Raw genomic sequence first — 56,972 nt, 5'->3', positions numbered from 1 at the left:
CCACTCGGCGGTGCTGTTCACCCGCGAGCTGGCCGCGTTCGCCGCCGCCGCGGTCACCGGCGGGCCCGCCGACGTGGCCGAGCTGCCCATCCAGTACGCCGACTTCGCGGCCTGGCAGCGCGAGCAGCTCGCCGGGCCGGAACTCGACCGGCAGCTCGCCTTCTGGACCGACCACCTCGCCGGCGCCCCGGCGGTGACCGGGCTGCCGCTGGACCGGCCCCGCCCGGCCCGGCTCGGCTTCGCCGGCGACGAGGTGCGCTTCGACCTGCCCGACGGGCTGCTGGACGCCGTGGGCCGGCTCGCCACCGCCTCGGCCGCCACCCCGTACATGGTGCTGCTGGCCGGGTTCGCGGCCCTGCTGTCGCGGGTCTCCGGCGACGACACCGTGGTCGTCGGGGTCTCCACCGCCGGCCGGGACACCCCCGAGGTGAGCCCGCTGATCGGCATGTTCGTCAACCCGGTGGCGCTGCGCTGCGACCTGGCCGGCGACCCGACCGTCGCCGAGCTGCTCGACCGGGTCCGCGACGGCCTGATCGACGCGATGGAGCACGGGCAGACGCCGTTCCAGAAGATCGTCGAGGCGGTCGCGCCCCGGCGGGACCCGTCGGTGCAGCCGATCTTCCAGACCGCGCTGAACTTCATCCCCGACTCCGGCCTGGACCCGGTGCCGCTGGGCACCACCAAGGACGACCTGGCCTTCGACATCACCACCGGGGAGAGCCGGCTGGTCTACCGGACCGACCTGTTCGACCGGGCCACCGCCGAGGCGATCGTCGCCCGGTACGTCCGGCTGCTGGCCGCCGCCGTCGCCGAGCCCGCCCGGCGGGTGGCCGAGCTGCCGCTGCTCGACGACGCCGAGCGGCGGCAGGTGCTGGACACCTGGAACGCCACCGCCCACGACCGGCCCGCCAGCACGATCGTCGCCGAGGTGCAGCGGCAGGCCGCCGCGACGCCGGGCGCGGTCGCGCTGGTCTGCGACGGCGCGGAGCTGACCTACGCCGAGCTGAACGCCGCCGCGAACCGGCTGGCTCGGCTGCTGGTGGCGCGCGGGGCCGGCCCGGAGACCCGGGTGGCGCTCGCCCTGCCCCGCTCGACGGAGCTGCTGGTGGCGATCCTCGCCGTGCTCAAGTCCGGGGCCGCGTACGTGCCTGTGGACACGGGCTACCCGGCGGCGCGGATCGCGTACCTGCTGGAAGACGCCGAGCCGGCGCTGGTGCTGGCCGCCGCCGACACGGCGAACCTGGTGCCGGGCGACGCGCTGGTGCTCGACCCGCTCACCGCCGCCGACCTCGACGCGTCCGACCTGACCGACGCCGACCGGGTCGCCCCGCTGCGCCCGGAGCACCCGGCGTACGTGCTCTACACCTCCGGGTCGACCGGCCGCCCCAAGGGCGTCGTGGTGGAGCACCGGTCGGTGACGGCGTACCTGGCCTGGGCCCGGCACACCTACCCGGGCCTGGCCGGCACCGCGCTGCTGCACTCGCCGGTGTCGTTCGACCTCACCGTCACCGGCCTGCTCGGGCCGCTCACCGCCGGCGGCACCGTCCGCCTCGCGGCGATCGACTCCCCGGCCGCCCGCACGGGTGGGCGGCCCGATTTCCTCAAGGTCACCCCGAGCCACCTGCCGCTGCTCGACGACGTGCTCTCCCCGACGACGGACCTGGTCATCGGCGGCGAGGCGCTCACGGGCGAGCAGCTCGCCGGCTGGCGGGCCGCCCACCCCGAGGTGGCGGTGATCAACGAGTACGGCCCGACGGAGGCCACGGTCGGCTGCGTCGCCGCCCGGATCGCACCCGGGCAGGACGCCCCCGCCGGGGCCGTGCCGATCGGCACCCCGACGTGGAACACCCGGGCGCTGCTGCTCGACGCCGCGCTGAACCCGGTGCCCCCGGGCGTGGCCGGCGAGCTGTACGTCGCCGGCGACCAGCTCGCCCGGGGCTACCTGCGCCGCCCCGGGCTGACCGCCGAGCGCTTCCTGCCCTGCCCGTACGGGCCAGCGGGGCAGCGGATGTACCGCACCGGCGACCTGGCCCGGTGGCGGGCCGACGGGACGATGGAGTACCTGGGCCGCCGCGACGACCAGGTGAAGGTGCGCGGCATGCGCATCGAGCTGGGCGAGATCGAGTCGGCCCTGCTGGCCCGGCCCGGCGTCCGGGAGGCCGCCGTCGTGGTGCGCGCCGAGGACGGCGAGCCCACCCTGGTCGGCTACCTGGTCGGCGACGTCGACCAGGCGGCGCTCGCCACCGACCTGGCCCGGGAGCTGCCGGCGCACCTCGTGCCGGCCGCGTTCGTCGCGCTCGACGCGCTGCCGCTGACCCCGAACGGGAAGCTGGACCGGGCCGCGCTGCCCGCGCCGGCCGCCCCGGCGGTGGCCGAGGACGCCTACGTCGCCCCGCGCACCGACGCCGAGACCCTGGTCGCGGAGGTGTACGCCGACATCCTCGGCGTGGAGAAGGTCGGCGCGCGCGACGACTTCTTCGCCCTCGGCGGCAACTCCCTGCGCGGGATGCGGGCGATGGCCCGCATCCGGGCCGAGGTGGACGTGGACCTGCCGATGCGGGCGCTGTTCGCCAGCCCCGTGGTGGCCGACCTGGCCGCCCAGATCGAGAGCCTGATCGCCGCGGAGCTCGACGGGCTCTCCGACACCGAGGTCGCCGCGCTGCTGGCGACGGAAGAAGGACGCACCACATGACCGACCTGAAGGATCCGGCCCGGGAGGCGGCCCGGCAGGCGCTGATCGCCAAGCGGCTGCGCAAGCGCCAGGTCGCCGCCCCGGCCGCCCGGATCACCCCCCGGCCCGCCGGGGCCGAGGTGCCGCTGTCGTACGCCCAGGAGCGGGTCTGGTTCATGGACCAGCTCGCCCCGGGCGAGGCGGCGTACCACATCGCGGTGCCGCTGCGGGTGCGCGGCCCGCTCGACGTCGCGGCCCTGCGCGCCGCCCTGGCCGGGCTGACCGCCCGGCACGAGTCGCTGCGCACCCGGTTCCCCGCCGACGCCGACGGCCGCCCCACGACGGTGATCGAGGAGTCCGTCGAGGTGCCGCTGACCGTTACGGAGGCGCCCGACGCCGACGCCGCGCAGGCGCTGGTCGAGGCCGCCTCCATGGAGCCGTTCGACCTGGCCGACGGGCCGCTGCTGCGCGCCCTGCTGATCCGGCTCGCCGGGGACGACGATAATCCGGCCTCCGCGCCGCAAGACGGCACTCCGGACCGGATGAACGTCGACGACCACGTCCTCTTCCTCAGCCAGCACCACATCGTCGGCGACGGCTGGTCGGTGGACGTGCTGCTGCGCGACCTGATCACCCTCTACCACGGCGGCGAGCCGCCCGCCCTGCCCGTGCAGTACGGCGACTTCGCCGTCTGGGAGGCCGGCGAGCTGGACGGGCCGGCGGCCCGGGGCCACCTGGACTGGTGGAAGGACCGGCTGGCCGGGATCACCCCGCTGGAGCTGCCGCTGGACGCGCCCCGCCCGGCGACCCAGACCTACCGGGGTGACTTCGTCGAGTTCCAGCTCGACCCGGCCGACACCGAACGGCTCCAGGAGCTCACCCGGGCCGGCGGCGGCACCCTGTTCATGACGCTGCTCGCCGCGTACCAGGTGCTGCTGTCCCGGCACGCCGGCCAGGAGGACTTCGCCGTCGGCGCGTCCGTCGCCGGCCGCTCCGCCCCGGAGCTGGAGAACCTCGTCGGCATGTTCATCAACATGCTGCCGCTCCGCGCCGAGCTGGGCGGCGACCCGACGTTCGCCGAGCTGCTGGAGCGCACCCGGCGCGGGGTGCTGGACGCCTTCGAGCACGCCGACGTGCCGTTCGCGAAGGTGGTCCACGAGCTGAACCTGCCCCGGGACGTCAGCCGCTCCCCGGTGTTCCAGGCCATGTTCGTGCTCCAGAACTACGAGATGGGCCGGTTCACCGGCGTCTCCGACGACGCCGACGTGCGCTTCGGGTGGACCCCGATGGAGCTGAAGGCCACCCGGTTCGACTTCGAGCTGCACGCCGTGGAGACCGTCGACGGGCTCTGGGGGAAGCTGGTCTTCAACACCGACCTGTTCACCCGGGCCACCGTCGAGCGGATCGCGCGGCGCTGGACCGCCCTGCTGCGGGCGGTCGTCGCCGCGCCGGACACCCCGATCTCCGCCCTCGACCTGCTCGCCCCCGACGAGCGGGCGCTGCTGGCCGGCTGGAACGACACCGCCGCCGACTTCCCGGCGGGGGAGACCCTGCACGGCCCCATCGAGGAGCGCGCGGCGGCCACGCCCGACGCGGTGGCGCTCACCTTCGAGGGCCGCGGCGTGACGTACGCGGAGCTGAACGCCGCCGCGAACCGCGTCGCGCACCGGCTGCGCGCCGCCGGGGTGGGCCCGGAGACCCTCGTCGGGGTGTGCGCGGAACGCTCGGTGGAGCTGGTCGCCGGGCTGCTCGGGGTACTCAAGGCCGGCGGCGCGTACCTGCCGCTGGACCCGGAGTACCCGGCCGACCGGCTGTCCTTCATGGTCACCGACGCCGCCGCGCCCGTCGTGCTCACGCAGGAGCACCTGCGCGGCACGCTGCCGGACACCGGCGCGACCGTCCTCGTCCTCGACGACGCGGCGACCTGGGCCGACCAGCCCGCCACCGACCCCGCCCCGCTGGCCGGGCCGGGCAACCTCGCGTACGTCATCTACACCTCCGGCTCCACCGGCCGCCCGAAGGGGGTGCCGAACACCCACCGGGGCATCGTCAACCGGCTGGACTGGATGCAGAAGGCGTACCGGCTCGGCGACGACGACGCGGTGCTCCAGAAGACCCCGGCCAGCTTCGACGTGTCGGTGTGGGAGTTCTTCTGGCCGCTGCGCACCGGCGCCCGGCTGGTGCTGGCGAAGCCCGGCGGGCACAAGGACGCCGGGTACCTGCGTGACCTGTTGGTCTCCGAGCGGGTCACCACCGCCCACTTCGTCCCGTCGATGCTGACGGTCTTCCTCGGTGAGGACGGCGTCGAGGCGGCCACCGCCCTGCGCCGGGTGATCTGCTCCGGTGAGGAGCTGCCGCTCGCCTCGGCCGTGGAGTTCACCACCCGGCTGCCCTGGTCCGAGCTGCACAACCTGTACGGCCCGACCGAGGCGGCCATCGACGTCAGCGCCTGGCACTGCGACCCGGCGCGGCTGGCCGGGCTGACCGGCGTGCCGATCGGCGCCCCGATCGCCAACCTGCGGCTGCACGTGCTCGACCCGGCCGGCAACGAGTGCCCGGTCGGCGTCGCGGGGGAGCTGCACATCGGCGGCGTCGGCCTGGCCCGGGGCTACCACCGCCGGCCGGCGCTGACCGCCGAGCGGTTCGTGCCCGACCCGTTCTCGGGCGAGCCCGGCGCGCGGCTGTACCGCACCGGCGACCTGGCCCGCTGGGTGGTCGCGCCGGACGGCTCCCCGGACGCCGCACCCGGCGGCGTGGTGGAGTTCCTCGGCCGCATCGACCACCAGGTGAAGCTGCGCGGCCTGCGCATCGAGCTGGGCGAGATCGAGAGCGCCCTGCGCGGGCAGCCGGCGGTGGCCGAGGCGGCGGTGATCGTCCGCGAGGACACCCCGGGCGACAAGCGGCTCACCGCGTACGTGGTGGGCGACGCCGAGCACGCCGCGCTCAAGGCGGCGCTGAAGGAGACCCTGCCGGAGTACATGGTGCCGGCGGCGTTCGTCACCCTCGACGCGCTGCCGCTGAGCCCCAACGGCAAGCTCGACCGCCGGGCGCTGCCCGCCCCGGTGGTCACCCGCGAGGCGTCGGTGGCGCTGGTCGAGCCGCGCGACGACACCGAGCGGCTGCTGGCCGGCATCTGGTCGGAGGTGCTGGGCGTGGAGACGCTCGGCATCGACGACGACTTCTTCGACCTGGGCGGCCACTCGATGCTCGCCACGCAGGTCGTGGCGAAGATCCGCAAGGCGGAGCACGGCGGGCGGCCGGTCGGCGTGATGGACCTGTTCCAGCAGCGCACGATCCGCGAGCTGGCCGCGTTCATGACCGCCGACGCCGCCGACGACGGCCCCCGCCGGCTGCTCTACGAGCTGACCAAGCCGATCCCGGCCGGCAAGCGGCTGCGCACGTACGTCTGCGTCCCGTACGGCGGCGGCAGCGCGATCGTCTACCAGCCCCTCGCCGACGCGCTGCCCGCCGGCAACGCCCTGTACTCGCTGGCGATCCCCGGGCACGACGTGGGGCTCAGCGAGGAGGGCCTGCCGTTCGAGGAGCTGACCCGCCGGGTCGCCGACGAGATCGTGGAGCGCATCGAGGGCCCGATCGTGCTCTACGGCCACTGCGGCGTCGGCAGCGCCATCGTCGCCGAGGTGGCCCGCAAGGTCGAGGCGGCCGGGCGGGAGCTGGAGGCGCTCTACATCGGCGCGATGTTCCCGTTCGCCCGCCCGAAGGGCCCCCTCGCGGCGCTGCGCAACCGCCTGGAGCAACTGCGCAGCAACAAGCACTACGCGAGCTGGCTCAAGTCGATGGGCGTGGACACCGACGAGCTGGACCCGGAGCAGGCCGACCGGATCATCAGCAACATGCGGGCCGACTCCCGCGCCTCCGAGGAGTACTTCACCGGGCTGCTCGACTCGGGCGCGGCGAAGCTGCGCGCCCCGATCGTCTCGGTGGTCGGCTCCGAGGACCCGGTGACGGACTACCACACCGAGCGGTACGCCGAGTGGCAGTTCCTCACCGACACCGTCGGGCTGGTCGTCCTCGACCAGGCGGGGCACTTCTTCCTCAAGTACCGGGCCGACGAGCTGGCCGAGATCGTCACGACGGTGCACCCGGCGGTGCGCGCGGGCGACACCGCCGCGCTGGAGGCCCCCGCCCGGGGCGAGGAGGCCGGCTGGGTGGTCGCGGACCACCAGCGCGTCGGCGTGGAGCCGGACGCGGGCAAGACGGTGGTGAAGCCGAGCATGGCCCGGTTCGTCGCGGTCACCACCGGCCAGCTCGTCTCCACCACCGGCTCGGCGCTGACCGCGTTCGCCGTGCCGATCTGGCTGTTCACCAAGACCGGCTCGGTGACGAACCTGGGCCTGCTCTGGGCCCTGGCGCTGGTCTGCGGCGTGCTGATGCTGCCGGTCGCGGGCGCGATCACCGACCGGATCAGCCGCCGGAAGATCATGATGATCGCCAGCTCCAGCGCCGGGACGGTCCAGCTCGTGCTGGCCGCCCTGCTCTGGACGGACAACCTGCGACTGTGGATGATCTACGTCCTGGTGGCGCTGAGCCAGGTCGCGGGGTCGTTCCAGCGCATCGCGTTCCAGTCGGCCGTGCCGCAGCTCGTGCCGAAGCGCTACCTCGGCCACGCCATGGGCGTCACCCAGCTCACCAACGGCGTCGCCATGCTGCTGATGCCGGTCTTCGCCGCCGGCCTGCTGGCCACCATCGAACTCAAGGGCATCCTGCTCATCGACGTGGCCAGCTACGTGGTGGCGGTGGTGACCCTGGCGGTGGTCCGCTTCCCCGACCTGCTGGGCTTCCGGCCGAAGGAACGGCTGCTGGTGGCGATCGCCAACGGGCTGCGCTACTCCTGGCAGCACCGGGGCTTCCGGCTCATGCTCGGCTACTTCGCCGTGGGCAACATCTTCCTGGCCCCGGCGCTGGTGCTGACCACCCCGCTGGTGCTGTCGTTCGGCACCGCCACCCAGGTGGCGCAGGTCGCCCTGGCCGAGGCGCTCGGCGCGGTGGCCGGCGGCGTGCTGATGTCGCTCTGGGGCGGCCCGCGTCACCGGCGCATGATCGGCGTGCTGATCGGCAACCTCGGCACCGCGCTGGGCTGCGTCGTGATCGGCCTGGACGCCTCGGTGGCGATGATCTGCGTCGGGGTGTTCTGGCTGGGCATGGCGATGACCACCGCCCAGTCGATCTACGCCACGATCGTCCAGGTGAAGGTGCCGCAGCGCTTCCACGGCCGGGTGTTCAGCCTGAACCAGACCATCTCCTGGTCGACCCTGCCGATCGGTTTCGCGCTGGTCGCCCCGGGGGCCACCAGCCTCTTCGAGCCGATGCTCGCCCCGGGCGGCGCGCTGGCCGGCTCGGTGGGCGCGGTCATCGGCACCGGCCCGGGCCGGGGCATCGGCTTCGCGTACATCTGCTTCGGCGCGGCGCTGGTGCTGGTCACCCTCGGCGGCTTCGCGATCCGGCTGCTGCGGAACTTCGACACGGAGGTGCCCGACTCGCTGCCGGACGACCTGGTCGGCGCGCAGGAGCGCGAGCGGCGGCTGGCCGCCCGCGCCGCCGAGCGTCAGGAGGAGGAGAAGGTGCCGGTGGCGGCCTGACGCCGCACCCCTACGCCGGGGGTGGCTGGGCCGCGGGGAGGTCCTCGGGCTCGGCCACCCAGCCGGAGAAGACCGGCACACCGTGCCACGGACCGACGCCGTCGCCGCGCCGGTCCGTGGCGACGGCCACCACCGCGTACGGGTGGCCGAAGCGCAGCTCGGCGACCCGGGCCACCCCCTCCGGGGGCAGGCTCACCAACCCGAACGCCCCGGTCACCGCGGCGGCGGCGAAGCCGTGGCGGTCGTACCGGGCGGCCACGGCCTGCCGGGCCTGCACCCCCAGGCCCGGCAGGCCGAGCAGCGCCGCGAGGGCCCGGCCGACGGCGGGGAACCCGAGCCCGGACAGGTCGTGGGTGTCCCGGGCGGACCAGCAGGGCAGCACCGCCGCGTGCCGCTCCTCCCGGCCGCCCGGGGCGTAGGTGCGCACGATCTCCTCGCGCAGCGTCCACAGCGGCGTCTCGCCGAGCGGCAGGTCGAACAGCGACCGTCGCCCGACGGCCTCGCCGGCGTCGGCGTCGGCGGCGATCCGGTACGCGGCGGCGAGCACCTCGGCCGGGGCGACCCGGGGATCGGCGGCCACCGACACCACGAGCAGCCCGGCCTCGTCCTCTCCGGCCCCGGGGCTGCCCGTTCCGTCCTCTCGGACCTGGGGGTTCCGCGCCCCGTCCTCCCCGGCCCCGGCGGGCCGCGCCGCCGCCACGTGCACGGCCACGTCCCCGGCCTCCGGGGTCGCGGCGATCCAGGCCCGGTGCCCGGTCGGCGGGGTGCGCAGCACCCGGGTCAGCCGGTCCGCCCACGGGCTGCCCGCGCCCAGCGCCGCCGCCGGGGCGACGTCGAACGGGTCGGCCCAGGAGATCCGGGTGGCCAGCGCCGACGCCAGCGCGACCACCACCTGCGGCGAGGGCGTCAGCGGGAACCGGTCGATCAGGCCGGCACTGTGCTCGCGGGCCCAGGCGTCCAGCCCGGCGGCGTCCGGCAGCTCGCCGGTGGCCGTGGCGCGGGGGAGGGCGGCCTGCCAGGCGTCCAGCGCGGCGGTCTCGACGCCGGGCCGGTGCCAGACGGCGGTCGCGGACGGCACGAGCGGGTGCGGGGCGTCGAGCAGCGCGGCGGCGGTCCGCGCGGCCGTCGCCAGGTCGGTGCCCAGCGCACCGGCGAGGCTGTCGTCACCGGTGCTGGTGCCGTCATCGCCGGTGTCGGTGCCGGTGCCGGTGCCGTTGCGGGTGCCGCCGTCGTCGGTGGTGCCGCCGTGCCGCCCGTCCGGGTCGGCCGAGGCGCAGAGCGCCAGCAGCAGCCAGGCGCCCAGCGGGGACGCGACGTGGTGCCGCCCGCCGATCGAGGCGTGCAGCCGGGCGGCGTAGCGGGCCAGCGGGCCGTGCGGGTTCGTCGTCATCCGCCTACTGTGCCCGCCCCGGGCCGCCGTCACGACCAGAGTTCGAACGGCTCGTCGATCTCCTCGCCCGCCAGGAACGGGGTGAGCAGCTCCGGCAGCCGGCCGGGGTAGAACCGCTCCCGGCTCTCGACGACCCCGCCGACGGGCCACCACCGGAAGCCGAAGTAGTCCTCCCGCTCGTAGTCCAGCCGGTCCGTCTCGTCCACGTCGGGGCCGGGGCCGTCGAGCCGCACCGCCACGATCACCTCGTCCTGGACGTGGCGGAGCTGGCGGTGGATGAAGCTGGCCCGCCGCCGCCAGCGCGGCGGACCGACCCGGGCCGGGTCCACCCGGATGCCGGTCTCCTCGCGCAGCTCCCGCACGGCCGTGTCGAGGTACGTCTCGCCGGGGTCGGCGCCCCCGCCGGGCAGCTCCCACCACGTGCCGAGCCGGGGATGGTCGGGGTCCCGGGTGTGGAACAGCAGCAGCCGCCCGTCGGCGTCGAGCACCACGAGGCGCACCGCGCTGCGCCGGACGACCGGCAGATCGTCGGGGATGCCCGGCAGGTCGTCGGGGGTGTCCGGCTTGTCGTCCGAGGTGTCCGGCACGGTGGCTCCTTCCGTCCGCCGCCTCGCGCGGCCCGGCCGGTCCCATCGTGCGCCACGGCGGCGGCGACGCCCTCAGCCGGGGTGGGCGGCGACCGCCCCGGCCACCGCCCCCGGCAGCGGATAGGGGCGCTCGGCCGGCAGCAGCGCCTCGGCCGAGGCATCGTCGCCCGCGTCCAGCCGGGCCCGGATCGCGTGGGCGGTCGCGGTGACGTCGCCGATCCCCACGAGCCAGTCGTCGACGTACCGGCGGACGGCCTCGCCGGAGAGGCCGACCTGGAGGCTCCGGTGGGGCAGCGGGTGGGCCCGCACCGTGCGCTCCGGGTCCCACTGCACCCGCACCGGGCTGGACCGCAGCCGCCGGGCCCAGCTCTCCCGGTCCGCGTACGCGCCGGGCTCGTAGGCGCTCAGGCAGGCGTGCGCCAGGGCCCACTCGAACCCGGCGCGGCTTATCTCGACGGCCAGCACCCGCTCCTGGCCCGGCTTGCGGGCCCAGCCGCAGCGGTACATCATCCAGCGGAACGAGGGCTTGATCCAGGTCATCCGGTCGCGCTTGAACGGGGGCACGAAGCGGCCCGCCGCGACCGCCGGGCCGGCGATCTCCGCCGGGTACGCCTGGTACACGGTGATCGTCTCGGCGGTGTACGAGGCGCGAACCTGTCGCGGGGGGATGCTCACGCCGGCATCGTCGCGGCTCGCGCCCGGCACCTCCACCGCTTTTCCCACTCGGATCGGTCGTCGACCCGGCCCCGGCCAGGCTGCGGATGGTCGACGACCCGGTTAGGCTCGCCGCCGTGGCAGGTCTGTTGAGGAGCGTGGCGTCCCGGCTGGGGCGGATCACCCGTGGCGCCGCCGCGCCGGCGCGTACCCCCGGCCCGATCCCGGCCCAGGTGGCACGGCACCGGCAGGTCGCGGCGTTGCAGCGGCGGGAGCTGAGCTACGCCCCGGAGCCCGACGGGCAGGCCGACCCGGGGGAGATCGTCTGGACCTGGGTGCCGTACGAGGACGACCCCCGGCAGGGCAAGGACCGCCCGGTGCTGGTGGTCGGCCGGTCCAGCCGCACGCTGTTCGGGTTGATGCTGTCCAGCCAGAGCGAGCGGGACGGCCAGCGGCACTGGCTCGCCCTCGGCCCGGGCGCGTGGGACCGCGACAACCGGCCGAGCTGGGTCCGGCTCGACCGGGTGCTCACCATGCGGGAGGACGGCATCCGGCGCGAGGGCGCGGTGCTGGACCGGGCCCGCTTCGACCGGGTCGGCCATGCCCTACGCGCCGGCTACGGCTGGCGCTGACCCCCGCCGGCCCGGCGCGCTCGACGTGCGCGGGGCGTCGGCGCTCGCGTGTGGAATCTCGGCGCTCGGCGTGCGCGGGGTGCCGGCGCTCGGCCTGCGGGGGCCTCGGTGTAGGGGGTAAGGGCGCTCGGCCTGCGGGGCCTCGGCAGCCGGCGCGCGGGGTCCTGGCGCTCGGCGTGGCGTGCCTCAGCGCTCGGCGTGCGTGCTGTCCACGAGCTGCCGGGTGGGTCGGGACGAGCCGACGCTCTTCGCCCGGTACATCGCCGCGTCGGCGCGGTCGAGCGCCTCGGTCAGTTGGGCCGGGCCGGTGACTGGGGAGAGGCCGACGGACGCGGTGACGCAGAGGTCGAAGCCGCCGAGCGGAATGGGCGCGGCGAGCGAGTCGCGGAGCCGGCGGGACGCCCGCTCGATCCAGCATCGGTCCACCGTCGGGCTGACCAGCAGGCCCGCGAACTCGTCGCCGCCGAGCCGCGCCACGAGGTTGTCGCCGGCGAACGCGGCCAGCCGCTGGGCCACGTTGATCAGCACCTGGTCGCCGGCGGCGTGCCCGTAGCGGTCGTTGACCTGCTTGAAGTCGTCCAGGTCGAGCACGACGGCGACCAGCGGCTCACCGGCGGTGTCGGTCAGCAGGGTGGCGGCCAGCCGGAAGAAGGCCCGCCGGTTGGGCAGGCCGGTGAGCGGGTCGTGGCTGGCGGCGTGCCGCTCGGCGGCCAGCTCCGCCTGGAGGTGCTTGATCTCCGCCTCGGCCAGCAGCGCCCGGCGGCGCAGTTGCCACGCGGAGACGAAGGCCCCGGCGGCCGAGATGCCGGATGCGATGGTCAACGGATCCAGCACGCACCCTCCCTCGCCGCGTCCGCCCGCGCGGGTGACGACCGCTGCCGGTCGATGCCCGTCGGGCTTCGTTTTCCCTGCTACAACCCCGTTTGAGGTAACCCAAAGTGAAGGCTTGGGTACACCTTACGTGCGATATCATGCTCGCTGTCCGGTGCAGATGCAATAGCAGATGCACGTGCATCCAGACCCCGGTTCGTGATCCGACCCCCTGGCCAGCACCGCTCCTCCCCGCGGCATCGGCAGGCTCTTGAAGAGAAAGACGCCCCATGCAGCAGCCCCCCAACGGCGTTCCCGCCGCGCAGCTTCCCCCGCTCCACTGGCAGAAGAGTCGGCGAAGCAACCCCAGCGGCAACTGCGTCGAGCTGGCCGAGCTTCCCGGTGGTGGCGGCATCGCCGTCCGCAACTCCCGCCACCCCGAGGGGCCGGCGCTGATCTACACGGTGGACGAGATCGCGGCCTTCGTCCTCGGCGCGCGGGACGGCGACTTCGACCACCTGATCGACTGACCCCACGTCGCCGCCGTGGTCCCGTCAACGGGACCACGGCGGCGACGTGGGCGCGGGTTCACCTCACTGTCGGCTCATGGCATGCTTACACGTCGGCCGGGGTCGGGGTCCGGTCGACGGAGCCTGGCAAGCGGAGGTCGGCACGTGACGATGGTTCCCACGGAGGGTGGCCCGGCCACCGGCCCCACCGTGCTGCGCATGTTGCTCGGTGCGCAGCTACGTCGGCTGCGGGAGGCCCGCGGGGTGACCCGGGAGGGCGCCGGCTGGGAGATCCGCTCCTCCGAGTCGAAGATCAGCCGGATGGAGCTGGGTCGGGTCGGCTTCAAGGAGCGCGACGTCGCCGACCTGCTGAGCCTCTACGGGGTCACCGACGCCGAGGAGCGGGAGGCGATGCTCAAGCTCGCCCGCGACGCCAACAGCCCCGGCTGGTGGCACCGCTACGGCGACGTGCTGCCCTCCTGGTTCCAGTCCTACCTCGGCCTGGAGGCCGCCGCCGCGCTGATCCGCAGCTACGAGGTGCAGTTCGTTCCCGGCCTGCTCCAGACCCGGGAGTACGCGCGGGCGGTCGTCCTGCTCGGCCACCGGAGCGCGGACACGGAGGAGATCGAACGGCGGGTCTGCCTGCGTATGCGGCGTCAGGAGCTGCTGCGTCGCCCGCAGCCGCCGCAACTCTGGGTGGTGGTCGACGAGGCAGCGCTGCGCCGCCCGATCGGCGGCGCCGAGGTGATGCGCGGCCAGCTCACCGCCCTGATCGAGGCGACCCGCTCGCCGCACGTGCGGTTGCAGATCATCCCGTTCGACGCGGGCGGGCACGCCGCGGCCGGCGGGGCCTTCACCATCCTGCGCTTCGGCGACCAGGACCTCCCGGACATCGTCTACATCGAGCAGCTCACCAGCGCCCTCTACCTGGACAAGCGTGAGGATCTCGACTACTACGCGGCGGCCATGGAACGCCTCTGCGTCGAGGCCGAGCCGCCGGAGCGGACCCGGGAGCTGCTCGCCCGGCTGCGCGACGAGCTCTACCCACAGTGACCGCGACGGGGCGGGCGCGTGGCGGCCACGACGGAATGCGCACGGTCGGTCGGCGGGGCCGTGGCCGCTCGCCGAGGCGGACGACTAACGTAGTCGGATGATCAGCACGCAGCCGCTCCTGTCCTTTCCGACCACGGTCGCCGCCGGGCCCGAGCCCGGGTCCGACGGGGTGGTCGGATTCGTCACGGGTCTGGTGGAACGGCTCGGCGGCCCCGGGGCCGGGCTGGCGGTCGCGCTGGAGAACCTGTTCCCGCCGATCCCCAGCGAGGTGATCCTGCCGCTGGCCGGCTTCGTGGCCAGCCAGGGGAGGATGAGCCTGGTCGGGGCGATCGTGTGGACCACCATCGGCTCGGTCGTCGGCGCCCTGGCTCTCTACGCGATCGGCGCGATGCTCGGCCGGGACCGGATGCGGGCCATCGCCAAGAAGCTGCCGCTGGTCAAGCTCGAGGACGTCGACCGGACCGAGGCTTGGTTCCTCCGGCACGGCGTCAAAGCGGTGTTCTTCGGCCGGATGATCCCGGTGTTCCGCAGCCTCATCTCGATCCCGGCCGGTGTGGAACGGATGCCGGTGCTGACGTTCCTGCTGTACACCACCCTGGGCAGCCTGATCTGGAACACGGTCTTCGTGATGGCGGGCTACTTTCTCGGCGAGAACTGGCACGTGGTCGAGGGGTACGTCGGCGCCTTCCAGAACGTCGTCATCGTGGTGACCGCGCTGGCGGTCGGGTGGTTCGTCGTCGCCCGGGTGCGCCGGGTACGCGCCGCGCGCCGCGCCACCGCTGCGGGCCTCGACCCGGCCGCCGCCCCCGACGGCCCCATCGCCTTCGGCGGGCCCACCTCCTTCGGTGGCCCCGCGCCCTTGGGCGGCCCCACCGCCTTTGGTGGCCCCGCCGCTGGCCAACCTCTCCCCGCCGACGGCCCCGCCGCGCCCGGTCCTCTCGACGCCGGCCTGGGCGACGCGACGCCGGGGGGCGACTACCGGGGGACGGTCTACCGCAGCGGCTACAACCGGGACGACTCCGAGCGCTGATCGCACCCGGGAGAGGGTGAGGGCACCGCACAGGCGGCTTCGACCCGGTACGGGCGACCGCCGGCTGACTCCATGTCGGCGACGTGGCGGCATCACCGGGACACGGATGCCGCCATGTCCCCGACGTGGAGCGGATCAACCTGGCCCTCGGCGCGGGAACGTGCGCCTTCGGCCCGGGTGCGGACGCCGGGCGGCTGACTCCATGTCGGCGGCATGGGGGCATCCCCGGGACACGGATGCCGCTGTGTCGCCGACATCGAGTGGATCAATCGGACCTCGGGCCCGGAAACGTGTCTGTTTGTCCGGTTTGGGGCAAGTGTGGCCGCCGTCCGGTGGCCCGTGCGCTCGCTGGCCCGGAGATGGGCTTTCCGTCCCCGGCGTCCGGTGCCGGTGTCGGCTGTGGGGCGGTGCGTTCCGGCTATCCGGGTCGGGTGTGACCGGCGGCATCGTGGGGTCGGAATCGTGGCGGGCCCGGGGTCGTTACACATGGCGTACGACCGAGTAGCGCAGTGCCTCTGACCTGCGCCGACGCCCCCACCCCCCGGGTTGCCGGGTGGGAATGGCGGTGGGTGGCCGGTCGTTACACATGGTCCCCGGGCCGCGAGCCGGCCGGGCGAAGACTTCTTCTCCTCGTGATTTCTTGTTGGGCGCCGTGCGTGGTGCTCACACCCACCCTGTGCTGATCCCCTTTGGGGTGGGTGTCGATCCCCCGAATGGAGCTGTCGATCATGAACACGATGCTGCGTAAGAGTGTGCTGGGTATCGCTGGTCTGGCCTTCGCCGGTGGTCTGGCCGCCGGTCCCCTGAACCACGACACCACCACCCCCACCGCTGCGGTGGATGCCCGACCCGTCGCCGCCGCCGTGCAGGCCGACAAGCCCGCCGTGGACATGGGCAAGCTGATTCCGCACGGTGTGCAGGGTGAGCAGTCGCACATCGACCTTGACGACGAGCAGACCGCGAACGTGAAGGCGATCATCGCCGCGACGAAGAAGGCCGGCATGGACGAGCGCGCCGCCGTCATCTCGATCGGCACGGCGTTGCAGGAGTCGAAGCTGGAGAACCTGGGTCACCTGGGTGACCGCAACGACCACGACTCGCAGGGCCTGTTCCAGCAGCGCCCGTCGTCGGGCTGGGGCAGCGTGGAGCAGATCACCGACCCCGAGTACGCGACCATGGCGTTCCTGAAGGGCCTCAAGCAGGTCGACGGCTGGCAGGACATGCCCCTGACCGAGGCCGCCCAGACGGTGCAGGTGTCGGCGTACCCCGACCACTACGCCCAGTGGGAGCAGCAGGCCGCCGACCTCGTCGCCCAGCACTGGAACAGCTAAGACCCACCCGCACCACCCCGCCTACCGGCCGGGCCCCCACCCACGGGGGCCCGGCCGCTTGCGTATCCGGATGCGCCGGCACCACGGGGCTTCGTCCCACGAGGGGGACCGCGTCCGTCCGCCGGTGACGGGGAACTGTTCGGGTGCCGGGGGTGGCCGCGCCGGGCGTACAGTCGGGCCGTGGACCGCACCGAGTCTCTGCCGGCGCAGACCCGCCCGCCCGGCGTGGCGGACGTCGACCCGGGCAGCGTGCTGCTGCCCGGCAACGACGTGCCGCTCGGGCGCTACACGACCGTGCGGCGGCTGCTGCCGCAGCGGCGGCGGCGGATGGTCGGGGCCTGGTGCTTCGTGGACCACTTCGGCCCGGACGACGTCGCCGAGCGACCCGGGATGGAGGTGCCGCCGCACCCGCACACCGGGTTGCAGACGGTCACCTGGCTGCTCGACGGGGAGATCGTGCACCGCGACAGCCTCGGCACCGTGCGGCCGATCCGGCCGGGGCAGCTCAACGTGATGACCTCGGGGCACGGGATCGCCCACTCGGAGCGGTCGCCGGCCGCGCATCCGCCGGTGATGCACGGCGTGCAGCTCTGGGTGGCCCTGCCGGACGCGGCGCGGGCCGGCGCGCCCGACTTCGCGCACCACGCCGACCTGCCGCTCTGGCGCGACGGCGACCTGGACGTCACCCTGCTCGTCGGCGAACTCGGCGGGGAGCGGTCCCCGGCCGTCACGCACACCCCGCTGGTCGGCGCGCAGCTCACCGCCGGCGGCGCGGCCCCGGCCCGACTGCCGCTGCGCCGCGACTTCGAGTACGCGCTCCTGGCCATGTCCGGCTCCGCCCGGGTGGGGGACGTGCCGCTGGCACCGGGCGCGCTGCTCTACCTCGGCTCGGGACGGCAGAGCGTGACCCTGGACGCGGCACCGGGCAGCCGGCTGCTGCTGCTCGGCGGGGCACCGTTCGAGGAGCCCCTGGTGATGTGGTGGAACTTCGTCGGCCGCTCGCACGAGGAGATCGTGGCGGCCCGCGAGGACTGGACGGCGGGCCGCCGCTTCGGCACGGTCGCCGACGACGCCGCCCCGCCGCTGCCCGCCCCGGCGCTGCCGACCACCCGGCTGAAGGCCCGCACCCGGCACGGCGACATCCTGCGCTGACCGCGTGCCTTGGCCCGGCACGGCGACATCCTGCTGACCAGGTCGCCGTCCGGTGCCACCACATCCTGCCTGACCACCTGCGTCCGTCGGGCAAGCGACATCCTGCGCTGACCCGTGGTGCGTCCGCCCGGCGCGGCGGATACCGCGCGCCGACCGGGTACGTCTCCGGCAGGCGTGGCGGGCGGCGACGCGGGTAGTCGCGGCCATGCCGACCACTGCGATCTCCAGCATCGAGGACAGGAAGCGCCTGGCGCGCCGGCTCGCGGGCAGCGGTCGCGGCTTCGCCGAGCAGTACGGCTTCCGGGTCACCAACAACCCGTCGAACCTGTTCCAACTGCTCGTCCTGTCGGTCCTGCTGGCCCGCCGGGGCGACTTCCGGCGGGCCGTGGACACGGCGGCGGCGCTGCGCGACGCCGGCTGGGACAGCGCGGCGCGGCTGGCCCGGTCGCTGCACGCCGACCGGGTGCGGGTGCTGCGTGAGGCGGGCGGGCGCGGTGACGTGGACGGGCTCGCCGACACCCTGGGCGACCTGGCCCGCGCCGTGGTGGAGCGGTACCGGGGCGACCTGCGCCGGCTGCGCGCCGTGGCGCACCACGACCCGGCCGGCGAACGGGCCCTGCTGGCCGAGCTGCCCGGGGTCGACGCCGAGGTGGTGGACCTGTTCCTGCGTGAGGCGCAGGCGCTGTGGCGGGAGGTGGCCCCGGTGGCGGACCGCCGGGCCCTGACCGCCGCCCGCCGGCTGGGCCTGGGCCGGTCGGCGGCCGACCTGGCCGGCCTGGCGGGCAGCGGCGAGTCCGAGCGGCTGGCCTGGCTGGTGGGGGCGCTGGCCCGGGTGGAGCTGGAGAAGCGGTACGCCGATCTGATCGACTGATCGTGCCCTGGCCCACAGTTCTTCGGATTTTGGCCGTTAGGCTGATGGCAGCCGCTATGATGATCTCGGTTGCGCCGCCCACCCGGTTCGGGGGGAGGTCGCCGCCCGGCGGTGCGGCCCGGTTCGGGCCACGGTCACCGCCGGGGGACAGGGATCTGCGTGGCGCCCCGGTCGCGGTTCGTGACCCGGGCGCCCGCCTGTCTCCGACCCCTTCACCGGGCCAGGCCGGCCAGCAGGTTCACCGCCGTGGCGATGATCACCGCCCCGAACAGGTACGACACCAGCGCGTGCCGCAGCACCGTCGTGCGCATCTCGTTGCTGGTCAGGTTCGTGTCGGAGACCTGGAAGGTCATCCCCACGGTGAACGCCAGGTAGGCGAAGTCCGAGTAGCGCGGCGGTTCCCCCTGGTGGAACACGACTCCGCCGTCGGTGCCCGAGTAGTAGATCCGGGCGTACCGGGCGGTGAAGACGGTGTGCACCACCAGCCAGGAGAGCAGCACGCTGGCCACGCCCAGCCCGCTGCGGGCCTCCCGGGGCAGCCCGGCCGGGGCGCGGTGCGCGGCGACCAACACGAGCGCGACCGCGACGAGGCTGGCCAGGCAGGCGACCAGCAGCAGCACGTCGCGGGCGGCCCGGTTCGGGTCCTCCCGCCCGGCCAGCCGGGCGGTGCCGCCGGCGTCCAGCGGCCACAGCGTGCGCCAGACCAGCACCAGCCAGCTCAGCGCCGCGGCGTCCCAGCCGACCAGCGGCGCGAGGCGGGGCGGCCCGACGGCGGCGACCAGGCCACCGGTCAGCAGGCCGACCAGCCCCATCGCGGCAAGCTGGAGCACCGCCGGGGTGTGCCCGTCGGCTCGGCGCACCGGCCGTGCCCCCACCCGCCCGCGCCGCCGAGACGGCTCAGACGCCGCGCAGGTGCTGCGAGACCCGGGTGTGCGGCTCCCGCGCCTGGGCCGCGCGCTGCGACCGGCCCACCTCGGGAGCGGCCTCGATCTTCGCCGACCGCGCCACCTCGGCGCCGTTGGCGTAGTCGACCGGTGGCAGGGCCCGCAGCGCGCGCAGCACGTCCGGCGGGGCGCCCTCGCGTTCCGCCTCGCGGATCACCTCGTCCTTGCCCGCCGGGTAGTCGAGGCTGGACAGGTACCGCAGGACGTCGTCGTAACTCGCCATGGTGTGCGCTCCTCGCCGCTTCGATCCGGTGCACGACTTCGATCCGGTGCACGACCGGCGGCGGTTACCCGCCCGCCGGCCGCTCACGCCCCCGGCGGCGGGGAATCGCGGGTGCGCCGGGGGCGTCGTTTCCGGCCCCGCCCGGCGGGTACGCGACCGGCCCGAGGCTGTGGAAGGAGCGCGCATGAACTACGACACCTTCGTCGACCAGGTGGCCCAGCGGGCCGGGGTCCCCGCCGAGCGGGCCGTCGAGCTGTCCCGGGCGACCCTGGAGACCCTGGCGGAGCGGTTGACCGGCGGTGAGGTGCTCGACCTCGCGGCGCAGCTGCCGAAGCCGTTGCAGGTCGTGCTGCGACCCAGCCCGGACACCGAGGCCGCCGACCGGTTCGGGGCGGCCGAGTTCGTCGCGCGGGTCGGGCAGCGGGCCGGCCTCGACGAGCGGGCCGCCCGGGACGCGGTCCGGGCCGTGTTCGTCACCCTGCGCGAGGCGGTGACGGGTGGGGAGTTCGACGACATCGTGGTCCAGATGCCGCGCGACTACCGGCACATGGTCGAGCCGGCGCTCCTCCCGGGCGCCGCGAGCCCGCGCCGCCGCTGAGGGGGTGGCGTGACCGACGACCGCCGGATCCGGGTGGCCCTGCTGCACGGACCGGGCCGCCCCGAGGCCGACGGGGTCAGTGACTACGTCGCGCGCCTGGCCCGCGCCCTGGGCGAGGTGGGCGTGGACGTCGCCACCGTCGCGGTGCGCCCGGACGGCGGGTCGCCCGCCCGCTGGTGGGCGGCGACCGCCCGCGCCGCCCGCCGGGCCCGCCGGCTGCGGCCGGACGTGGTGCACGTGCAGTTCGCCCCGTCGGCGTACCGCTTCTCCGGCGTGCCCGGCCTGCTGCCGCTGCGGCTGCCCCGGGGCGTGCCGCTGGTGACCACCCTGCACGAGTACGGCTGGTGGGCCGCGCCGGGCTGGCTGCCCGGCCCGCTCTGGGCGGCGGTGGAGCGCACCGGCCGGTGGGACCGGGAGACCGGCCGCCTCGTCCCGGCCAGCGCGGCGGTGGTGGTCACGAACCCCGGCCACGCGGCCGTGCTCCGCGCCCGCACCGGCCGCGACGCGACCCGCGTGCCGATCGCCCCGAACGTGACCGACCACCCCGGGGCGGCCGCCGCCGGCCGCCGCCTGCGGGCCGAGCTGGGGCTGGCCGAGGGCGCCCCGCTGCTGGCCTTCTTCGGCTTCGTCCACCCGGTCAAGGGGCTGCGGCACCTGGTCGAGGCGCTGCCCGAGCTGCGCGGCGCGCACCCCGACCTGCGGTTGCTGGTGGTCGGCGGGTTCACCTCCCAGGCGCTGCCCGAGGCGGAGGCGGCGGCGTACCGGGCGGAGCTGACCGCGCTCACGCAGCGCTGCGGGGTCGCCGACGCGGTCACCTTCACCGGGCACCTGCCGGCCGAGCGGGTCTCCGCCGCGCTGCACGCCGCCGACGTGGTGGTGCTGCCGTTCACCGCCGGGGTGGGCACCAAGAGCGGGGCGCTGCTCGCCGCCCTCGCCCACGGCGTGCCGACCGCGGTGACCCTGCCCGACGGCGACGACGAGCTGGCCAACAGCGGCGCGGTGGCGGTGATCCGGGCCCGCCGGGACAGCGCCGCGATCGTCGCCGCGCTGCGGCGGCTGCTGGCCGATCCGGTGCTGCGCCGACGGCTCGCCGAGCGGGGGCGGGCGTTCGCCGCCGCGTACTCCTGGCCACGGGTGGCCGCCGCGCACCGCGACCTCTACCGCGGGCTGGTGGGTGGCGGGCATGGCTGAGCCGTACGCCGAGATCCTGGTGGTCGACCTGCTCGGTGGGATCGGCGACCTGCTGATGCTGCTGCCGGCCGTGCACGGGCTGGCCCGCCGCCACCCCGCCGCCCGGCTGCGGGTGCTCACCCACGCTCCCGGCGCGGACCTGCTGCGCGCCGACCCGGCGGTGGCGCAGGTGCGCACGCCCCGGCACGGCCGCCCCGGCGCGGAGCGGCAGGCCGTCGTCGACGCCCTCGCCGCCGTGCCGCCCGACCTGGCCGTCACCACCACCCGGTACGACGGCATCCCCGACCTGCTGGAGGGCAGCGGCGCCCGCTGCGTGACGGACCTGTGGTGCCGGCCGCCGCCGGACCAGCCGGTGGGGGAGCGCTACCTGGCGATCCTGCACGCCGAGGGCCTGCTCGACGCCGCCGACCTGGCCGCCCGCCCCCGCGTGCGCCCCCACCCGGCGGCCCGCGCGGCGGGGGAGCGGGCGGTGGCCCGCCTGGTCGGCGCGCCCGCCGCGCCGCCGGTGGTGCTGGTCACCGACGCGGGGATGGCGGTGAAGCGCTGGCCCGCCGCGCGCTGGCGGGAGCTGGCCGCGGCGCTGACCCGGCTCGGCCATCCGGTGCTCACCGTCGGCGCGGACCCGCGCGACCCGCTGGCGGTGCCGCTGCCGCGCGCGGACCTGCCGACCCTCGCCGGGCAGTTCGCCGCCGTGGCCCGGCGCGGCGGGGTGGTGGTGGGGCCGGACACGGGGCCGGTCCGGCTGGCCTCGGCGGCCGGGGCGGCGACGGTGGGCCTGTTCGGCCCGACCGACGCCCGCCGGTACGGGGTCGTCGCCGGCCGGGCGGCCGGGCGGGGCGGCGCGGCCCCCGGCGGTGTCGACCTGCAGGGGCTGCCGGAGTGCCCGCACCGGTCACCCACCGCGATCACCGAGCAGCCCTGCTGGTGGCAGGCCCGCTGCCCGCTCGACCCGGTGGGGCCGGCGTGCATGGCCGACCTGCGCGTCTCGGACGTCCTCGCCGCGATTCGGTCGGCGGCCGGCTCCTCAGTCGGCGACTCTCCGTCATGAGGGGGTGGTGGCTTGGCGAGTCGGCGGAGGCTGACCTAACCTGGTCGCACGAGGGGAGTACTTCCCACGAACCATTCCGGTCAGTACGGCGTGCCCGGAGCATGCCTCGGGTGGTTGCCCACGCGAAACGTGGGTGAAGGAGACCTCGAACATGCCAGGGTGTTCGAGGAGACTCCATGACCGAATTGTCCTATCTGTCTGCAGGTGAGCTGTCGTCTGTCGGCACGCCCTCGCTCTGGGCCATCACCATCGCCGGGGTGATCGCCCTGCTGGTGCTGGACTTCATCGTCACCCGCAAGCCGCACGAGGTGTCGATCAAGGAAGCGCTCGGCTGGTCCGCCTTCTACATCGCCCTGCCGCTGGCCTTCGGCGCCTGGGTCTGGTCCCGCTTCGGCTCCCAGCAGGGTGTCGAGTACCTGACCGGGTACCTGGTCGAGAAGTCGCTCTCGGTCGACAACCTCTTCGTCTTCATGCTGCTGCTGGCCGCGTTCGCGGTGCCCACGGAGCTGGCCCAGCGGGTGCTGCTCTACGGCATCGCCGGGGCGCTGGTGCTGCGGGCGGTCTTCATCGCCCTCGGCGCGGCGGCGCTGCAGACCCTCGACTTCGCCTTCCTGATCTTCGCGCTCATCCTGATCTTCACCGCCGTCAAGCTGCTCCGCGACGCCCTCACCGGTCACGAGCAGGAGGTGGACATCAACAAGATGCGGTCGGTGCGGCTGCTGCGCAAGATCATGCCGGTCGTCGAGGAGTACCACGGCCCCCGGCTGACCGTCCGGCAGCAGGGCCGCCGGGCGCTGACCCCCTTCGCCCTCGTGGTGGTCGCGGTGCTCGGCACCGACATCGTCTTCGCCGTCGACTCCGTGCCCGCCGTGTACGGCATCACCGAGGACCCGTACCTCGTCTTCGCCACCAACGCCTTCGCCCTGCTCGGCCTGCGCGCGCTCTACTTCGTGCTGCACGCCGCGCTGAGCCGGCTCGTCCACCTCAGCTACGGCCTGGCGATCATCCTCGCCTTCATCGGCCTGAAGCTCGGCCTGCACTGGGCGCACGGCATCTGGCCGGGCGTGCCGGAGATCCCCACGCTGGCCTCCCTCGGCGTGATCATCGGCGTGCTGGTCGTCGTCACCCTGACCAGCCTCCGCGCCACCCGCAACGCCGGCTCCGGCGACAAGGAGATCGTCGCCCCCCGGGGCTGACGCCGCGCGGCCGGCGGCGCGGGCGGGGCTCCGGCCCGACCCGCGCCCGCCGCTGCCGGCGATCCGGCTCCGCCGCGTCGCCGCAGGTGGTACGACTGAGGCGTGGGCATCGTGTCACCGGGCTTCCAGGGCCGCCCCCGCTCGGCGCAGCCGGCCCTGCCACCGGGCCAGTACCTGACCGAGGACTTCCCGGTGCTCTCCGCCGGCCCGACGCCGAAGGTGGGGCCGGAGACCTGGGAGTTCGTCGTCACCACCGAGGCGGGCGCGGAGTACCGCTGGTCCTGGGCGGAGTTCACCGCCCTGCCGCAGGACACCCCGACGGTCGACATCCACTGCGTCACCCGCTGGTCGAAGCTCGGCACCACCTGGCAGGGCGTCTCCCTGGACGTGCTGCTCGACGGCGTCGACACGGGCGCGGCGTACGCGCTGGTCCACTCGTACGGCGGGTACTCCACCAACCTGCCGATGGCCGACCTGCGCGGCGGGCGGGCCTGGGTGGTGCACCGCTACGACGGCGGTGACCTGCCCGCCGAGCACGGCGGCCCGGCCCGGCTGCTCGTGCCCCACCTGTACTTCTGGAAGTCCGCGAAGTGGGTGCGCGGCATCCGGCTGGGCACCACCGACGAGCCCGGCTTCTGGGAGACCGCCGGATACCACGACTACGGCGACCCGTGGCGCGAGCAGCGCTACGCCGGCGATTGAACGCCCCGCCGCTGACCTGGCGGGTGGCCCGGCTCGTCGAGCGCCGGGCCGAGACGCCGACCGCCCGGACCCTCGTCCTCGACGTGCCCGGCTGGCCGGGGCACCTGCCCGGCCAGCACGTCGACGTCCGGCTCACCGCCGCCGACGGGTACCAGGCCGCCCGCTCGTACTCCCTCGCCGCCCCGGCGGACGGGGAGCGCATCGAGCTGACCGTGCAGCGGGTGCCCGACGGCGAGGTGTCGCCGTACCTGATCGACGTCTGGGCCCCGGGCGACCCGGTGGAGGTGCGCGGCCCGGTCGGCGGCTGGTTCGTCTGGCGGGCCGCCGACACCGCGCCGGTGCTGCTGGTCGCCGGCGGCTCGGGCGTGGTGCCGTTGATGGCGATGGCCCGGGCCCGGCGGGCGGCGGGCAGCCGGACGCCGTTCCGGCTGATCTACTCGGCGCGCACCCCCGAGGACGTGTTCTACGCCGACGAGCTGCGCCGCCGCGCCCGCGACGACCGGGGCCTCGACGTGACGTACGTGTACACCCGGGCCGCGCCCGTCCGGTGGCGGGGCGAGCCGCACCGCATCGGCCCGGCCGACGTGAACACCCACGGCTGGCCGGCCGACCTGGAGCCGCTGTGCTACGTCTGCGGGCCGACCGGCTTCGTGGAGACGGTGGCGGACCTGCTGGTCGGCCTGGGTCACCAGCCCCGGCGGGTCCGCACCGAGCGGTTCGGCCCGACCGGCTAGGCCGCACCTGCGAGGAGAACCGATGACCGAGATGTCGTACCTGGACGGCAACATGCTCGACGGCCCGCTGCGCGAGCTGTTCGCCGTCGACCTCAGCGCCGCCACGGGGCGCTGCGAGGCGTGCGGGACGACCGGCCCGATGGCCGGCCTGCACGTCTACCCACACGCCCCCGGCCTGGTGGCGCGCTGCCCGGCCTGCCAGGGGGTGATGCTGCGGCTGGTCCGCACGCCCCAGCGGGCCTGGCTGGACCTGCGCGGCGCCACGTACCTGGGGATACCGCTGCCGCCCGACCAGCCGTACCCCCGCCCGCTCTGACGCGTCGCGGCGTTTGCCGGGGCCGGCGGCGGGAAGCACCCGGCATGACGAAACCTCGTGTGGTGATCGTGGGGGCCGGGTTCGCCGGTTACCACGCGGCGAAGACGTTGAGCCGGATCGCCCGGCACCGGGCCGAGATCGTGCTGCTGAACTCGACCGACTACTTCCTCTACCTGCCGCTGCTGCCCGAGGTGGCCGCCGGGGTGATCGAACCCACCCGGGTCTCCGTGCCGCTGACCGGCACCCTCGACGGCGTGCGGGTCGTCGTCGGCGAGGCCGACCGGGTCGACCTGCGCAACCGCTGGGTCGGCTACGCCACGCCCGAGGGCGACCACGGCCGGCTCGCCTACGACCGGCTGGTGCTCGCCGTCGGCAGCGTCAACAAGCTGCTGCCCATCCCCGGCGTCACCGAGTACGCCCACGGCTTCCGCGGCATGCCCGAGGCGCTGTACCTGCACGACCACGTCGTACGCCAGATCGAGCTGGCGGAGGTCAGCGACGACCCGGCCGAGCAGCGGGCCCGCACGACGTTCGTGGTGGTCGGCGCCGGCTACACCGGCACGGAGGTCGCCGCCCACGGGCAGCTCTTCACCGACCGGCTGGTCGCCCAGCGCCCGCACCTGAACATCCGGCCGCGCTGGATGCTGCTCGACGTGGCCCCCCGCGTGCTGCCCGAGCTGGACCAGCGGATGTCGCGCACCGCCGACCGGGTGCTGCGCCGGCGCGGGGTGGACGTGCGGATGGGCACCTCCGTGGCGGAGGCCACCCGGGACGGGGTGCGGCTCACCGACGGCGAGTTCGTGCCCACCTGCGCCCTCGTCTGGTGCGTCGGGGTGCGCCCCGACCCGTTCGTCGCGGAGCTGGGCCTGCGCACCGAGAAGGGCCGCCTCGTGGTCGACGAGTACCTCACCGTCCCCGGCTACCCCGAGGTGTACGCCTGCGGCGACGCGGCGGCGGTGCCCGACCTGGCCCGCCCCGGGCAGATCTGCACGATGACGGCCCAGCACGCCCAGCGCCAGGGCAAGCTGGCCGCGCAGAACATCGCCGCCTCCTACGGGCACGGCCGCCGCCGCCCGTACAAGCACCACGACCTGGGGTGGGTGGTCGACCTCGGCGGCTGGGACGCGGCGGCGAACCCGCTGAAGGTCTCCCTGTCGGGCCCGCCGGCCAAGGCCGTCACCAGGGGATACCACCTGCTGGCGATGCCGGGCAACCGCGCGCGGGTGGGCGCGGACTGGCTGCTCGACGCCACCCTGCCCCGCCCCGCGATGCAGCTCGGCCTCGTGCCCGCCGACGCCGTGCCGCTGGAGAGCACGTCCCCGGAGGTCCCGGCCCGCCGCTGACGGGCCGGTCCCCTCGGCCGCCCGGGGCAGGCCAGCTCAGTCGCCCGGGACCGGCCAGCTCTGTCGCCGCAGGCCGCGTCGGGGGCGGCTCAGCCGACGCGGGTCGTGTCGGGTCCGGTTCAGCCGCTCAGGGTCGCGTCGGTGTCGGGGGCGGCGCCGCCGACGAACGCGTCGAGGGTCGGGCCGTGCAGCACGCCACCCGGGACCGGGTCGCGGGCCGCCCGCGCGGCGAGCCGGCCCACGGGCAGCCGGCCCGCCCGCAGCGCGGCGGCGAGCACCACGTTGCCGTAGCGTCGGCCGCGCAGCATCCGCCGGTCGGCGACCAGGCAGACGTCGGCGAAGACGGCGCGCAGGGTGGCCACCCGGGCGCGGGTGAACGCCAGCGGCGGCAGGTCGGTGACGTTGACCAGCAGGATGCCCTCCGGGCGCAGCACCCGGGCCGCCTCGGCGGCGAACTCCACGCCGGCCACGTGCCCCGGCATCCGGGCCGCCCGGTAGACGTCAGCGAGCACCAGGTCGTACCGGCCGGGCGGGGCGGCCGTCACCGCGTCGCGGGCGTCGGCGACCTCGACGCGTACCCCCGGCGGCGGGGCGGGCAGCTCGCGGCGGACCAGCTCGACCACGGCGGGGTCGCGCTCCACCACGAGCTGCGCCGAGCCCGGGCGGGTCGCCCCGACGTAGCGGGGCAGGGTCAGCGCGCCGCCGCCGAGGTGCAGCGCCTCCACCGCGACGCCGGGCGGCGCGGCGAGGTCGACCACGGCGGCCATCCGGCGGACGTACTCGAAGTGCAGGTGGCGCGGGTCGGTCACGTCCACGTAGGACTGGGCGACGCCCCCGGCGAGCAGGGTGCGCCCGGTGCGGCGGTCCGGGTCGACCACCAGCTCCGGTCCCTCGGCGGCGGGGTGCATCCCGGCACCGTAGCCGCCGCCCCGGCGGGCGGGCCACGGCGGCCCACGCCCACCGCCCGCCGCGCCGCCGGCCCACCGGGCGCGGCCCGACCGCCGTGGCCGGCGGACGCGGCGCCCCACCGGCGGGGCCCGGCCACCGTGGCCGGCGGCGAGGCCGGACGCGGCGTCCCACTGGCGGGGCCCGGCCACCGTGGCCGGCGGCCCACCCCGGCGGGGCCGAACGCGGGGGCCCGCCGGGCCGGGCTCAGCCGCCGCCGGCCGCCGGGCCGAGCAGGTCGCGCAGACCGTCCGGTACGCGCAGCGAGTCCACCAGGTCGCCGTCGCGGGCGGCCAGCGCGGCGAGCGTCGCCTGCGCCTGGTACCGGGCCTGTTCCGGGGTGCGGCCGCTGAGCCGGGCCACCTCGGTGAGGAAGCCGGGCAGGTCGTCGTGGCGCTCGATGCCGTCGACCGGCACCACGTCGTGCAGCGACACCGGCACCGCCTCCAGCAGCCGCTCCCGCGCGGCCTGGTCCAGCGCCCAGGCCAGCACCAGCACCGTCGCCTCGGCCCCGACCTTGGCGGTGCGGAAGTCCACGCCGGCCCGCCGGCCGACGTCGTCGACCAGTTCCCGGTAGCCGACCCCGACGGCCCCCGGCGCGCCGCTCCGGCCGCGTTCGGCGCGGGGCCGGGCGGCGGGGGTCGTCGTCGGGGCGGCCGGCGTCGGTTTCGGCCCGCCCCGGGTGCTGTCCGGCTTGTGCCGCCCGGCCGGGGGCGGCCCGTCCCGTTTGCCCCGGTCCAGGTGGGTGAGCTGCTTGGACGCGCTCAGGCTGGCGCCGGTGTCGCTGGCCTGCCGGCCGCGCTCGCGGGCCTGGCGGGCCAGCGCCCGGCGGCGCTGGTTGTCCCCCTCCATCTGCTTGCGCATGGCACACCTCGCTCCCTCTCCGCTGCGCTGTCTCGCGGTCGCCTTCCCGGCGTCGCGGGGGCGAAACGAGGGCGGGCGGGTCGCGCCGGGAGGGCGGCGGGGGCTCGCCCGGGCCGGGTGAGGCGCTCTCGCCCCGGTCAAGGGGCGATGCCGGCGCGCGGGGGCCGGAACCGGCCGTCAGCGGGCGCCGGCCGCCTCGGCGCCGGGGTCGGCCCGGCCGGCGGACCGGGTGGCGAGCACCTCGGAGAGCCCCGTGCGGTCGAGCAACTGCTGCAACGACGGGCTCGTGCCGGTCAACCGGATCGGACCGCCGCCCGTGCGGTGGACCACCACCAGCGCGCTGAGCCCGGAGGAGTCGCAGAGGCCAACCCCGCTGAGGTCGATGTCCAGCTCGTGGTAGCCGTCCCGGCGCAGCTCGTCGGCGGCGTCCACGAGCGCGGGGGAGGTGTCGAAGTCCAGCTCGCCGGTCAGCCGGAGCCGGGCGCGCCCCGGGGCCAGCCGGCTGACCTCGATGGTCAACAACTGCGCGGACATGTGTCCATGGTCCCAGTCCACGGCGGTGGGCACACTCCTGGGGGCCGCCGGGTCGACGCCGGGGCCGGTCGCGGAATCGTCGGGGGCGTTCAGATCGACGCCGCCGGGCGCTGTTCCCCGGGCCGGCCGAGCTCCGCCCCGTCGGGCAGGGGGCGGGCGAGCAGCCCGGTGATGCCGGTCATGTCGAGGATCGTGTCCAGGAACCGGGGGGTCGAGGAGAGCCGGACGGTCGTGCCGCACTGCTGCCCGTCGCGCCACGCGTGCACGATCACCGACAGCCCGGTGCTGTCGATGAACTCGAGGCCGGCGAAGTCGAGCACGAGCACCGCGGGGTGCTCGGCGAGCTGGCGGTCCACCTCGCGCCGCAGGGGCGCGGCGGTGGTGAAGGCGAGGTCGCCACCGACCCGGATGAGGGGCGCGCCCGGCTCGGACAGATCGACGGCCATGATCAGCGGTGTCGTCTCGGGCTTCCTCGCATGGGGCACCACGATCACGCCTTTCCGCGGGCCTGCCGGTCGGGCAGGGTTACTCGGATCGTAACAACGTCCGCCCCGCGCCGCCCGGTACGCCGGGACCGGGCAGGTCGGGACGGCCGCAGGGTGGCGGTGCCGCCGTACCGGCGTAGGGTGGGGCGAGGAGATTGGACCACATACGCCGTTTACGGCGGCCCGCGGGTGTCGGGTCGATGTCGAGAAGGAGTGGAGCCCCACTGGTGACTGCTGCCGGCGTCAGGGACTGGGACCCGGGCGACGGGCGGATCTCCACGTCGGGCACACGTGTCCCGGCGTGGTCCGCCGACGTCCCGGTCCGGCCCGCTGGCGCGCTGCCACCGCTGGCCCCCGACCGGGGTCCGCCCGTCCTCGACTGGTCTGAGGTCGTCGAGCACCTCCGCGAGGGCCTGGTCGTCTGCGACACCGCCGGCGTGGTGCGGCACCTGAGCCCGGTCGCCGAGCGGCTGCTGCCGGAGGTGACCGTCGGTCGGGTGCTCGCGGCCTCCGGCGTCGAGGGGCTGCGGGCCCCGACCCACGGCGACGAGTTCAGCCACCGGGGCCGCCGGCTGCGCATCCGCCAGGTGCCGCTCTCCACCGGCGGCTGCTGCTGGTACGTCGAGGACGTCACCGACAACATCACCCGCGCCGACGCCCTGCTGGCCGAGCGGGCGCGCGCGGCCTTCCTGGCCCGGGTGGGGGAGAAGCTCGGCAACCCGCTGCACCCCGACCGGGCCGCCGCCGCGGTGGCCCGGCTCGCCGTGCCGACCCTCGCCGACGTGGCCGTGCTGGTGCTCGCGCCCCGCTCCGGCCGGGCCCGCTGGTGGCGGGCCACCCGCGCCGACGACGGGGCCCCGTCCGTGGACGTCGGGGTGCTCAGCGCCGCCGACCTGCCGGCGGCCGTCGACGAGGGCCTCGCCGGCTTCGAGCCGCAGGTGCCGGACTGGCTGGTCGAGCAGGCCGTCGACGCGGGCTGGCTGACCGGCGTCACCGCCGCCGACGTCAGCGTCCGGGTGGTGCCGCTGCCGGGGCGGGACCTGCCGGCCGGGGTGCTGCTGGTCGCCCGGGGCGCCTGCCGCTACTACGACGAGGCGGACGTCGAGCTGGTCCGCGCGTTCGCGGCCCGGGCCGGCGCCGCCCTGACCACCGCCGTGCTCTACCGCGACCAGGCCGAGGTCGCCGACACCCTCCAGGCCAGCCTGGTGCCGGTCGAGCCGGCCGAGGCGGCCGGCGTGCAGTGGGGCACGGCGTACCGGCCGGCGCAGGCCGGCCTGCGCATCGGCGGGGACTTCTACGGCTCCCACCGGCTGCCCGACGGCGGCTCGGTGTTCTTCCTCGGCGACGTCTCCGGCAAGGGCGTCGAGGCGGCGGTCTTCACGGGCCAGTTGCGCCAGTGCCTCCAGGCGCTGCACCGGGTCGAGGCGCACCCCGGCCGGCTGCTGCGGCTGCTCAACGACGCGCTGCTGGAGACCACCCAGGCCAACGGCCAGGGGCGCTTCGCCACCATCGTGCTCGGCGTGGCGCGCCCCCGGGGCGACGGCGGGCTGACCCTCTCCATGTCCGGCGGCGGCCACCTGCCCCCACTCGTGCTGCGCGCCTCCGGCGAGGTGGAGCCGGTGGGGCTGCGCGGCATGCTGATCGGCGTGGTGCCGGACCCGCGCGTCGGCGAGGTGTCCGTCGAGCTGGCGCCGGGCGAGACCTGCCTGCTCTACAGCGACGGCGTGACCGAGGCCCGCGGCGGCCGGCGCGGCGACGAGCAGTTCGGCGCCGACCGGCTGGTCCACACGATCACCGGGTGCCAGCGGATGCCCGCCCCGGCGCTGGCCGAGCGGGTCGAGCAGGTGACCTGCGACTGGCTCGCCCACGGCGACCACGACGACATCGCGGTGCTCGCGCTGCGCGCCACCGGGCCGCAGGGCCGGTCGATGCGGCACCTGCACGCGGTGCCCGCCCTGCGCCACTGACCGGACGACCCGAGGAGAAGCCCGCGTGACCGTCCCCACCACCGCCCCCGCGCCCGCCCTGTCGCCGGCCGACGCCTACCACGGCTTCCTCGACGCCCTCGCCGAGGCCGACGAGTACGCGGCCGTCGACGTGGCCCTCGGGCTGGTCGACGCCGGGGTGCCCGCCGAGCGGGTGCTGCTCGACCTGGTGGCCCCCGCGCAGGCGGAGGTGGGGGAGCGCTGGGCGCGCAACGCCTGGAGCGTCGCCCAGGAGCACGCGGCCACCCACATCAGCGAGCGGGTCGTGGCCGCCGTGGCCGCCCACGCCAACCCGCACCCCACCCGGGGCCGCATCGTGGTGGCGTGCATGGACGGCGAGTGGCACGCCCTGCCGCCCCGGCTGGTCGCCGAGGTGCTGCGGCTGCGCGGCTGGCAGGTCACCTTCCTCGGGGCCAGCGTGCCGGCGGCGCACCTGGTGTCGTACCTGCACCGGCACGACGCGCACGCGGTCGCCCTGGCCTGCGCGCTGCCGATGCGGCTGCCGCACGCGCACCGCATGGTGGAGGCGTGCCGCCGCTCCGACGTGCCGGTGGTGGTGGGCGGCCGGGGCTTCGGCCAGGACGGACGGTGGGCCCGCCGGCTCGGGATGGCCTGGGCTCCCGACGCGCCCGCCGCCGCCGACCTGGTCGCCGACGAGCGCGCGCTGCGTCGGGTCGCCCCGGCCGATGTGTCCCTGCTCGCCGACGACGAGTACGCGGGCCTCACGAAACGGCGCGGAGAGCTGATCGAGAGCGCCCTGTGCGCCCTGCGGGAACGGTTTGCCGGGATGCGGAAGTACTCCCCGGCGCAGCTCGACTCCACCGTCAGCGACCTGGGCTACATCGTGGACTTCCTCGCCGCCGCCGTCTACGTCGACGACCCCTCGCTGTTCACCGAGTTCGTCGAGTGGCTGGTCGGCATCCTGGTCAGCCGGGGCGTGCCGGCGGCCTCCGTCGGGCTCACGCTCGCGCACTACGCGGGGGAGCTGCGCGACTTCCCGCGCGCGGCGCGCTTCCTCGGCGCGGCGCGCGCGCTGGTCTGACGCGCGGGCGCGCCCGCGCCGGCCCCGGGGCCGTCCTGCTTATACTTGCTCCACTGCAAGCATCAGCCTGCGGTGAAGCGGGAGGAACCAGGTGACGTTCACCGTCACGTACGCCCAGCGGGACGGCGCCGGGGCGTGCCTGCGACTCGCCGGCGAGCTCGACATGAGCACCGCCGGAGAGCTCAACGCGGCGCTCGACCGGCTCGCCGAGTCCGGCGCGCACCACCTGCTGGTCGACCTCACCGAGCTGACCTTCTGCGACTCCACGGGGATCGCCGCGTTCGTGCGGGGCGACAACCGCGCGGCGGCCCAGGGCGGCTGGCTGCGGGTCACCAACGCCACCGGGCGGGTCGAGCGCGTGTTGAGGGTGACAGGGCTGGCCGAGGTGCTGGGCTACCAGCCCGACACGGGCCACCCGACAGCACGGTCCGCCCCCTGATGGGCTAGATTTCCCCGCCAGCAGGTGGCCGCGAGGTCGCCGTCCGCGTCAACCCGAGGCAGGTCTGTCATGGCTGGAAGCACTCCCGGCCCCGTTCGTATCCTCGTGGTCGACGACGACCCCGGCGACGTCCTGATGATCGAGGAGGCGCTCGCCGACTCCGACGTCGACAAGGTCATCGACGTGGTCAGCGACGGCCAGGAGGCGATGGAGTTCCTGCGCCAGGAGGGCCGGCACACCGAGGCCCACCGGCCCGACGTCATCCTGCTCGACCTGAACATGCCCCGGATGGACGGGCGGCAGGTGCTCGGCGAGGTCAAGCAGGACGACGACCTGCGGACCATCCCGATCGTCGTGCTCACCACCTCCAACGCCGACACCGACATCGTGGGCAGCTACACCCTCCAGGCCAACGCGTACGTGACGAAGCCGATAGACCTGGACGACTTCAACGACGTCGTGCGCCGCATCGACGAGTTCTTCGGCCGGGTCGTGGTGCTGCCCAAGCGGGCCTGAGCGGGCCCCTCCGCGTCCCTACGGCCGCGGAACGGTGCCCCGCAGAAGCCGAACGATTTTCCCGAACGCCCGCGCCGGTCGCCGCGCGCGGCGAGGATCGGGGGGTGACACCCGGCTGCCTGGGGGGCGACAGCATGAGGTTCTCCGTCGTGGAGTTCGGCTACGACCGGCGGCAGGTCGACGCCTGCCTCGACGCCCTGGCGGTCCGGCTGAGCCGGCTCGCGGCGCGGGCGGAGGGCGCCACCGGCGCGGGCCGGGACTGGGAGCTGCTCCGGGACGAGGCCGCCGGCCTGTGCGACCTGGTCGGGCGTCCGTCCGCCGACGGCCGGGCTGCGGCGTCGGGGGACGTCGAGCGGGAGGCCGCCGAGCTCCTGGCGCGGGCGCGGTACGAGCTCGACGCGGCCCGCGAGGAGGCCCGGCGGATCCGCGAGCAGGTCTACACCGAGGCGGTCCACGCCCGCCGCGATTTCGAGGCCGCCCTGGCGCAGCGCCGTCGCCGGGAGGCCCGGGCGGACGAGATCCTCGCCGAGGCGCCGGTGGCGGCGGACACGCCGACGGCCGCGGCGGCCGTGCCGCCCGGCGGGGTGCCGACGACCAGGGCGGCGGCCGGCGTGGAGCCGCCGGGGGAGCGGAATAGCCGGGTGCCCTGAGCGGCTCAGGTCAGCGCCGCGACCACCGCCGTGGCCCGCCGCTCGTGTCGCGCGTACGCGCGGGGGTACGCCGAGACCTGTACGGACTGGGCGGCGGCGGTCACGCTCATCCGCTCCCAGCCGGGGACGTCCCGCAGGGCCTCGTAGAAGACCCGGGCCGCGTACGCCGGCCGCATCAGCTCCCGGACGCTGCCCCAGCCGCTGCTGGGGCGCTGCTGGAACAGCCCGACGGAGTCGTGGTCGGAGCCGCTGCCCTGGTGCGGGTACCGGCGCGACTCGGGGAGCACGTCGCTGGCCAGGTTGTGCAGGTCGCTCTCCTGCATGGCGGTGGCCAGCGCCACCACCAGGGCCCGGCGGGGCAGCCCCAGGTCCCGGCCCACCTCGACGATGGTCTCGGCATTGTCCATCTGGAGCCGGCTGAGGCCGGCCACCGGGCGCGGCCGGGGCGGCTTGCCGGTGGGGCTCGGGAGCGGGCTCGCCGTCGGGCTGGGCGGGAGGGTCACCGGGGTGGCCGGCGAGCGGTCGAGGGACCGGGAGGCGCGCTGCTCGGCCTCGGCGGCAGCCGCGGCGCGGTCGGCGAGGGCCTCGCGAACGGGTTCGGGGGCGTCGTCGGCCTGCCGCACGGCGGCGAAGGCGGCGACGCCGAGGCAACAGCTCACGCCGGTGGCCAGGGCCACGCGCGCCGGGGTCGACCCGAGCAGTGCCCGGCGATGGCGGCGGGGTGGGTCGGGGCGGCGGTGCCGGCCGGCGGTCCGGCCGGTGGAGGTGGCATCGGTCGAACGGCCATCCGGTCGGCGTCGGGTCTGCTTCTGCTCAGCGGGGTCGTCGGCGTGCACCTGCCGAGGCTAGAGAGATTCACCCGCCCCGCCATCGGGGGCGGTTGGTGGTGTGCGCCACATTTGGCGGCTTTCCGACGGGGCAAAAGCCGCTAGAGCGGATCAAGCGAATTATTCCGGCCTGTCGCCCTCCTGCCGCTATAACCGATTTAGGGCGTGGATTCGGTCATCCCGCCGGGCGTCGCCCGCCCGTCACGCGCCATCCGCCCGAATCGTTCCTTCGGACGATGGTCGACTACCCGGTTCGACGGGGTGCCCCGGCCCGGCGGGCCCACCCCGCGGCGGGGAGCCTAGCGCCGGCCGTTCTCCGCCGGGGCCACCGTGAGCCGGTGCCGGGTGCTGTCGCCGCTGGAGAAGGGCCAGAGCCGGTCGGCGTGCTCGACCAGCTCGGCGAGCTGCTGCCGGCTCAGCCCGGCCGAGGAGATGGAGGCGTGCACGTCGGCCCGGTACCGCCCGTCGTCGTCGCGCCCCAGCCGGGCGGCGGCGCGGACCTGCACGGTGTGCGCCTCGTCGGTGATCTGCCCGGCCGCCTCGACGGCGGCGTGGTGCAGACAGGACGCGAACGCCGCCGCCAGGAGCTGCTCCGGCGTCAGGCCCGTGCAGTGCGGCGCCAACGGCGAGGCCAGGGCGGTGGAGAGCCCCCCGTCGTCGGTGCGGACGTGACCGCCCTCCGCGGTCGCGGTGGCCTCGTGCGGCCAGGAGTTCGGATCCGGCATCGCGTTCCCCCCTCAGTCACCCGCCCGGCTACCCGGCCCGCACCCGGCGAAACCGGCGGGTGCCGGCGCGGGCGCCCGGCGTGGGGAGCGTCGTCAGGGGGCGCCGTGCCAGCCCGCGCCGGCCGTCCCCTCGAGCGACGCCGGCCGGGTCGCCTCGGCGGCGGCCTCCTCGGTCCACGGGGAGACCTGGTGGGAGCGCTGCCGGGGCGGAAGCGCGGCGAGCATCGGCACGTAGACCCGGGCGTCGACCGCCTCGGCCAGCAGCAGCGCGGCCATCAGGCTCGTGGGCCGAAGGGCCGGCTCGTCGGCCATGAGCTGCTGGCACAGCTCGGCCACCTCCGCCGGCAGGCCGTCGACCGGCGGCAGCGGCGCGGGCGGCTGGCGGCGGCGCGCGCCGAGCAGCGCGGTGGCGGTGTCGGCCTGGTACGGCAGCCGCCCGGCGAGGCAGTAGTAGAGCAGCACCCCCAGGGCGTACATGTCGGCGGCCGGGGTGGCGGGCTGCCGGTCGAGCTGCTCCGGGGCGAGGTACGCGGGGGTGCCCACCACCATGCCGTCGGGCAGCTCGTCGGGCTCGCCGGCCGGGGTGGCGATGCCGAAGTCCAGCACCTTCACCCCGCTGGGCGTGAGCATCACGTTGGCCGGCTTCACGTCGCGGTGCACGATGCCGTGGGCGTGCGCGGCGGCGAGCGCCGCGGCGATCTCGGCGCACACCCGCACCGCGATGCGCCAGTCCAGTGGCCCGGCGCGCAGGTGCGCGGCGAGGGTCTCCCCCTCCGCCAGCTCCATCACGATGTACGGCAGCGTCCTGCCGGGCAGCGCCGGGGCCGTGCCGAAGTCGTGCACGCTGGCCACGTTCGGGTGCACCAGGCGGGCCGCCGAGCGGGCCTCGGCCCGGATGCGCTCCTCCGAGGCGTCCTCGCCCAGTCCGGGGGAGATGAGCTTCACCGCGACCGGCCGGTCCAGCACCGTGTCGTGGGCCCGCCAGACCTCCGACATCCCGCCGACGCCGATGCGCTGTTCGAGCTGGTACCGCCCGTCCAGCGTCCTCATCGACCGCTCCTCGTCTCACTGGCGCGGGCCGCCGGGCCCGGCCGTTCGCGCTTCCCGCCCCGGTACCCGACCTCCCGACAGGGCAAACCGTCGTCGTGGCGGCACCGCCACGCCGCCGGGTGCGGTAGCTTCCACCCGGGGAGGTCGACCCGGGCCACGGTGGCGGTACGGAGGGGCGATGGCCGAGGTGACCGTGCGGTTCGTCGACGGGCCCGCCGGGGGACTGGTGCGCGGGGTGCCGGCCGGGCCCGACGGCGCGCCCCCACCGCGCTGGGTGCTGCGCCACCCGGAGGGGGCGGCGGGGCCGGTCGGCGCGGGGGCGGACCACCTCTACCGGCGGGACCGCCGCGACGACACCGGCACCTGGACCATGCGCTTCGTCCGCACCGACCCGTTCGGCGTGACGGAGTGAGCCCGTCGACGCCCGCCCCGGCCCGGCTAGCCCCTGGCCCGGTTCGGCCCGCCCCGGCCCGGCTCGCACAGCCGGCACACAGGACACGCCGAGGTGGGGCACAGCGGGCCGCCCGAGGATGGGGGCATGGTCATGGAGTGGCAGGCCGCGCAGGGCCGTATCGAGTTGCGCCGCCCGGACGGCGAGCCCGTCCGGGTGCTGGTGGTCGACGACGAGCCGACGCTCACCGACCTGCTGTCGATGGCACTGCGCTACGAGGGCTGGCAGGTGCGCACCGCCGGTAACGGGATGTCGGCGCTGAGCACGGCCCGGCAGTTCCAGCCGGACGCCGTGGTGCTCGACGTGATGCTGCCGGACCTGGACGGCCTCCAGGTGCTGCGCCGGCTGCGCGAGCACACCCCGACCGTGCCGGTGCTGTTCCTGACGGCCCGCGACGCGGTGGAGGAGCGCATCGCCGGGCTCACCGTCGGCGGCGACGACTACGTCACCAAGCCGTTCAGCCTCGAGGAGGTCATCGCCCGGCTGCGGGCGCTGCTGCGCCGCTCCGGGTTCGCCGTCGCCGCCCGGTCCGACGCGGTGCTGACCGTCGGCGACCTCAGCCTCGATGAGGACAGCCACGAGGTGCGCCGGGGCGACCAGCTCGTCACCCTCACCGCGACGGAGTTCGAGCTGCTGCGCTACCTGATGCGCAACCCGCGTCGGGTGCTGAGCAAGGCGCAGATCCTCGACCACGTCTGGAACTACGACTTCGGCGGGCAGGCCAACGTCGTGGAGCTGTACATCTCGTACCTGCGGAAGAAGATCGACGCCGGGCGGACGCCGATGATCCACACGCTGCGCGGCGCGGGGTATGTCCTCAAGCCGGCCGACTGAGCGGCTGCGCCGGTGGCTGGCCGGCCGATCCCTGCGGGCCCGGCTGGTCGCCGCCGTGGTGGCGCTGCTCGCCCTGGTCAGCGTCGCCATCGGCGGGCTGACCACGGTGGCGCTGCGGCACTTCCTCGTCGGCCAGCTCGACGACCAGCTCACGTTCAACCAGCAGCGGCGCGGCGGGGAACGGCCGCCCTGGTTCACCACCCCGCCGATGCCGCCGCGCGACGTCGAGCTGCCGCCCGGCTTCCCGGCCGGCTCGGTCGCCGCCCGGGTCGTCGCCGGCCGGGTCGAGTCGGCGAAGGTGCGCACCCCGGCCGGCACGGTCGAGGCGTTGCCCACCGACGTCGCCGCGCCCCTCGGCACGCTGACCGCCGACGGCCGTCCGCACACCGTGGACCTCGGCGAGCAGGGCGACTACCGGGCGGTCGCCCGGCCGTTCGTCGACGACCAGGTGCTCGTCTTCGCGCTGCCGCTGGCCGGCGTCCAGGAGACGATCTGGTCGATGGTGGCGGCCCAGGCCGCCGTCGCGACCGCCGGCCTGCTCGTCGCCGGCAGCCTCGGCGCGCTGATCGTCCAGGCCACCCTGCGCCCGCTGCGCCGGGTCGCCGGCACCGCGACCCGGGTCACCGAGCTGCCGCTGGACCGGGGCGAGGTGGCGCTGTCGGTGCGGGTGCCCGACGCCGACACCGACCCCCGCACCGAGGTGGGCCAGGTCGGCGGCGCGCTCAACCGGATGCTCGGGCACGTCGCCGCCGCGCTCGCCGCCCGCCAGGCCAGCGAGACCCGGGTACGCCAGTTCGTCGCCGACGCCAGCCACGAGCTGCGCACCCCCCTCGCCGCGATCCGGGGGTACGCGGAGGTGGCGCGGCGCGGGCGCGACCGCGTCCCGCCCGACGTGGCGCACGCGCTGCGCCGGGTCGAGTCGGAGAGCACCCGGATGACCAGCCTCGTCGACGACCTGCTGCTGCTCGCCCGGCTGGACTCCGGCCGGCCGCTCGCCGTCGAGCCGGTCGACCTGACGGCGCTGGTCGTCGACGCGGTCAGCGACGCGCACGTCGCCGGCCCGCAGCACCGCTGGCGGCTCGACCTGCCCGAGGCGGAGCTGCTGGTGCCGGGCGACGCTGCCCGGCTGCACCAGGTGGTGGTGAACCTGCTGGCCAACGCCCGGGTGCACACCCCGCCGGGCAGCACCGTCACCACCCGGCTCGCCGCCGGCCCCGACGGGGTCACCCTCAGCGTCACCGACGACGGGCCCGGCGTCCCGCCCGAGCTGCGGGGCGAGGTCTTCGAGCGGTTCGCCCGGGGCGACACCTCCCGCTCCCGCGCCCAGGGCAGCACCGGCCTCGGCCTGGCCATCGTGGCGGCGGTGGTGGAGGCCCACCACGGCCGCGTCGGGTTGCACAGCCGCCCGGGGCGCACCGAGTTCACCGTCTCCCTGCCGGCCCTCGCGGGTAGCGCCGGCACCGGCCCGCCGCCGGGCGCGGCGCCGTCCACCGCATCCGCCGGCTGACGGGCATGGCAGGCTGGGGCGGATGTATCGGGAACGTCCGGCGGCCCTGCCCGGCGCCGTGCTGTGGACCAGCGTGAGCGACGGCACCCCGGGCCGGGTGCTGCCGGACGGGTGCCTCGACCTGCTCTGGTCCAGCCGCGTCGGGCTGCTGGTCGCCGGGCCGGACCGGACGGCGCACCCGACCCGCTCGGTGCCGGGGGAGCGGTGGCTGGGGCTGCGGCTGCCGCCGGGCGTCGGCCCGGCCGTCCTCGGCGTCCCCGCCCACGAGCTGCGCGACCGCCGGGTGCCGCTGGACGCGCTGTGGGGCCGGGCGGGCGAGGAGGCCGCCGAGCGGCTGGGGGAGCGCCCCACGGGCGGCGCGCTGGAGGCGCTCGCCGCCGGCCGGCTCGCTGCGGCCGGCGGGCCCGACCCGGTCGGCGAGCAGGTCGCCGCCCTGCTGGCGGCCGGCCGGCCGGTGGCCGCGACCGCCGCCGAGGTCGGCCTCGGCGCGCGGGCGCTGCACCGCCGCAGCCGGATCCTCTTCGGGTACGGCCCGAAGACCCTCGCCCGCATCCTGCGGATGCGCCGGGCGCTCGCTTTGGCCCGCGCTGGGACGCCGCTGGCCGAAGTGGCCGTCGAGGCAGGGTACGCCGACCAGGCCCACCTCACCCGCGACGTGCGGGAGCTGACCGGGTTGCCCCCGGCCGCCCTGCTGTCCCGCTGAGCGGCCCGGCCTGGTGCCGGCTCAGCCCTGCGGGAGCGGGGCGAACAGGTCCACGCCGTTGCCGTCCGGGTCGAGCACCACCGCGTACCGCTGGCCCCACTCGGCGTCCCACGGCGGCAGGTGGCCCTCGTGCCCCTCGGCCACCAGTTCCGCGTAGAGCCGGTCCACCTCGGCCGGGTCGGCGCAGCGGAAGGCGAGGCTCGCCCCGCCGCCACCCCCGGGCTTCCAGTCCGGCTCGAAAGCGCGGATGGTCTCGGCGGTGTCCCAGGCCAGCCGTAGGCCCCCGGGCAGGGTGACCTCCACGTGCGGCGCGGTGTCGGCCTCGGCCGGGATGTCGAGGCCGAGCCGCCGGTAGAAGGCGAGGGAGCGGGGGAGGTCACTGCTGACCATCCCGATCAGGTCGAGTGTCGGTGCCATGGCCCCCAGGTTAGGGCGGCCCCCGGCGGGCGTCTTGAACGGAACGGACATCCGGGCGGAGTGCCGGGTGTGGCCCTCACGACCGGACGATCGGCGTAGCGTGTCAGACAAGTCCGGCTTTACGGGCAAATCCCCCTGAGGGGCCAACCGGCGTGCGCCGGTGTCGAGACGCGAGGGAAGGAGCGGTCGGTGGAACACCTGGCCTACCTGGACGCGGGGTCCGGCAGTCTGATCGTGCAGGCGGTGGTCGGCGGGGTGGCCGGGGCGGCGGTGGCCGCCCGGCTCTACTGGCGTCGGCTGACGGCCCGGTTCCGTCGCCGGCCCGCCGACCGGCCCTGAGCGGGGCGGCGGCGATGACGGTTCCCGACACCGAGGTCCGGGGCGAGCCCGGCTCGTTCCGCGACCCCACCAACCGCGTCTTCTACGCCGACGGCGAGGTGCTGCGCGGGCTCGACGCGCGGGCGGCCGAGGACTGGCGGGCCCTGGCCGCCAGCGACTTCTTCCCGCCGCTGGTCGCCGCCGGCAAGGTCTGCGGCACCGAGCCGGTCGCGGCGGCCCGGTTCCCCGCCCCCGACGGGCGGCCCTGGGCGGCGGTGCTGCGCCACGAACGCATCCCGTTCGTCTCCCACCCCTACGAGTGGACGTTCGGGATGCTGCGCGACGCGGCGCTGCTGCACCTGGAGGTGCTGCGCGCCGCGCTGGCCGCCGGCTTCACCATCAAGGACGGCTCGGCCTACAACCTCCAGTGGCGCGGCGCGCATCCGGTCTTCATCGACGTGGGCTCGTTCGAGCCGGCCCGCGACGGCGAGCCCTGGGCCGGCTACCGGCAGTTCTGTCAGACCCTGCTCTACCCGCTGCTGCTCACCGCCCACCTCGGCGTGGACTTCCAGCCCTGGCTGCGCGCCCAGGTCGACGGCATCCCGGCCGAGCAGATGCGCCGGCTGTTCACCGGCGCCCGGCGGCTGCTGCCCGGCGTGCCCACCCACGTGCACCTGCACTCCGCCCTGCAACGGCGGCACGCCGCCGCCAGCGGCAGCGAGGTGCGCGAGCAGTTGCGCACCGCCGGGTACTCCCGCGGGCTGGCCCTGGCCACCGCCCGCCGCATCGAGCGGCTGATCCGCCGGCTGAGGCCCCGCCGGGTCCGCAGCCACTGGGCCGACTACCGGGACACCTGCACGTACTCGGCGGGGGACCGGGCCGCCAAGGAGCGCTTCGTCGCCGCCGCGCTGACCGCCGGCCCGCCACCCGAGCTGGTCCTCGACCTGGGCGCCAACGACGGCCGGTACGCCCGCCTGGCCGCCCGGCACGCCGGCTACGTGGTCGCCGTCGAGCAGGACCCGGCCGTGGCCGACGAGCTGTACGCCGCGCTGCGCGCCGAGGAGCAGCCACGCGTACTGCCGCTCGTGATGGACCTGGCCGACCCGTCGCCCGGGGGCGGCTGGCGCGGCGCGGAGCGGGCGCCCTTCGCCCGCCGGGCGCGGGCGGACGTGGTGCTCGCCCTCGCCGTCGCGCACCACCTGGCGATCGGGCGCAACGTGCCGCTGGGGCAGGTCGTCGACCAGCTCGCCGACGCCTGCGCCCCCGGCGGCCGGCTGCTGGTCGAGTTCGTCCACCCCGAGGACCCGATGGCCCGGCGGCTGCTGGCCAACCGGCCGGCCGGGCTCTTCGGCGACTACCGGGCCGAGGTCTTCGACCGGCTGCTCGCCGCGCGGTGCCGCATCCGGCGGCGCGTCGAGCTGCCCGGCGGCACCCGCACCCTCTACGAGGTGGTGGTGGGTGGCTGACGCGCCCCCCGCGTCCCCGGAGCCCCCGGCACCCGCCCCGCCCGCCGACGCGGCCCCGCCGTCGACCGACCCGCGACCGGCCGCCGAACCGTCCGGGTGGCGGGCGGAGCTGCGCCGGCTGCTGGAGGTGGCGGCCCTGGTCGGGCTGGTGGTCACCCAGCCGATGCTGGACGTGCTCGGCCGCAGCCCCGACTTCTTCCTGTTCCACCGCTCGACCCCGGGCGAGGCCCTGACGCTGGTGGCGTCGATCGCGCTGGCCCCCACGCTGGCGGTCGCGCTGCTCGGCGCGGCGAGCCGGCTGGCCGGCCGGGCGGCCCGCGCCGCCGCGCACACCGGCGTCGTCGGCCTGCTGCTGGCCGCCCTCGCCGTGCAGGTGGGGCGGCACGGCACGCCGCTGCGGGGCGTACCGCTGCTGTTCGTGGCCGTGGCGGCCGGCGCGGCCGGGGCCGCCGCGCACCGGCGGTGGCGCGGCCCGGGTCGGGTGCTGCGGGTGGCCGCCGCCGGGCCCCCGGCCTTCGTGGCGCTGTTCCTGTTCGCTTCCCCGGCCTCGGCCGTCGTGCTGCCCAGCGGCGGGGTCGGCGCGGCCGGGGCGGCCGTCGCGGGCGGGAACCCACCGGTGGTCCTGCTGGTCCTCGACGAGCTGCCGCTGGTCTCCCTGCTCGGCCCGGACGGGCGGATCGACGCCGCCCGCTACCCGCACTTCGCCGAGCTGGCCGGCGGCTCCACCTGGTACCGCAACGCCACCGGCGTCAGCGGGTGGACGCCGTACGCGCTGCCGGCCATGCTCACCGGCCGCTACCCGCAGCGGCCGGCCGCGCCGCACTACTCGCAGTACCCCGACAACCTGTTCACCGCCCTCGGCGGCCGGTACGACATCCGCGCCGAGGAGAGCATCACCCGGCTCTGCCCGCCCAGCCGCTGCGAGCTGCCGCCCCGGCCGAGGCAGGGGTTCGGCACGCTGCTGCGGGAGAGCGGGAAGCTGCTGCGCCAGCTCACCGCCCCGGTGGAGAGCCGGATCGACCCCGAGGCGTCCTACCGCGAGCGGACCGCCGCCGAGGCGGGGCTGGACGCCGCCGAGCCCGTCCCCGACGACCCGAAGTTCCGCTGGGACAGCCTGGACGACAACCAGCCGGCCCGGTTCGCCGCGTTCCTGGCCGGGCTGCGCCCCAGCGACCGGCCCACCCTGCACTTCCTGCACCTGCTGATGCCGCACGCGCCGTGGCAGTTCCTGCCCTCCGGGGCCCGCTACGCCGCCCCCGACGACCTGCCCAACGACGGCGCGGGCTGGATCGACCTGGCCCGGCAGCGGCACCTCGCCCAGCTCGCGTACACCGACCGGCTCATCGGCGAGACGCTGCGCACCCTGCGCGCCACCGGCCTGTACGACGCCGCGGCGGTGGTGGTCACCGCCGACCACGGGGTCAGCTTCGACGCCGCGGCCCAGGGGCGCGGGGCGGACGCGATCCGGGCGGCGGCCGGGCAGGTCGCCTGGGTGCCGATGTTCGTCAAGGAGCCCGGCCAGCGCGCCGGCCGGGTCGACGACCGCAACTGGGAGCACGTCGACCTGCTGCCCACCGTCGCCGACCTCGCCCACGTGCGCGTCCCGTGGCGGGTCGACGGCCGATCCGCCCGGCAGGCCCCCCGCGAGCGCGCCGACAAGCGGTTCTACGAGCGTCCCGGCGAGCCGCTCGTGCTCCCCGGCGGCGTCCCCACCGCGCCGCCGCAGCCGCCGCCCCACCCGCTGGTCGGCACGACCGTGGGCCGCCGGCCGACCGCCGGCAGCGCCCGGGTGGCCGACCTGGCCGCGTTCCGCGCCGTCGACCCGGACACCGGCGAGCTGCCGGCTCTGGTCTGGGGCAGCGTCGACGCCTCGGTGCCCGACGGCACCCTGCTCGCCGTCGCGGTCAACGGCCGCGTCGGCGCGGTCGTTCCGGTGGTGCCCCCGGACGCGGGGGGCCGCCGCTTCGCGGCGTTCCTCCCCGACGACCGGCTGTTCCGCGCCGGGAAGAACCGGCTCGACGTGTACCGGCTGGGACCGGCCGACGACCTGCGCAGCCTGAGTCTTTCCTGAGAGTTGCAAGGAAGGGCCCCTTGTTAACGCCTGGTGTATAGCAAGGGCCCCTTATTAACGCTTTGCCCTGCTTTGCTGCCGTCTCATGCCCGCCGAGCTGGCCTGCCACCCGGAAAACGGGTGACGCATACCTCACCGCCGAACCACGGCGAGCGGTGTCCCCGCAACCGTGTTTACGGTAAAAGCGAAGGCAATTTCAAAGTAGATCTGCCGGCGAAGCGAGGAACCACATGACGGAAGTCAAGCTCGATCACCCCGGTGGGCAGCTGTCGATGCCGGTGCAGTCGGCGGTCGAGGGCCCCGCCGGCATCGGCGTGAGCAAGCTTCTCAAGGAAACCGGGATGACCACGTACGATCCCGGTTTCGTCAACACCGCGGCGTGCTCGTCCGCGATCACCTACATCGACGGCGACGCGGGCATCCTGCGGTACCGGGGCTACCCGATCGAGCAGCTGGCCGGGAACTCCTCCTTCCTGGAGGTCTCCTACCTGTTGATCTACGGCGAGCTGCCGGGCCAGCAGGAGCTGAGCGAGTTCACCGAGCGGATCCGGCGGCACTCGCTGCTGCACGAGGAGATGCGCCGGTTCTTCGACGGCTTCCCCCGCGACGCGCACCCGATGGCGGTGCTCTCCTCGGCGGTGAGCGCCATCTCGACCTTCTACCAGGACAGCCTCGACCCGTTCGACACCGAGCACGTCGAGATGTCCACGGTCCGGCTGATGGCCAAGGTCCCGACCATCGCCTCGTACGCGTACAAGAAGTCCATCGGCCAGCCGCTGCTGTACCCGGACAACTCGCTGGGCTACGTGGAGAACTTCCTGCGGATGACGTTCGGCGTGCCGGCGGAGCCGTACGAGGTCGACCCGGTCATGGCCAAGGTCCTGGACATGCTGTTCGTGCTGCACGCCGACCACGAGCAGAACTGCTCCACCTCGACGGTGCGGCTGGTCGGCTCCAGCAACGCCAACCTCTTCGCCTCGGTCTCGGCCGGCGTGAACGCGCTCTTCGGCCCCCTGCACGGCGGCGCCAACCAGGCCGTGCTGGAGATGCTCCAGAAGATCCAGGCCGACGGCGGCGACGTCGCGTCCTTCGTCCGCAAGGTGAAGGACAAGCAGGACGGCGTGAAGCTGATGGGCTTCGGCCACCGGGTCTACAAGAACTACGACCCGCGCGCCGCCATCGTGAAGAAGGCCGCCCAGGACGTGCTCGGCCGGATGGCCAAGCCGGACCCGCTGCTGGACCTCGCGGTGGAGCTGGAGGAGATCGCGCTCGCCGACGACTTCTTCGTCTCCCGCCGGCTCTACCCGAACGTGGACTTCTACACCGGCCTGATCTACAAGGCCATGGGCTTCCCGACGAAGATGTTCACGGTGCTGTTCGCCCTCGGCCGGCTCCCCGGCTGGATCGCCCAGTGGCGCGAGATGCTCAACGACCCGGAGACCAAGATCGGCCGTCCGCGCCAGGTCTACACCGGCTCGCCGGAGCGGGCGTACGTCCCGATCACGGAGCGCTGAACGCCGGCTCCCTGACGCCGAACGGGCCGCCGACCCCCATCCGGGGTGGGCGGCCCGTCGTCTGCGTCCTGCGGTCACGGGCGCGCTGCGGGGGCGGCGGGGCGAGCGCGCCCCGGCGCGAGGCCCGGCCTGGCTGCGGCCCGCGCCCGCGAGTCCGGCGCGGCGAGGCCCGGCGCGTTAGGAGGGGGCCCCTGCTATACCGAAAGCGTTAACAGGGGGCCCTTCCTTACACAGGTCAGCGGAGGCCGGCGGCGGCCAGGAGGTTGCCTTCGGCGATCCGCAGCGGGGAGCGGCCCTCGGCCATCCGCCGCGCGGCGTGCTCCGCCGTGAATGCCGGAGCCTTGGCGATCGCCGCCCCGTACGCGTCGGCGGTGCGCTGCGCGATGGCCGTCCACCCGTACCGCTCGTGCACCATGAGGCGGGCCCGCCGGGCCAGCGCCCGGGCGCGCTCGCGGTCGGAGAGCAGGGCGTGCACCGCCTCGGTCAGGCCGTCCGGGTCCTGCGGGGCGAAGGTCATCCCGGTGACGCCCGGCTCCACGATCTCGGCCAGGCCGCCGGTGGAGGCGACCGCGAGGGGCGCGCCGGCCGCCGCCCCCTCCAGGGCGACCATGCCGAACGGCTCGTAGATGCTCGGCACGGCGAAGCAGTCCGAGGCGGCCATCACGGCGGGCAGGTCGGTGCCGCCGAGGAAGCCCGGCATGCTCACCGTGCCGCCGAGGCCGAGCCGGTGCACCTCCGACTCCAGGGCCGACTTGTACGGCCCGTCGCCGACGATGACGGCGCGCAGCCCGGGGTGCCGCTCGCGCAGCCGGGGCAGCCCGGCCAGCAGGTGCTGCACGCCCTTCTCGTAGACCAGCCGGCCCGCGAAGGTCACCAGGGGGCCGTCGGTGGCGAACCGGGACCGGGCGGAGGCGACCGCCGAGGTCGGCACCCTCCAGCGGTGCGGCTCCACCCCGTTGGGCACCACGTCGACCCGGCTGGTCGGCACCCCGAACAGCGCGTTGACCTCGTCGCGCATGTAGCCGGAGCAGACGACCACCCGGTTGGACTCGCCGGCCAGCCAGTGCTCGACGCCGTGGATGGTGCGGTTCATCTCCTCGGGCAGCCAGCCCTGGTGCCGGCCCGCCTCGGTGGCGTGGATCGTGCTGACCAGGGGGATGTCGAGGTGGTCCCGCAGCGTCATCGCGGTGTGCGCGACGAGCCAGTCGTGGGCGTGGATGACGTCGTAGGAGGCGCTCTCGGTGGCGCGGAGGGCGGCGCGGGTGAGGGTGTGGTTGAAGGCCATGGTCCAGGCCAGCAGGCTGGAGGTGGCGAGGGGGAAGGTGACGGGGTCCTCGGCGGCGCGCAGGATGCGGACGCCGTCGGCGTACTCCTCCAGGGGTGCGCCGTCGGCGTGGCGGGTGACGACGGTGACCTCGTGGCCGGCGGCGGCGAGGGCGACGGAGAGGGCGTGGACGTGGCGGCCGAGGCCGCCGACGAGCACCGGCGGGTACTCCCAGGAGAGCATGAGGATGCGACGGGTCTGCGGGGGCACCCCGGGCCCGGCGGGCTGCGGGATCTGGGGACGCGAGGTCAGGATGGGCCGGCAGGCCCGGTCCGGGGCGGTGGCGGTGGTGGGTTCGCCGGCCCGCAGGGTCGTCACATCGAACTCCGTCCGTGCAGGTTGGAACGCGCCGACGTCGATGCCGGCGTGACAGGCTGTGGTGGGGTGGCCGAGGGCCGAGAGGGGCGCGGGCTGCTGCACGCCCCCGCACCAAGCAAAGGGCATCCGGGCCGGAACCGCATCTTGAAAGGGCCCAAGGTGACGGACGACACCCAAAGGTCCGGCTGGCCTCATTCGAGTGGATTCCGGTCATCGGCCGATCTGGTGGACGTCCGCCGGGCCGACCAGCCCCGGACCGGCCCCGACCGGCCGCCGGCGTCGCCCCTTCGACGGGTACGGCCGCCGACCGCGCGGGTTACGCGCGGCCGGCGGCCGGATCGGGTGTGCCGGACGGGGTCGCCGCCGGGGCGGCTCAGTGGTGCTGGTCCTCCTCGTCGGCGGTGTGCGGCAGGTCGCCGAGCACCTTGTCGATCACGTGGACCCGGGCCCCGGCCGCCCGGTAGTCGGCGCAGACCGTCACGGCCTTGTCGGCCAGCCGGGCCCCCGACCCGGCCGCGGTGACGGTGAGGGTGGTGCCGGCGCGGGTGGTGACGGAGCCGGCGGCGACCAGCTCGGCGGCCGAACGCGCCCCGTCGACCAGGTGCTCCCGCAGCAGCCGGCGCAGCGTCTCGGTGTCGGAGAGCAGCAGCCGGTCCAGGTTGGCGGTGGAGAACGTGGCCCGGAAGGCGTCGTCGGTCGGGGCGAGGATGGTCAGCCCTCCGGCGGCGGCCAGCTCCTCGGCCATCCCGGTGGCCCGGACCGCCGCCTCGAACATGGTGAGCACGGGAATCCAGGCGAGGGCCTCGGCGGGCGGCCGGCCCACGAGCGAGGCCGGGCTGCCCGGCTCGGCCCCCGAGGGCAGCGCGTCGCAGAGCGGCCCGGCGACCGCGCCCGGGGCCGCGCTCCCGGTGGGCTGCGCCCCGGCGCGCTCCTCCTCGGCGGGGCCGCCGCACCCGGTCACGGCCAACAGGAGGGCCAGCGCCGCCCCGGTCGCCGCCCGCCGGCGGCGGGCGGCCCGGGACGCGGGACCGGGGCGCGGCCCCGGGACGAGGGTGTCGGGCACGGGCTTCTCCACTGTCGTCGGAAGCGGTACGGGCAACGGTCGGGACGCCGGGGCGGGCGCTGGTCGAACCCGGATACGGGTGGTGCCGGCGGGTCGGCGCAGGGCCGACCCGCCGGCACCCGGGCGGGGCAGGGCTCAGCGGGTCAGAGCTGCGCGCACTGGCCCGTCTTCGGACCCCGTACCGTGTTGGCGACCTCAAGGTTCGTCGGGGCCGGCGCGTTGCCGGAGCAGGTGAGCGGGCCCGCGACGGTGTTACCGGCCAGCAGCGGGGCGGTGGCCTTCCCGCCGGACACGCCGACCGGGCCGCTCAGCTCGTTGCCCACGAGGACGACGGGGCCCCGGGTGCCGGTGGCGTGCACCGGGCCGGAGACCCTGCTGTCGGTCACGAAGAGCCCGGCGGCGTCGGCGGCGTTCACCGGCCCGTTGATCGAGCTGCCGGTGACGATCAGCGCGGCGCCCGACCGCACCTGGATCGGGCCCCGGACGGTCGCGCCGTCGAGGCAGGCGACGCCGGAGACGGTCAGCGGGCCGTTGTGGGTGCCGGTCAGGGTGGGGGCGATCCGCTCGCCGGCGACCAGGCCCTCGACGGCCTGCCCGTCGAGCAGCAGCGGGATCAGGCCGCGCTGCGGCTGGGCCAGCGGCACCAGGTAGCCGTCGGCGACCTTGACGACCTTCCAGCCGTGGGCGGCGATGCGCTGGGCCACGGTGGTGCGCTTGCCGGCCGGGCCGTCGGTGCGCTCACCGTGGTACTGCTCCTCGGTCAGCCTGTACGCGCACGGCGCCTGCTCGAGGATCCGGTCCGGGGTCGGGGCGTCCACGGGCGGCGGGGCCTCGCCGGGGTGCGGGGCGGGGTACGCCTCGATCTTCCGGGAGCCCCGGAACACGATCCGCCCGTCGTTGGCGGACTGGGACGTGACGCCCTCGTCACGGACCCGGGTGATGTCCTTGACGTTGGCGCCGTGGTACTTGAAGAACTCGGTGAACGTCCACAGCGCGGAGTAGGTCTTGCGCCGGCGGTTGTTCGCGGTGTTGCCCTCGTCCGGCCGCGTCGGGCCGCCGGAGCTGCGCAGCTCCAGCAGGGAGTTGACGACGTTCTTCAGGCCGAGGGTGTTGCGCAGGATGGTCTCCTCGCTCAGGCCCACGTTGGCGCCGGGGGTGCAGCCGTACGGGCAGGCCCACCAGCCGTCCTCGGCGCCCCGGCCGTACATGTGGCCCTCGATCATGTCCTGCGACTGGTCGAAGATCCCCTGCGCCACGTTCTGGTGCCGCGGCGGCAGCATCGGCAGGTCACCCGTGTTGGTGTTGCCGTACTCGTGGCCGTCGTAGCCGGCGATCGGCCGGTAGTCGCGGACCATCTCGGCGAGGGCGCGGGTCTCCGGCTGGCGGATCAGCGAGTGGTCCCGGTTGAGGTCCTGGCCGGTGGAGTTGCCTCGGGTGTTGGCCGCGCGGCCGTCGCCGTTGATCGTCGGCACGATCAGCACGGTGGTCTTGCCCAGCAGGCCGAGGGTCTGACTGTCCTTGGTGAAGGCGAGCTGCCGGGCCATGATCAGGCATGCCTCGCGGTCGCCCGGCTCGTTGCCGTGCACGTTGCAGTTGACCATCAGCGGGTTGGTCGCGGCCACCGCCTCCGGGGTCGCCGGCGGCTTCGGGTAGCCGATGACCAGCATGTTGATCGGCCGCTCCTGCACGGTGCGCCCGATCTCCACCACCCGGACGCGGTCGCTGGCCTCGTCGATCGCGGCGGTGTAGGCGTACTCGTTGACGTCGCTGGTGTACTGCGCGCCCAGCGTCTGCTCCCACTGGGTGCGCAGGTTCTCACCCGGGGTGCCCGGGTCGCCCCAGTGGGACCGGGTGGTGCCGTCGACCGGCGTCGAGTACGGCTGCTCGGTCGTGCCGAACCGGGCCCGCACCCGCCACTGGAAGCGACCGCCGGGGGCGAAGCCCGCGTCGGCGAAGGTCGGCTCGGTGTTGTTGACCTGCCGGTTGGGTCGCCAGACGCCCACGACGACCGGCGTGCCGGGGGTGCCGTCGGCGGCGAGCGCGGTCCGCTCGATCTGGTAGTCGCTGGCCCCCTCGACCCGGGTCCACGCGAGCGTGGCGAATCCGTCGCCCTGGGTTACGGTGAGGCCCTGCACCTGGTTCGGCTCCGCCGCCTGGGCGACCGTGCCCGGCTGCGCCAGCGCGGGCGCCGCCGTCGCCACGAGGGCGGCGGCGAGCAGGGCGGAGAACACGCCTGCCGTTGTCCGTCTGTGTCTCAAGGGGGATCTCCAAACAGGAGGGATGCTGGGGGTGGTGCGCCCCAGCACACCCGCACTCGGCCCGCCGTTGGCGCAAACCCGAGGATTCTTGAGGATCACCTGAGATTCAACCCCGGCCGCTCCGCCGCCCGGCCACCCCGTCGGCGGCCGGCGTACCCGTCGACCCCGGGGGTCACCCCGCGCGCAGCCGGTAGCCGACGCCGCGGACCGTCTCGACCAGGCCGGCGTCGTCCAGCTTCCCCCGCAGGGCCGCGACGTGGACGTCGAGGGTGTGCCGGGTGGCCCGGGTGGTCTGCCAGACGTCCAACTGCAACCGGTCCCGGGGCACCACCGTGCCGGCCTGCCGGGCCAGCGCCACCAGCAGGTCGAACTCCTTGCGGGCCAGGCCGACCTCCCGCTCGCCCACCCACACCCGCCGGGCGCCGACGTCGATGCGCAGCGTGCCGACCCGCAACTGGCCCCGGGCCCGGGCGCTGCGCGCCGTACGACGCATCACCGCCTCGATCCGCGCCTCCAGTTCCGCCATCGAGAACGGCTTGACGACGTAGTCGTCGGCGCCGGCCCGCAGGCCGGCCACCCGGTCGTACTCCTCGGCGCGGGCGCTGACCACGATGATGGCGACGTCCTCGTCGGCGTGGCGCAGCCGCCGGCACACCTCCAGGCCGTCCCGGTCGGGCAGGTTCAGGTCCAGCAGCACCAGGTCGACCGCGTCGGCCCGGACCGCCTCGGCGGCCGTCATCGCGGGCGTCACCTCGTGCCCCCGGCGGCGCAGGGCCTTGGAGAGGGCAGCCGCGACGCGCAGGTCGTCTTCCACCAGGAGCACCCGCACCCGCGACCCCCTCGGACCTCGTCCCCGCCGGATTGTGCGAGTCTTTCCGATCATCACCGTCGTGACCAGTGCGGATGCAAGATCGTAACCGCAGCGAAGCGCCGACGCGCGGCGGTGGCGGGCCCGTCGGGAAAGGTCCTTCGACGATCCGCCGTTCGGGTGGATTGGCGGAGGAACCGGCGGGGCAATACCCGCTCGCGCGCCGTCGGCCCCGCCGAACGGTGTGTTCGTGGTGCGACGCGCACTCATGATCTTCGCGAAGGAGCGACATGCAGGTCTGGCCGGGTGAGCGGTATCCGCTGGGGGCGACCTACGACGGGATGGGCACCAACTTCGCGATCTTCTCCGAGGTGGCGGAGCGCGTCGAGCTGTGCCTGTTCGACGAGTGGGACACCGGCGTCGAGCGCCGCGTCGAGCTGCGCGAGGTCGACGCGTACGTCTGGCACTGCTACCTCCCCGGCATCGAGCCCGGCCAGCGGTACGGCTACCGGGTGCACGGCCCGTGGGACCCGGCCAACGGCCTGCGCTGCAACCCGGACAAGCTCCTGCTCGACCCGTACGCCAAGGCGGTCGACGGGGACGTGCGGTGGGACCCGGCCGTCTACGACTACGAGCTGGGCGGCGACCCGGACCGGCGCTCGGAGAGCGACTCCGCGCCGTTCATGCCCAAGTCGGTGGTGGTGAACCCGTACTTCGACTGGGGCAACGACGCCCCGCCGCGCACCCCGTACCACCACTCGGTGATCTACGAGGCGCACGTGCGCGGGCTGACCATGCGCCACCCGGACATCCCCGAGGAGCTGCGCGGCACGTACGCGGGCCTCGCCTCCCCGCCCATGATCGAGTACTTCCAGCGGCTCGGGGTGACCGCCGTGGAGCTGATGCCGGTGCACCAGTTCGTGCACGACCACCGGCTGGCCGACCTGGGGCTGCGCAACTACTGGGGCTACAACACGATCGGCTTCTTCGCCCCGCACCACGGCTACGCCGCCCTCGGCGGGCTCGGCCAGCAGGTGCAGGAGTTCCGGGGCATGGTCAAGCGGCTGCACGCCGCCGGCATCGAGGTCATCCTCGACGTGGTCTACAACCACACCGCCGAGGGCAACCACCTCGGCCCGACGCTGAGCTTCAAGGGCATCGACACCCCGAGCTACTACCGGCTGTCGGAGGAGGATCGGCGGTACTTCGTCGACTACACCGGCACCGGCAACAGCCTCAATGTGCGCAGCCCGCACTCGCTTCAACTGATCATGGATTCGCTGCGGTACTGGGTCACCGAGATGCACGTCGACGGGTTCCGCTTCGACCTCGCCGCGACCCTGGCCCGGGAGTTCTACGAGGTCGACCGCCTCTCCACGTTCTTCGAGGTGGTGCAGCAGGACCCGGTGGTCAGCCAGGTCAAGCTCATCGCCGAGCCGTGGGACGTCGGCCCCGGCGGCTACCAGGTGGGCAACTTCCCGCCGGTGTGGACCGAGTGGAACGGCAAGTACCGCGACACCGTGCGCGACTTCTGGCGCGGTGAGCCCGCCACGCTCGCCGAGTTCGCCTCCCGCATCTCCGGCTCCGCCGACCTCTACCAGGACGACGGGCGTCGCCCGTTCCACAGCATCAACTTCGTCACCTGCCACGACGGGTTCACCCTCAACGACCTGGTCTCGTACAACGACAAGCACAACGAGGCCAACGGCGAGGACAACCGGGACGGGGAGGGCCACAACCGGTCCTGGAACTGCGGCGTCGAGGGCGACACCGACGACCCGGGCGTGCTGGCCCTGCGGGCGCGGCAGCGGCGCAACTTCCTGGCCACCCTGATCCTCTCCCAGGGCGTGCCGATGATCGGCCACGGCGACGAGCTGGGCCGCACCCAGCGCGGCAACAACAATGCGTACTGCCAGGACAGCGAGCTGGCCTGGGTCGACTGGGACCGCGCCGACGACGGGCTGCTGGCCTTCGTCCGGCGGCTGGTCGACTTCCGCCGCAACCACCAGGTGTTCCGCCGCCGCCGGTTCTTCACCGGCCTGCCCGTCGGCGGCCGGGCCGCCGGCACCGCCCTGCCCGACCTGGCCTGGTACACCCCCGACGGCCGGGAGATGACCGGCGAGGACTGGGGCAACGACTTCGGCCGCTCGGTGGCCCTCTTCGTCAACGGCGACGGCATCCGCGAGCGCGGCCCGTACGGCCAGCGCCACCGGGACTCCTCGTTCCTGCTCTGCTTCAACGCCCACGACGCCCCGCTGGACTTCACCCTGCCGGGGGAGGAGTTCGGCCGGCGGTGGGAGCTGGTGATCAGCACCGCCGACCCCGACCCGGAGAAGACGATCCTCGTCGAGGCGGGCGGCACCGTCTGCGTGCCGGACCGCTCCCTGGTGGTCCTGCAGAGGGCGGCCTGACCGATGCCCGACGCCCGCCGCATGCCCCGCGCGACCTACCGCGTCCAGGTCCGCCCCGGCTTCGACCTCGACACCACCGCCGGCCTGGCCGACTACCTCGCCGACCTCGGCGTCACCCACCTCTACAGCGCGCCGCTGCTCACCGCCAGCCCCGGCTCGCAGCACGGCTACGACGTGGTCGACCACCGCGCGGTCAACCCCGAGTTGGGCGGCGAGGCCGCCCGGGTCCGGCTGGTCCGCGCGCTGCGCGCCGCCGGGCTCGGCCTCGTCGTCGACATCGTCCCCAACCACGCCGGGGTGGCCCGGCCGGCGGCCAACCCCGCCTGGTGGGACGTGCTGCGCCGGGGCCGCGCCTCGGCCTACGCGGGCTGGTTCGACATCGACTGGGACCGGGGCCGGCTGCTGCTGCCGGTCCTCGCCGACGACCCGGACGCCCTCGCCGACCTGAAGATCGTCGACGGGGAGCTGCGCTACCACGAGCACCGCTACCCGATCGCCGACGGCACCGGCGACGGGACGCCGCGCGAGGTCCACGACCGGCAGCCATACGAGCTGGTCTCGTGGCGGCGCGGGGACCGCGAGCTGACGTACCGCCGGTTCTTCGCCGTGTCCGACCTGGCGGGCCTGCGGGTGGAGGACCCGGAGGTCTTCGCCGCCACCCACGCGGAGATCCTGCGCTGGGTCGCGGCCGGCGAGGTCGACGGCATCCGCGTCGACCACCCCGACGGCCTGCGCGACCCCGCCGGCTACCTGGCCGCGCTGCGCGCCGCCGCGCCCGATGCCTGGCTGCTGGTGGAGAAGATCCTGGAGTACGGCGAGGAGCTGCCCGACTGGCCGGTCGACGGCACCACCGGCTACGACGCCCTCGCGCCGGTCAGCGGCCTCTTCGTCGACGCGAGCGCGGAAGCCGACCTCACCGCCCTCGACACCCGGCTGACCGGCCACCGCACCTCCTGGCCGGACCTGATCCACGACACGAAGCTGGAGGCCGCCACCCGGCTGCTCGCCGCCGAGCTGACCCGCCTGGCCGCCCTCGCCCCGGAGCTGCCGCCCGAGCAGGCGCGGGCCGCCCTCGCCGAGCTGGCGGCCTGCTTCCCGGTGTACCGGGGCTACCCGCCCGAGGGGGCCCGGCACCTGGCCGTCGCCCGCGCCGAGGCCGGCCGCCGCCGCCCCGACCTGGCCGCCACCCTCGACGCGCTCACCCGCCGGCTGGGCGACCCCGACGACGAGCTGGCCCGGCGGTTCCCGCAGCTCTCCGGCGCGGTCATGGCCAAGGGTGTCGAGGACACCGCCTACTACCGGTGGAGCCGCTTCGTCGCCCTCAACGAGGTCGGCGGCAGCCCCGCCCACTTCGGCACCCCGCCGGCCGAGTTCCACCGCCTCACCGCCGCCCGGCAGGCCCGCTGGCCGGCGGGCATGACGGCCCTCTCCACCCACGACACCAAGCGTGGCGAGGACGTCCGGGCCCGGCTCGCCGTCCTGTCCGAGCTGCCCGAACGCTGGGCCGAGCGGGTCACCCGGTGGACGGCGCTCGCGCCGCTGCCCGACCCCGCGTTCGCCCACCTGCTCTGGCAGACCGCCGTCGGGGCGTGGCCGATCGAGCGGGAGCGGCTGCACGCGTACGCCGAGAAGGCCGCCCGGGAGGCGTCCGTCGCCACGAGCTGGGCCGACCCCGACGCCGCCTTCGAGCAGGCCATGCACGCCGTGATCGACCGGATGTACGACGATCCCGAGCTGCGCGCCGAGCTGACCGAGTTCGTTGCCGAGATCACCCCCGCCGGCCGCGCCAACTCCCTCGGGCAGAAGCTCGTCCAGCTCGCCATGCCCGGGGTGCCCGACGTCTACCAGGGCACCGAGCTGTGGGAGAACTCCCTGGTCGACCCGGACAACCGCCGCCCGGTCGACTTCGCCGTACGCCGGGAGCTGCTGGCCGACCTCGACGCCGGCCGGCTGCCGGCGGTGGACGACTCCGGGGCGGCGAAGCTGCTCGTGGTGTCGCGGACCCTGCGGCTGCGCCGCGACCACCCGGAGCTGTTCACCGGCTACCGCCCGGTGCCCGCGCACGGGCCCGCCGCCGCACACGCCGTCGCCTTCGACCGGGGCGGCGCGCTGGCCGTGGCCACCCGGCTGCCGGTGCGGCTGGCCCGCGACGGCGGCTGGCGCGACACGACCCTGCCACTTCCCGTTCACCAGGCGACCGACCTGTTCACGGGGCGGGTCTACAGTGGCGGCGAGGCGCTCCTCGCCGACGTGCTGGCCACCTACCCCGTCGCACTGCTGACGCCCGCCGAGTCCGTGGAGGCAACCTCATGACCGAGTTCGCGGTGTGGGCGCCCGAGGCCGCCCGGGTCCGGCTGCGCCTGCCCGGGGCCGGCGAGGAGCGCGAGATGCGCGCCGACCCCGGCGGCTGGTGGCGGGTCGACGCCCCCGGCACCGGCCCCGGCACCGACTACGCGTTCGTCCTCGGCGATGACGACACGGCGCTGCCCGACCCCCGCTCGCCCTGGCAGCCGGCCGGGGTGCACGGCCCGAGCCGGCGCTACGACCACGCGGCGTTCGACTGGACCGACGCCGGCTGGACCGGCCGGCAACTGCCCGGCAGCGTCCTGTACGAGCTGCACGTCGGCACGTTCACCCCCGAGGGCACCTTCGACGCGGCCATCGGCCGCCTCGACCACCTGGTCGACCTCGGCGTCGACATGGTCGAGCTGCTGCCGGTCAACGCCTTCAACGGCGAGCACAACTGGGGTTACGACGGCGTCTGCTGGTACGCCCCGCACGAGCCCTACGGCGGCCCGGACGGGCTGAAGCGCTTCGTCGACGCCGCCCACGCCCGAGGGCTGGGGGTGATCCTCGACGTCG

General features: G+C 75.4%; 50 protein-coding genes and 1 pseudogene (1 of these 51 only partly in view). 33 read left to right on the top strand and 18 right to left on the bottom strand.

All coding sequences use genetic code 11. The annotated features are described in order from the left end of the window. Positions 1 to 2,692, top strand: the 3' portion of a protein-coding gene (locus LPU43_RS20285; RefSeq protein WP_229402065.1) for a non-ribosomal peptide synthetase. Its footprint begins 431 nt before the window's first position; the window shows 2,692 of its 3,123 coding nt (coding positions 432-3,123); its start codon lies beyond the left edge, outside the window; it ends in the stop codon at positions 2,690 to 2,692. Further along, a complete protein-coding gene (locus LPU43_RS20280; protein WP_229402064.1) occupies positions 2,689 to 8,271 on the top strand; it encodes a non-ribosomal peptide synthetase/MFS transporter in 5,583 nt (1,860 codons plus the stop codon). Before LPU43_RS20285 ends, LPU43_RS20280 begins: the two co-directional genes overlap by 4 nt. Before the next feature lie 10 nt (positions 8,272 to 8,281). On the opposite strand, the gene LPU43_RS20275 is transcribed toward LPU43_RS20280, so the two are convergent. The 3 genes from LPU43_RS20275 to LPU43_RS20265 form a co-directional block, all read right to left on the bottom strand. Beyond that, positions 8,282 to 9,661 (bottom strand): hypothetical protein, encoded by a 1,380-nt coding sequence (locus LPU43_RS20275; protein WP_229402063.1) that lies wholly within the window; start codon positions 9,659 to 9,661, stop codon positions 8,282 to 8,284. Between the two features lie 29 nt (positions 9,662 to 9,690). Further along, the gene (locus tag LPU43_RS20270; RefSeq protein ID WP_229402062.1) at positions 9,691 to 10,248 is read right to left on the bottom strand and encodes an NUDIX hydrolase; all 558 of its coding nucleotides are present in this window, start codon (positions 10,246 to 10,248) and stop codon (positions 9,691 to 9,693) included. A gap of 72 nt (positions 10,249 to 10,320) precedes the next feature. Continuing rightward, positions 10,321 to 10,923, bottom strand: a complete 603-nt coding sequence (locus LPU43_RS20265; RefSeq protein WP_229402061.1) for a DUF4291 domain-containing protein — start codon at positions 10,921 to 10,923, stop codon at positions 10,321 to 10,323. A gap of 116 nt (positions 10,924 to 11,039) precedes the next feature. Between LPU43_RS20265 and LPU43_RS20260 the strand changes: the two genes are divergently transcribed. Continuing rightward, positions 11,040 to 11,534: a type II toxin-antitoxin system PemK/MazF family toxin gene (locus LPU43_RS20260; protein WP_229402060.1), complete on the top strand. Its 495-nt coding sequence runs from the start codon at positions 11,040 to 11,042 to the stop codon at positions 11,532 to 11,534. A gap of 186 nt (positions 11,535 to 11,720) precedes the next feature. Here the strand turns inward: LPU43_RS20260 and LPU43_RS20255 are convergent, their stop codons facing one another. Continuing rightward, positions 11,721 to 12,368: a GGDEF domain-containing protein gene (locus LPU43_RS20255; RefSeq protein WP_229402059.1), complete on the bottom strand. Its 648-nt coding sequence runs from the start codon at positions 12,366 to 12,368 to the stop codon at positions 11,721 to 11,723. A 266-nt stretch (positions 12,369 to 12,634) separates the two neighbouring features. Between LPU43_RS20255 and LPU43_RS20250 the strand changes: the two genes are divergently transcribed. The 6 genes from LPU43_RS20250 to LPU43_RS20225 all read left to right on the top strand — a co-directional run bounded on the left by LPU43_RS20250 (position 12,635) and on the right by LPU43_RS20225 (position 18,290). Then, positions 12,635 to 12,874 (top strand): DUF397 domain-containing protein, encoded by a 240-nt coding sequence (locus LPU43_RS20250; RefSeq protein WP_229402058.1) that lies wholly within the window; start codon positions 12,635 to 12,637, stop codon positions 12,872 to 12,874. 150 nt (positions 12,875 to 13,024) lie between these two features. Beyond that, positions 13,025 to 13,906 (top strand): Sco1979 family transcriptional regulator, encoded by an 882-nt coding sequence (locus tag LPU43_RS20245; RefSeq protein ID WP_505845935.1) that lies wholly within the window; start codon positions 13,025 to 13,027, stop codon positions 13,904 to 13,906. A gap of 97 nt (positions 13,907 to 14,003) precedes the next feature. After that, complete coding sequence (locus LPU43_RS20240) at positions 14,004 to 14,936, top strand: DedA family protein (RefSeq protein ID WP_229402056.1); 933 nt, start codon at positions 14,004 to 14,006, stop codon at positions 14,934 to 14,936. 728 nt (positions 14,937 to 15,664) lie between these two features. Then, positions 15,665 to 16,267 carry a hypothetical protein gene (locus LPU43_RS20235; RefSeq protein WP_229402193.1) on the top strand — a complete coding sequence of 201 codons (603 nt, stop codon included), beginning with the start codon at positions 15,665 to 15,667 and terminating at the stop codon, positions 16,265 to 16,267. Positions 16,268 to 16,447: 180 nt separating this feature from the next. Continuing rightward, positions 16,448 to 17,419 (top strand): pirin family protein, encoded by a 972-nt coding sequence (locus LPU43_RS20230; RefSeq protein ID WP_229402055.1) that lies wholly within the window; start codon positions 16,448 to 16,450, stop codon positions 17,417 to 17,419. A gap of 205 nt (positions 17,420 to 17,624) precedes the next feature. Further along, the gene (locus tag LPU43_RS20225; RefSeq protein ID WP_229402054.1) at positions 17,625 to 18,290 is read left to right on the top strand and encodes a hypothetical protein; all 666 of its coding nucleotides are present in this window, start codon (positions 17,625 to 17,627) and stop codon (positions 18,288 to 18,290) included. A gap of 212 nt (positions 18,291 to 18,502) precedes the next feature. Here the strand turns inward: LPU43_RS20225 and LPU43_RS20220 are convergent, their stop codons facing one another. Both LPU43_RS20220 and LPU43_RS20215 read right to left on the bottom strand, forming a co-directional pair. Then, positions 18,503 to 19,150, bottom strand: a complete 648-nt coding sequence (locus LPU43_RS20220) for a DUF1345 domain-containing protein (protein ID WP_229402053.1) — start codon at positions 19,148 to 19,150, stop codon at positions 18,503 to 18,505. A 37-nt stretch (positions 19,151 to 19,187) separates the two neighbouring features. Further along, on the bottom strand, positions 19,188 to 19,457 hold the full coding sequence (locus LPU43_RS20215) for a DUF2795 domain-containing protein (RefSeq protein ID WP_229402052.1): 270 nt from the start codon (positions 19,455 to 19,457) through the stop codon (positions 19,188 to 19,190). 184 nt (positions 19,458 to 19,641) lie between these two features. Between LPU43_RS20215 and LPU43_RS20210 the strand changes: the two genes are divergently transcribed. The 8 genes from LPU43_RS20210 (at position 19,642) to LPU43_RS20175 (ending at position 26,585) form a co-directional block, all read left to right on the top strand. Further along, a complete protein-coding gene (locus LPU43_RS20210) occupies positions 19,642 to 20,055 on the top strand; it encodes a DUF2267 domain-containing protein (protein ID WP_229402051.1) in 414 nt (137 codons plus the stop codon). Positions 20,056 to 20,064: 9 nt separating this feature from the next. Further along, positions 20,065 to 21,246, top strand: coding sequence for a glycosyltransferase family 4 protein (locus tag LPU43_RS20205; protein WP_229402050.1), 1,182 nt, complete (start codon positions 20,065 to 20,067; stop codon positions 21,244 to 21,246). Continuing rightward, positions 21,239 to 22,294 carry a glycosyltransferase family 9 protein gene (locus LPU43_RS20200; RefSeq protein WP_229402049.1) on the top strand — a complete coding sequence of 352 codons (1,056 nt, stop codon included), beginning with the start codon at positions 21,239 to 21,241 and terminating at the stop codon, positions 22,292 to 22,294. Before LPU43_RS20205 ends, LPU43_RS20200 begins: the two co-directional genes overlap by 8 nt. Positions 22,295 to 22,470: 176 nt before the next feature. Further along, positions 22,471 to 23,490 (top strand): TerC/Alx family metal homeostasis membrane protein, encoded by a 1,020-nt coding sequence (locus LPU43_RS20195; protein ID WP_229402048.1) that lies wholly within the window; start codon positions 22,471 to 22,473, stop codon positions 23,488 to 23,490. Between the two features lie 111 nt (positions 23,491 to 23,601). Then, positions 23,602 to 24,192: a sulfite oxidase-like oxidoreductase gene (locus tag LPU43_RS20190; RefSeq protein ID WP_229402192.1), complete on the top strand. Its 591-nt coding sequence runs from the start codon at positions 23,602 to 23,604 to the stop codon at positions 24,190 to 24,192. Then, positions 24,189 to 24,926 (top strand): ferredoxin reductase, encoded by a 738-nt coding sequence (locus LPU43_RS20185; RefSeq protein ID WP_229402047.1) that lies wholly within the window; start codon positions 24,189 to 24,191, stop codon positions 24,924 to 24,926. Before LPU43_RS20190 ends, LPU43_RS20185 begins: the two co-directional genes overlap by 4 nt. A 22-nt stretch (positions 24,927 to 24,948) precedes the next feature. After that, positions 24,949 to 25,242: a DUF6510 family protein gene (locus tag LPU43_RS20180; protein ID WP_229402046.1), complete on the top strand. Its 294-nt coding sequence runs from the start codon at positions 24,949 to 24,951 to the stop codon at positions 25,240 to 25,242. 44 nt (positions 25,243 to 25,286) lie between these two features. Beyond that, positions 25,287 to 26,585 (top strand): NAD(P)/FAD-dependent oxidoreductase, encoded by a 1,299-nt coding sequence (locus tag LPU43_RS20175; RefSeq protein ID WP_229402045.1) that lies wholly within the window; start codon positions 25,287 to 25,289, stop codon positions 26,583 to 26,585. Between the two features lie 119 nt (positions 26,586 to 26,704). Here LPU43_RS20175 and LPU43_RS20170 read toward each other — a convergent pair whose 3' ends face one another. From LPU43_RS20170 to LPU43_RS20155, 4 genes and pseudogenes are all read right to left on the bottom strand, one after another. Then, positions 26,705 to 27,493: a spermidine synthase gene (locus tag LPU43_RS20170; protein WP_229402044.1), complete on the bottom strand. Its 789-nt coding sequence runs from the start codon at positions 27,491 to 27,493 to the stop codon at positions 26,705 to 26,707. A gap of 247 nt (positions 27,494 to 27,740) precedes the next feature. Further along, a pseudogene (locus LPU43_RS20165) lies at positions 27,741 to 28,394 on the bottom strand (DUF2267 domain-containing protein); the annotation flags it as partial. 177 nt (positions 28,395 to 28,571) lie between these two features. After that, positions 28,572 to 28,928, bottom strand: coding sequence for an STAS domain-containing protein (locus LPU43_RS20160; protein WP_229402043.1), 357 nt, complete (start codon positions 28,926 to 28,928; stop codon positions 28,572 to 28,574). An 89-nt stretch (positions 28,929 to 29,017) separates the two neighbouring features. Further along, positions 29,018 to 29,374: an STAS domain-containing protein gene (locus tag LPU43_RS20155; RefSeq protein WP_229402042.1), complete on the bottom strand. Its 357-nt coding sequence runs from the start codon at positions 29,372 to 29,374 to the stop codon at positions 29,018 to 29,020. A 266-nt stretch (positions 29,375 to 29,640) separates the two neighbouring features. Between LPU43_RS20155 and LPU43_RS20150 the strand changes: the two genes are divergently transcribed. The 5 genes from LPU43_RS20150 (at position 29,641) to LPU43_RS20130 (ending at position 34,045) form a co-directional block, all read left to right on the top strand. Next, on the top strand, positions 29,641 to 31,380 hold the full coding sequence (locus LPU43_RS20150) for a PP2C family protein-serine/threonine phosphatase (RefSeq protein WP_229402041.1): 1,740 nt from the start codon (positions 29,641 to 29,643) through the stop codon (positions 31,378 to 31,380). A gap of 25 nt (positions 31,381 to 31,405) precedes the next feature. Next, positions 31,406 to 32,440: a cobalamin B12-binding domain-containing protein gene (locus tag LPU43_RS20145; protein WP_229402040.1), complete on the top strand. Its 1,035-nt coding sequence runs from the start codon at positions 31,406 to 31,408 to the stop codon at positions 32,438 to 32,440. A 91-nt stretch (positions 32,441 to 32,531) separates the two neighbouring features. After that, positions 32,532 to 32,879, top strand: a complete 348-nt coding sequence (locus tag LPU43_RS20140; RefSeq protein WP_229402039.1) for an STAS domain-containing protein — start codon at positions 32,532 to 32,534, stop codon at positions 32,877 to 32,879. A gap of 69 nt (positions 32,880 to 32,948) precedes the next feature. After that, complete coding sequence (locus LPU43_RS20135; RefSeq protein ID WP_229402038.1) at positions 32,949 to 33,395, top strand: response regulator; 447 nt, start codon at positions 32,949 to 32,951, stop codon at positions 33,393 to 33,395. Between the two features lie 134 nt (positions 33,396 to 33,529). After that, the gene (locus tag LPU43_RS20130) at positions 33,530 to 34,045 is read left to right on the top strand and encodes an ATPase (protein WP_229402037.1); all 516 of its coding nucleotides are present in this window, start codon (positions 33,530 to 33,532) and stop codon (positions 34,043 to 34,045) included. Positions 34,046 to 34,050: 5 nt separating this feature from the next. On the opposite strand, the gene LPU43_RS20125 is transcribed toward LPU43_RS20130, so the two are convergent. The 3 genes from LPU43_RS20125 to LPU43_RS20115 all read right to left on the bottom strand — a co-directional run bounded on the left by LPU43_RS20125 (position 34,051) and on the right by LPU43_RS20115 (position 36,647). Next, entirely contained in the window at positions 34,051 to 34,881 is an 831-nt protein-coding gene (locus LPU43_RS20125) for a hypothetical protein (protein WP_229402036.1), read from the bottom strand. A 290-nt stretch (positions 34,882 to 35,171) separates the two neighbouring features. Continuing rightward, complete coding sequence (locus tag LPU43_RS20120) at positions 35,172 to 35,597, bottom strand: OsmC family protein (RefSeq protein WP_229402035.1); 426 nt, start codon at positions 35,595 to 35,597, stop codon at positions 35,172 to 35,174. A 93-nt stretch (positions 35,598 to 35,690) separates the two neighbouring features. Next, entirely contained in the window at positions 35,691 to 36,647 is a 957-nt protein-coding gene (locus LPU43_RS20115) for a serine/threonine-protein kinase (protein ID WP_229402034.1), read from the bottom strand. Positions 36,648 to 36,825: 178 nt separating this feature from the next. Between LPU43_RS20115 and LPU43_RS20110 the strand changes: the two genes are divergently transcribed. The 4 genes from LPU43_RS20110 to LPU43_RS20095 all read left to right on the top strand — a co-directional run bounded on the left by LPU43_RS20110 (position 36,826) and on the right by LPU43_RS20095 (position 40,142). Beyond that, positions 36,826 to 37,059, top strand: coding sequence for a DUF8847 domain-containing protein (locus tag LPU43_RS20110; RefSeq protein WP_229402033.1), 234 nt, complete (start codon positions 36,826 to 36,828; stop codon positions 37,057 to 37,059). A gap of 132 nt (positions 37,060 to 37,191) precedes the next feature. Continuing rightward, a complete protein-coding gene (locus LPU43_RS20105) occupies positions 37,192 to 37,932 on the top strand; it encodes a response regulator transcription factor (protein ID WP_229402191.1) in 741 nt (246 codons plus the stop codon). Then, a complete protein-coding gene (locus LPU43_RS20100) occupies positions 37,910 to 39,439 on the top strand; it encodes a sensor histidine kinase (protein ID WP_229402032.1) in 1,530 nt (509 codons plus the stop codon). Before LPU43_RS20105 ends, LPU43_RS20100 begins: the two co-directional genes overlap by 23 nt. Before the next feature lie 22 nt (positions 39,440 to 39,461). Continuing rightward, on the top strand, positions 39,462 to 40,142 hold the full coding sequence (locus tag LPU43_RS20095) for an AraC family transcriptional regulator (RefSeq protein ID WP_229402031.1): 681 nt from the start codon (positions 39,462 to 39,464) through the stop codon (positions 40,140 to 40,142). A 21-nt stretch (positions 40,143 to 40,163) separates the two neighbouring features. Here the strand turns inward: LPU43_RS20095 and LPU43_RS20090 are convergent, their stop codons facing one another. Next, on the bottom strand, positions 40,164 to 40,559 hold the full coding sequence (locus tag LPU43_RS20090; RefSeq protein ID WP_229402030.1) for a VOC family protein: 396 nt from the start codon (positions 40,557 to 40,559) through the stop codon (positions 40,164 to 40,166). A gap of 189 nt (positions 40,560 to 40,748) precedes the next feature. Here LPU43_RS20090 and LPU43_RS20085 point away from each other — a divergent pair, with 189 nt between their 5' ends. The 4 genes from LPU43_RS20085 (at position 40,749) to LPU43_RS20070 (ending at position 45,928) form a co-directional block, all read left to right on the top strand. After that, positions 40,749 to 40,898, top strand: coding sequence for a hypothetical protein (locus tag LPU43_RS20085; RefSeq protein ID WP_229402029.1), 150 nt, complete (start codon positions 40,749 to 40,751; stop codon positions 40,896 to 40,898). 14 nt (positions 40,899 to 40,912) lie between these two features. After that, a complete protein-coding gene (locus LPU43_RS20080) occupies positions 40,913 to 42,343 on the top strand; it encodes a class I SAM-dependent methyltransferase (protein ID WP_229402028.1) in 1,431 nt (476 codons plus the stop codon). After that, positions 42,336 to 44,414: a sulfatase-like hydrolase/transferase gene (locus tag LPU43_RS20075; protein WP_229402027.1), complete on the top strand. Its 2,079-nt coding sequence runs from the start codon at positions 42,336 to 42,338 to the stop codon at positions 44,412 to 44,414. The genes LPU43_RS20080 and LPU43_RS20075 overlap by 8 nt, the downstream gene beginning before the upstream one ends. Positions 44,415 to 44,644: 230 nt before the next feature. Then, the gene (locus LPU43_RS20070) at positions 44,645 to 45,928 is read left to right on the top strand and encodes a citrate synthase (RefSeq protein WP_229402026.1); all 1,284 of its coding nucleotides are present in this window, start codon (positions 44,645 to 44,647) and stop codon (positions 45,926 to 45,928) included. Positions 45,929 to 46,163: 235 nt separating this feature from the next. On the opposite strand, the gene LPU43_RS20065 is transcribed toward LPU43_RS20070, so the two are convergent. The 4 genes from LPU43_RS20065 to LPU43_RS20050 all read right to left on the bottom strand — a co-directional run bounded on the left by LPU43_RS20065 (position 46,164) and on the right by LPU43_RS20050 (position 51,720). Further along, positions 46,164 to 47,570, bottom strand: coding sequence for a glycosyltransferase family 4 protein (locus LPU43_RS20065; RefSeq protein WP_229402025.1), 1,407 nt, complete (start codon positions 47,568 to 47,570; stop codon positions 46,164 to 46,166). Between the two features lie 373 nt (positions 47,571 to 47,943). After that, positions 47,944 to 48,633 (bottom strand): fasciclin domain-containing protein, encoded by a 690-nt coding sequence (locus tag LPU43_RS20060; protein ID WP_229402024.1) that lies wholly within the window; start codon positions 48,631 to 48,633, stop codon positions 47,944 to 47,946. 143 nt (positions 48,634 to 48,776) lie between these two features. After that, a complete protein-coding gene (locus LPU43_RS20055) occupies positions 48,777 to 50,864 on the bottom strand; it encodes a M14 family metallopeptidase (protein ID WP_229402023.1) in 2,088 nt (695 codons plus the stop codon). 199 nt (positions 50,865 to 51,063) lie between these two features. Beyond that, positions 51,064 to 51,720, bottom strand: a complete 657-nt coding sequence (locus LPU43_RS20050; RefSeq protein WP_229402022.1) for a response regulator transcription factor — start codon at positions 51,718 to 51,720, stop codon at positions 51,064 to 51,066. A gap of 269 nt (positions 51,721 to 51,989) precedes the next feature. Here LPU43_RS20050 and glgX point away from each other — a divergent pair, with 269 nt between their 5' ends. From glgX to LPU43_RS20035, 3 genes are all read left to right on the top strand, one after another. Further along, positions 51,990 to 54,110, top strand: coding sequence for a glycogen debranching protein GlgX (gene glgX / locus LPU43_RS20045; protein ID WP_229402021.1), 2,121 nt, complete (start codon positions 51,990 to 51,992; stop codon positions 54,108 to 54,110). Positions 54,111 to 54,131: 21 nt separating this feature from the next. Beyond that, positions 54,132 to 56,423, top strand: a complete 2,292-nt coding sequence (gene treY / locus LPU43_RS20040) for a malto-oligosyltrehalose synthase (RefSeq protein ID WP_373321763.1) — start codon at positions 54,132 to 54,134, stop codon at positions 56,421 to 56,423. Then, positions 56,420 to 56,972, top strand: a 553-nt coding sequence (locus LPU43_RS20035) for an alpha-amylase family glycosyl hydrolase (protein ID WP_255686354.1), incomplete at its 3' end; no start/stop codon positions are given. The genes treY and LPU43_RS20035, both read left to right, overlap by 4 nt.

This window comes from Micromonospora okii (genome assembly GCF_020884795.1).
Taxonomy (GTDB): Bacteria; Actinomycetota; Actinomycetes; order Mycobacteriales; family Micromonosporaceae; genus Micromonospora; species Micromonospora okii.
The sequence above is the reverse complement of the archived record's forward strand: the minus strand, read 5'-3'. Positions and strand labels throughout refer to the sequence as shown.

Bases quoted from the DNA above. Each gene is read 5' to 3' on its own strand.
- LPU43_RS20280 (WP_229402064.1), top strand. From the start codon at position 2,689: ATGACCGACCTGAAGGATCCGGCCCGGGAGGCGGCCCGGCAGGCGCTG.
- LPU43_RS20275 (WP_229402063.1), bottom strand. From the start codon at position 9,661: ATGACGACGAACCCGCACGGCCCGCTGGCCCGCTACGCCGCCCGGCTG.
- LPU43_RS20250 (WP_229402058.1), top strand. From the start codon at position 12,635: ATGCAGCAGCCCCCCAACGGCGTTCCCGCCGCGCAGCTTCCCCCGCTC.
- LPU43_RS20245 (WP_505845935.1), top strand. From the start codon at position 13,025: ATGGTTCCCACGGAGGGTGGCCCGGCCACCGGCCCCACCGTGCTGCGC.
- LPU43_RS20240 (WP_229402056.1), top strand. From the start codon at position 14,004: ATGATCAGCACGCAGCCGCTCCTGTCCTTTCCGACCACGGTCGCCGCC.
- LPU43_RS20235 (WP_229402193.1), top strand. From the start codon at position 15,665: ATGAACACGATGCTGCGTAAGAGTGTGCTGGGTATCGCTGGTCTGGCC.
- LPU43_RS20225 (WP_229402054.1), top strand. From the start codon at position 17,625: ATGCCGACCACTGCGATCTCCAGCATCGAGGACAGGAAGCGCCTGGCG.
- LPU43_RS20215 (WP_229402052.1), bottom strand. From the start codon at position 19,457: ATGGCGAGTTACGACGACGTCCTGCGGTACCTGTCCAGCCTCGACTAC.
- LPU43_RS20210 (WP_229402051.1), top strand. From the start codon at position 19,642: ATGAACTACGACACCTTCGTCGACCAGGTGGCCCAGCGGGCCGGGGTC.
- LPU43_RS20200 (WP_229402049.1), top strand. From the start codon at position 21,239: ATGGCTGAGCCGTACGCCGAGATCCTGGTGGTCGACCTGCTCGGTGGG.
- LPU43_RS20195 (WP_229402048.1), top strand. From the start codon at position 22,471: ATGACCGAATTGTCCTATCTGTCTGCAGGTGAGCTGTCGTCTGTCGGC.
- LPU43_RS20180 (WP_229402046.1), top strand. From the start codon at position 24,949: ATGACCGAGATGTCGTACCTGGACGGCAACATGCTCGACGGCCCGCTG.
- LPU43_RS20175 (WP_229402045.1), top strand. From the start codon at position 25,287: ATGACGAAACCTCGTGTGGTGATCGTGGGGGCCGGGTTCGCCGGTTAC.
- LPU43_RS20170 (WP_229402044.1), bottom strand. From the start codon at position 27,493: ATGCACCCCGCCGCCGAGGGACCGGAGCTGGTGGTCGACCCGGACCGC.
- LPU43_RS20160 (WP_229402043.1), bottom strand. From the start codon at position 28,928: ATGTCCGCGCAGTTGTTGACCATCGAGGTCAGCCGGCTGGCCCCGGGG.
- LPU43_RS20155 (WP_229402042.1), bottom strand. From the start codon at position 29,374: ATGGCCGTCGATCTGTCCGAGCCGGGCGCGCCCCTCATCCGGGTCGGT.
- LPU43_RS20135 (WP_229402038.1), top strand. From the start codon at position 32,949: ATGGCTGGAAGCACTCCCGGCCCCGTTCGTATCCTCGTGGTCGACGAC.
- LPU43_RS20130 (WP_229402037.1), top strand. From the start codon at position 33,530: ATGAGGTTCTCCGTCGTGGAGTTCGGCTACGACCGGCGGCAGGTCGAC.
- LPU43_RS20120 (WP_229402035.1), bottom strand. From the start codon at position 35,597: ATGCCGGATCCGAACTCCTGGCCGCACGAGGCCACCGCGACCGCGGAG.
- LPU43_RS20115 (WP_229402034.1), bottom strand. From the start codon at position 36,647: ATGAGGACGCTGGACGGGCGGTACCAGCTCGAACAGCGCATCGGCGTC.
- LPU43_RS20110 (WP_229402033.1), top strand. From the start codon at position 36,826: ATGGCCGAGGTGACCGTGCGGTTCGTCGACGGGCCCGCCGGGGGACTG.
- LPU43_RS20105 (WP_229402191.1), top strand. From the start codon at position 37,192: ATGGAGTGGCAGGCCGCGCAGGGCCGTATCGAGTTGCGCCGCCCGGAC.
- LPU43_RS20100 (WP_229402032.1), top strand. From the start codon at position 37,910: ATGTCCTCAAGCCGGCCGACTGAGCGGCTGCGCCGGTGGCTGGCCGGC.
- LPU43_RS20095 (WP_229402031.1), top strand. From the start codon at position 39,462: ATGTATCGGGAACGTCCGGCGGCCCTGCCCGGCGCCGTGCTGTGGACC.
- LPU43_RS20090 (WP_229402030.1), bottom strand. From the start codon at position 40,559: ATGGCACCGACACTCGACCTGATCGGGATGGTCAGCAGTGACCTCCCC.
- LPU43_RS20080 (WP_229402028.1), top strand. From the start codon at position 40,913: ATGACGGTTCCCGACACCGAGGTCCGGGGCGAGCCCGGCTCGTTCCGC.
- LPU43_RS20070 (WP_229402026.1), top strand. From the start codon at position 44,645: ATGACGGAAGTCAAGCTCGATCACCCCGGTGGGCAGCTGTCGATGCCG.
- glgX (WP_229402021.1), top strand. From the start codon at position 51,990: ATGCAGGTCTGGCCGGGTGAGCGGTATCCGCTGGGGGCGACCTACGAC.
- treY (WP_373321763.1), top strand. From the start codon at position 54,132: ATGCCCCGCGCGACCTACCGCGTCCAGGTCCGCCCCGGCTTCGACCTC.